The 45,816-nt window shown below is 69.4% G+C and carries 42 protein-coding genes, 1 tRNA gene and 2 pseudogenes; 18 read left to right on the top strand and 27 right to left on the bottom strand.

Annotated features, from left to right (window positions below):
- From A4R44_RS09965 to A4R44_RS09930, 8 genes and pseudogenes are all read right to left on the bottom strand, one after another.
- Positions 1-1,516, bottom strand: a 1,516-nt coding sequence (locus tag A4R44_RS09965; RefSeq protein ID WP_232791556.1) for a cation acetate symporter, incomplete at its 3' end; no start/stop codon positions are given.
- 70 nt (positions 1,517-1,586) lie between these two features.
- Positions 1,587-2,096 carry a hypothetical protein gene (locus tag A4R44_RS09960; RefSeq protein WP_067578522.1) on the bottom strand — a complete coding sequence of 170 codons (510 nt, stop codon included), beginning with the start codon at positions 2,094-2,096 and terminating at the stop codon, positions 1,587-1,589.
- Positions 2,097-2,102: 6 nt separating this feature from the next.
- Positions 2,103-2,936 (bottom strand): LytTR family DNA-binding domain-containing protein, encoded by an 834-nt coding sequence (locus A4R44_RS09955; RefSeq protein ID WP_067578768.1) that lies wholly within the window; start codon positions 2,934-2,936, stop codon positions 2,103-2,105.
- An 86-nt stretch (positions 2,937-3,022) separates the two neighbouring features.
- Entirely contained in the window at positions 3,023-3,868 is an 846-nt protein-coding gene (locus A4R44_RS09950) for a S49 family peptidase (RefSeq protein WP_067578520.1), read from the bottom strand.
- Positions 3,869-3,886: 18 nt separating this feature from the next.
- A complete protein-coding gene (locus A4R44_RS09945) occupies positions 3,887-5,191 on the bottom strand; it encodes a sensor histidine kinase (protein ID WP_067578518.1) in 1,305 nt (434 codons plus the stop codon).
- Positions 5,192-5,953: 762 nt separating this feature from the next.
- Positions 5,954-6,819 (bottom strand): annotated as a pseudogene (locus A4R44_RS09940) (DNA-formamidopyrimidine glycosylase family protein).
- Between the two features lie 38 nt (positions 6,820-6,857).
- Entirely contained in the window at positions 6,858-7,298 is a 441-nt protein-coding gene (locus A4R44_RS09935) for a DUF983 domain-containing protein (RefSeq protein WP_067578516.1), read from the bottom strand.
- A 69-nt stretch (positions 7,299-7,367) separates the two neighbouring features.
- Positions 7,368-8,996: a sigma-70 family RNA polymerase sigma factor gene (locus tag A4R44_RS09930; RefSeq protein WP_067578514.1), complete on the bottom strand. Its 1,629-nt coding sequence runs from the start codon at positions 8,994-8,996 to the stop codon at positions 7,368-7,370.
- Positions 8,997-9,207: 211 nt separating this feature from the next.
- Here A4R44_RS09930 and A4R44_RS09925 point away from each other — a divergent pair.
- Together A4R44_RS09925 and A4R44_RS09920 are read left to right on the top strand one after the other, a co-directional pair.
- Positions 9,208-9,280, top strand: a tRNA-Gly gene (locus A4R44_RS09925).
- A gap of 402 nt (positions 9,281-9,682) precedes the next feature.
- Positions 9,683-11,146, top strand: a complete 1,464-nt coding sequence (locus A4R44_RS09920) for an alkaline phosphatase family protein (protein ID WP_067578512.1) — start codon at positions 9,683-9,685, stop codon at positions 11,144-11,146.
- Positions 11,147-11,180: 34 nt separating this feature from the next.
- Here A4R44_RS09920 and A4R44_RS09915 read toward each other — a convergent pair whose 3' ends face one another.
- The 4 genes from A4R44_RS09915 to A4R44_RS09900 form a co-directional block, all read right to left on the bottom strand.
- Positions 11,181-11,582 carry an Imm7 family immunity protein gene (locus A4R44_RS09915; RefSeq protein WP_067578510.1) on the bottom strand — a complete coding sequence of 134 codons (402 nt, stop codon included), beginning with the start codon at positions 11,580-11,582 and terminating at the stop codon, positions 11,181-11,183.
- A gap of 26 nt (positions 11,583-11,608) precedes the next feature.
- Positions 11,609-12,118, bottom strand: a complete 510-nt coding sequence (locus A4R44_RS09910) for a DUF2716 domain-containing protein (protein ID WP_093572219.1) — start codon at positions 12,116-12,118, stop codon at positions 11,609-11,611.
- A 223-nt stretch (positions 12,119-12,341) separates the two neighbouring features.
- Positions 12,342-12,962: a hypothetical protein gene (locus tag A4R44_RS09905; protein ID WP_067578508.1), complete on the bottom strand. Its 621-nt coding sequence runs from the start codon at positions 12,960-12,962 to the stop codon at positions 12,342-12,344.
- Positions 12,963-13,038: 76 nt separating this feature from the next.
- Entirely contained in the window at positions 13,039-13,530 is a 492-nt protein-coding gene (locus tag A4R44_RS09900; RefSeq protein ID WP_067578506.1) for a hypothetical protein, read from the bottom strand.
- A gap of 153 nt (positions 13,531-13,683) precedes the next feature.
- On the opposite strand from A4R44_RS09900, the gene A4R44_RS09895 reads away from it, so the two are divergent.
- The 3 genes from A4R44_RS09895 to A4R44_RS09885 all read left to right on the top strand — a co-directional run bounded on the left by A4R44_RS09895 (position 13,684) and on the right by A4R44_RS09885 (position 20,138).
- Positions 13,684-15,159 carry a hypothetical protein gene (locus A4R44_RS09895; protein ID WP_157904844.1) on the top strand — a complete coding sequence of 492 codons (1,476 nt, stop codon included), beginning with the start codon at positions 13,684-13,686 and terminating at the stop codon, positions 15,157-15,159.
- A 133-nt stretch (positions 15,160-15,292) separates the two neighbouring features.
- Complete coding sequence (locus A4R44_RS09890; RefSeq protein WP_067578502.1) at positions 15,293-16,471, top strand: hypothetical protein; 1,179 nt, start codon at positions 15,293-15,295, stop codon at positions 16,469-16,471.
- A complete protein-coding gene (locus A4R44_RS09885; protein WP_067578499.1) occupies positions 16,464-20,138 on the top strand; it encodes an FkbM family methyltransferase in 3,675 nt (1,224 codons plus the stop codon). The genes A4R44_RS09890 and A4R44_RS09885 overlap by 8 nt, the downstream gene beginning before the upstream one ends.
- Positions 20,139-20,159: 21 nt before the next feature.
- Here A4R44_RS09885 and A4R44_RS09880 read toward each other — a convergent pair whose 3' ends face one another.
- The gene (locus A4R44_RS09880) at positions 20,160-21,302 is read right to left on the bottom strand and encodes a hypothetical protein (RefSeq protein WP_093572224.1); all 1,143 of its coding nucleotides are present in this window, start codon (positions 21,300-21,302) and stop codon (positions 20,160-20,162) included.
- A 194-nt stretch (positions 21,303-21,496) separates the two neighbouring features.
- Here A4R44_RS09880 and A4R44_RS09875 point away from each other — a divergent pair, with 194 nt between their 5' ends.
- Positions 21,497-23,047 carry an acyltransferase gene (locus A4R44_RS09875; RefSeq protein WP_067578497.1) on the top strand — a complete coding sequence of 517 codons (1,551 nt, stop codon included), beginning with the start codon at positions 21,497-21,499 and terminating at the stop codon, positions 23,045-23,047.
- Positions 23,048-23,181: 134 nt separating this feature from the next.
- On the opposite strand, the gene A4R44_RS09870 is transcribed toward A4R44_RS09875, so the two are convergent.
- Together A4R44_RS09870 and A4R44_RS09865 are read right to left on the bottom strand one after the other, a co-directional pair.
- Positions 23,182-23,850: a response regulator transcription factor gene (locus A4R44_RS09870; protein WP_067578495.1), complete on the bottom strand. Its 669-nt coding sequence runs from the start codon at positions 23,848-23,850 to the stop codon at positions 23,182-23,184.
- Positions 23,847-24,968 (bottom strand): sensor histidine kinase, encoded by a 1,122-nt coding sequence (locus tag A4R44_RS09865; protein WP_095213261.1) that lies wholly within the window; start codon positions 24,966-24,968, stop codon positions 23,847-23,849. The genes A4R44_RS09870 and A4R44_RS09865 overlap by 4 nt, the downstream gene beginning before the upstream one ends.
- A gap of 125 nt (positions 24,969-25,093) precedes the next feature.
- Between A4R44_RS09865 and A4R44_RS09860 the strand changes: the two genes are divergently transcribed.
- Positions 25,094-25,321, top strand: coding sequence for a hypothetical protein (locus A4R44_RS09860; RefSeq protein WP_067578493.1), 228 nt, complete (start codon positions 25,094-25,096; stop codon positions 25,319-25,321).
- A 154-nt stretch (positions 25,322-25,475) separates the two neighbouring features.
- Here A4R44_RS09860 and A4R44_RS09855 read toward each other — a convergent pair whose 3' ends face one another.
- Positions 25,476-26,321, bottom strand: a complete 846-nt coding sequence (locus A4R44_RS09855; RefSeq protein ID WP_067578491.1) for a helix-turn-helix transcriptional regulator — start codon at positions 26,319-26,321, stop codon at positions 25,476-25,478.
- Positions 26,322-26,424: 103 nt separating this feature from the next.
- Here A4R44_RS09855 and A4R44_RS09850 point away from each other — a divergent pair, with 103 nt between their 5' ends.
- Genes A4R44_RS09850 through A4R44_RS09835 form a run of 4 tightly spaced genes read left to right on the top strand, consistent with a single transcriptional unit; the run spans position 26,425 to position 29,756 of the window.
- Positions 26,425-27,867 (top strand): MFS transporter, encoded by a 1,443-nt coding sequence (locus A4R44_RS09850; protein ID WP_067578489.1) that lies wholly within the window; start codon positions 26,425-26,427, stop codon positions 27,865-27,867.
- Between the two features lie 45 nt (positions 27,868-27,912).
- The gene (locus tag A4R44_RS09845) at positions 27,913-28,434 is read left to right on the top strand and encodes an RNA polymerase sigma factor (RefSeq protein ID WP_067578487.1); all 522 of its coding nucleotides are present in this window, start codon (positions 27,913-27,915) and stop codon (positions 28,432-28,434) included.
- A complete protein-coding gene (locus A4R44_RS09840; RefSeq protein ID WP_067578485.1) occupies positions 28,427-29,320 on the top strand; it encodes a VOC family protein in 894 nt (297 codons plus the stop codon). Before A4R44_RS09845 ends, A4R44_RS09840 begins: the two co-directional genes overlap by 8 nt.
- A gap of 52 nt (positions 29,321-29,372) precedes the next feature.
- A complete protein-coding gene (locus A4R44_RS09835) occupies positions 29,373-29,756 on the top strand; it encodes a hypothetical protein (RefSeq protein ID WP_067578483.1) in 384 nt (127 codons plus the stop codon).
- A gap of 27 nt (positions 29,757-29,783) precedes the next feature.
- Here the strand turns inward: A4R44_RS09835 and A4R44_RS09830 are convergent, their stop codons facing one another.
- Together A4R44_RS09830 and A4R44_RS09825 are read right to left on the bottom strand one after the other, a co-directional pair.
- Positions 29,784-30,032, bottom strand: a complete 249-nt coding sequence (locus A4R44_RS09830; RefSeq protein ID WP_232791555.1) for a VOC family protein — start codon at positions 30,030-30,032, stop codon at positions 29,784-29,786.
- 269 nt (positions 30,033-30,301) lie between these two features.
- Positions 30,302-31,609: a UDP-glucose/GDP-mannose dehydrogenase family protein gene (locus A4R44_RS09825; protein WP_095213260.1), complete on the bottom strand. Its 1,308-nt coding sequence runs from the start codon at positions 31,607-31,609 to the stop codon at positions 30,302-30,304.
- 173 nt (positions 31,610-31,782) lie between these two features.
- Here A4R44_RS09825 and A4R44_RS09820 point away from each other — a divergent pair, with 173 nt between their 5' ends.
- Positions 31,783-32,541 carry an SDR family NAD(P)-dependent oxidoreductase gene (locus tag A4R44_RS09820; RefSeq protein WP_067578479.1) on the top strand — a complete coding sequence of 253 codons (759 nt, stop codon included), beginning with the start codon at positions 31,783-31,785 and terminating at the stop codon, positions 32,539-32,541.
- A gap of 53 nt (positions 32,542-32,594) precedes the next feature.
- On the opposite strand, the gene A4R44_RS09815 is transcribed toward A4R44_RS09820, so the two are convergent.
- Positions 32,595-33,275 carry a class I SAM-dependent methyltransferase gene (locus tag A4R44_RS09815; RefSeq protein WP_067578477.1) on the bottom strand — a complete coding sequence of 227 codons (681 nt, stop codon included), beginning with the start codon at positions 33,273-33,275 and terminating at the stop codon, positions 32,595-32,597.
- 155 nt (positions 33,276-33,430) lie between these two features.
- Complete coding sequence (locus A4R44_RS09810; protein ID WP_198545233.1) at positions 33,431-34,066, bottom strand: PadR family transcriptional regulator; 636 nt, start codon at positions 34,064-34,066, stop codon at positions 33,431-33,433.
- Positions 34,067-34,858: 792 nt separating this feature from the next.
- On the opposite strand from A4R44_RS09810, the gene A4R44_RS09805 reads away from it, so the two are divergent.
- Positions 34,859-35,197: a MerR family transcriptional regulator gene (locus A4R44_RS09805; RefSeq protein ID WP_067578475.1), complete on the top strand. Its 339-nt coding sequence runs from the start codon at positions 34,859-34,861 to the stop codon at positions 35,195-35,197.
- A gap of 130 nt (positions 35,198-35,327) precedes the next feature.
- Here A4R44_RS09805 and A4R44_RS09800 read toward each other — a convergent pair whose 3' ends face one another.
- Positions 35,328-36,974: a TM0106 family RecB-like putative nuclease gene (locus A4R44_RS09800; protein ID WP_067578473.1), complete on the bottom strand. Its 1,647-nt coding sequence runs from the start codon at positions 36,972-36,974 to the stop codon at positions 35,328-35,330.
- Positions 36,975-37,080: 106 nt separating this feature from the next.
- On the opposite strand from A4R44_RS09800, the gene A4R44_RS09795 reads away from it, so the two are divergent.
- Entirely contained in the window at positions 37,081-37,560 is a 480-nt protein-coding gene (locus A4R44_RS09795) for a DUF6474 family protein (RefSeq protein ID WP_067578471.1), read from the top strand.
- Positions 37,561-37,625: 65 nt separating this feature from the next.
- Here A4R44_RS09795 and A4R44_RS09790 read toward each other — a convergent pair whose 3' ends face one another.
- From A4R44_RS09790 to A4R44_RS09775, 4 genes are read right to left on the bottom strand one after another with little or no spacing between them, the layout of a single operon-like run.
- Positions 37,626-38,597 (bottom strand): glycine betaine ABC transporter substrate-binding protein, encoded by a 972-nt coding sequence (locus A4R44_RS09790; protein WP_067578469.1) that lies wholly within the window; start codon positions 38,595-38,597, stop codon positions 37,626-37,628.
- Positions 38,597-39,376: an ABC transporter permease gene (locus A4R44_RS09785; RefSeq protein ID WP_067578468.1), complete on the bottom strand. Its 780-nt coding sequence runs from the start codon at positions 39,374-39,376 to the stop codon at positions 38,597-38,599. Before A4R44_RS09785 ends, A4R44_RS09790 begins: the two co-directional genes overlap by 1 nt.
- The gene (locus tag A4R44_RS09780; protein WP_067578466.1) at positions 39,373-40,569 is read right to left on the bottom strand and encodes an ABC transporter ATP-binding protein; all 1,197 of its coding nucleotides are present in this window, start codon (positions 40,567-40,569) and stop codon (positions 39,373-39,375) included. The genes A4R44_RS09785 and A4R44_RS09780 overlap by 4 nt, the downstream gene beginning before the upstream one ends.
- A complete protein-coding gene (locus tag A4R44_RS09775) occupies positions 40,556-41,203 on the bottom strand; it encodes an ABC transporter permease (RefSeq protein WP_067578463.1) in 648 nt (215 codons plus the stop codon). The genes A4R44_RS09780 and A4R44_RS09775 overlap by 14 nt, the downstream gene beginning before the upstream one ends.
- A gap of 280 nt (positions 41,204-41,483) precedes the next feature.
- On the opposite strand from A4R44_RS09775, the gene A4R44_RS09770 reads away from it, so the two are divergent.
- The 4 genes from A4R44_RS09770 to A4R44_RS09755 all read left to right on the top strand — a co-directional run bounded on the left by A4R44_RS09770 (position 41,484) and on the right by A4R44_RS09755 (position 44,578).
- Positions 41,484-42,026 carry a hypothetical protein gene (locus tag A4R44_RS09770; protein ID WP_095213258.1) on the top strand — a complete coding sequence of 181 codons (543 nt, stop codon included), beginning with the start codon at positions 41,484-41,486 and terminating at the stop codon, positions 42,024-42,026.
- Between the two features lie 102 nt (positions 42,027-42,128).
- Positions 42,129-42,878: a YcnI family protein gene (locus A4R44_RS09765; RefSeq protein ID WP_067578461.1), complete on the top strand. Its 750-nt coding sequence runs from the start codon at positions 42,129-42,131 to the stop codon at positions 42,876-42,878.
- 138 nt (positions 42,879-43,016) lie between these two features.
- Complete coding sequence (locus A4R44_RS09760) at positions 43,017-43,553, top strand: copper resistance CopC family protein (protein WP_067578459.1); 537 nt, start codon at positions 43,017-43,019, stop codon at positions 43,551-43,553.
- Positions 43,550-44,578, top strand: a complete 1,029-nt coding sequence (locus tag A4R44_RS09755) for a copper resistance D family protein (RefSeq protein ID WP_067578457.1) — start codon at positions 43,550-43,552, stop codon at positions 44,576-44,578. Before A4R44_RS09760 ends, A4R44_RS09755 begins: the two co-directional genes overlap by 4 nt.
- Before the next feature lie 170 nt (positions 44,579-44,748).
- Here A4R44_RS09755 and A4R44_RS09750 read toward each other — a convergent pair whose 3' ends face one another.
- Together A4R44_RS09750 and A4R44_RS50140 are read right to left on the bottom strand one after the other, a co-directional pair.
- Positions 44,749-45,639, bottom strand: a complete 891-nt coding sequence (locus A4R44_RS09750) for a phosphotransferase enzyme family protein (protein ID WP_095213257.1) — start codon at positions 45,637-45,639, stop codon at positions 44,749-44,751.
- Between the two features lie 16 nt (positions 45,640-45,655).
- Positions 45,656-45,816 (bottom strand): annotated as a pseudogene (locus A4R44_RS50140) (transcriptional regulator); the annotation flags it as partial.

Genomic DNA, 45,816 nt, shown 5'->3' with positions numbered 1-45,816 from the left:
CGAGCACCATCCCGCCGCCGACGACCATCCCCGCCAGCGCGCCCGGCCAGCTGAGCTTGCGCCACCAGATGCCGAGCAGCAGCAGCGGGCTGAACGTGGACGCGGCGAGCGCGAAGGTCATCCCGATCGAGAGCGAGATGTCCTCGGTACGGAAGATCAGGGTGAGCGCCATCGGGCATATCGCGACGAGCAGCGTCGCGACCCGGAAGTCCTTGACCCGGCCCGGCAGCAGATCCGTCGACACCACCCCGGCCACGCTCACCAGCAGCCCCGAGCAGCTGGACAGGAACGCCGCGAACGCACCCGCGGCCGTCACCGCGGCGAGGATCTGCCCTGGCCAGCCCGGCAACACCGCGGTCGGCAGCAGCAGCACGGCCGCGTCGGTGTTGCCGGTGAGCAGCAACTGCGGCACGTACATCCGCGAGAGCGCGCCCAGCATCGTCGGGAACAAATAGAACAGCCCGAGCAGCAGTAGGACGTGCACGGTGGTGCGGCGCGCGGCCTTGCCGTCGGGGTTGGTGTAGAAGCGGACCAGCACGTGCGGCAGGCCCATGGTGCCGAGGAACAGCGCGAAAATCAGCGAGTACGTCTGCAGCAGATCGCTGATGCCGCTCGACGCCGGATGCAGCCACGCGTCGTTCGACGTGGGCGCGTCGCTCACGATCGGCACCGGCGTACCCGCGGCGAACTCCAGCGTGGTCCCCGAGGACACCTTGTGCGGAATGAGCGGCGACCAACGCGCCATACCGCCCGCGGGACCGTCGTCGATGCGGCCGTGCGCGTAGAAGAACGTCTCGGTGGTGACCTTCACGGTCACGTCGGTTTGCACCGTCACCTTGGTGTCCGCCGGGAACACCGGCGGTGCGGGCGCACCGAGCGCGCGCACGCCGCCCGGGCCACCGCCGGCGAAGAAAACCATGCACAGCACAAAAGTCGGTACAGCGATCGCGAACAGTTTCAGCCAGTACTGGAACGCCTGAACCACGGTGATCGCGCGCATCCCGCCGGAGACCACGTTGACCGCGACCAGGACGATGACGAGCAGCGCGCCCGCCCACGCCGGTACCGGAACGATCTGCGCGAGCGTCAAACCGGCGGCCTGCAGCTGCGGGACCATGTAAAGAATCCCGATGAACACCGCGCCCGCGGTCGCGAAGCGGCGCAGGCCTCGCGAACCGAGCCGGGCTTCCACGAAGTCCGGCAGCGTGTACGCACCGGATCGGCGCAACGGCGCGGCGACGAACAGCATCAGCGCGAGATACCCGGCGGTGAAGCCGATCGGATACCAGGTCGCGTCGGCACCCTGTTTGAGCACCATGCCCGCGACACCGAGGAATGACGCCGCGGACAGGTATTCGCCGGAGATCGCCGCGGCGTTGCGGCTGGAGCGCACGGTTCGGCGGGCGACGAGGAAGTCGTGCGTGCTGGTGGCCCCGCGCGACGAACGGAAGCCAAGGTAGTAAGTCGCGAAGGCGACCAGCGCGAGGCCGGTCAACGTCCACGGGGTCAGCTGCACGGCGTGCATCCTCGCACGACCACACGCTTCCGGGATGCGCCGCCACCAGCGAACGCATCCCCCGCGCGGGTCAGTTCTCGATCATGTCGACGAAGTCGCGTTCGTGCCGCTCGGCGAGCCGGTTGTACCAGAGGCCGACGGCGAAGAGGAACGGAAACGGAAGCAGGCCGAGCACGAGCCACGGGATCGGGATGCCGATCACGGTGAACCGCGCGACCGCCGGGAGGAAATAGAACAGCGCGGGCAGTATCCCGAGCACCACCAGCACGAGCACCGCCAGCCACACCGACGTGCGCAGCTGGACCTTCACCAGGTCGCGGACCAGCAGTTTTCCCCAGCTGGTCTGTTCCTCCAGTTCGACCCGCCCGCGCATCCGCGCCGACGACTGCCGCGAATCGGCGAGCACCACGCGTTCCCGTTTCGGCCGCACGTGCGCGGGTTCGCTGGAACGCGGGACCGGTTCGGGCGCGGGCGGCACCGGTTCGACCACCGCGCGGTCCTCCGGCCGCACGCCCAGCGTCGGGTCCGGTTTGCGGACTCCGTTCTCGAGCCGGTGGTAGGGGTCTTCGGGCGAGGACATCGACGGCTAGCCGCCCCGGCCGGAGCCGACGATGCGGTCCTTCAGCGCCCGAGTGTGCCGCCGGCTGACCGGCAGCACTTTCTCCTCGTTGCCGATCACGACCTGGTAGCCGCCCTGGCCCATCCGCATTTCGGTGATCAGCGGCAGCGCGACCAGGAACGACCGGTGGATCCGCACGAATCCGGCCTTCTCCCAGCGTTCTTCCAGCTGGGCGAGCGGGATCCGGACGAGGTGGCTGCCCTCGGTGGTGAACAGCCGCGCGTAGTCGCCCTGCGCTTCCACCCAGCGCACCGACGAGCGCGGGATCAGTTTCGTGGTGCCCGCCAGTTCGACCGGAATGACCTCGTCGTCGTTCTTCACCGGCTCGGCCCCGCCCTGGCCGGCGGGCGGGCTCGCGGCCGTGGCCAGCTTTTCGCGCACCCGCGCGACCGACCGGTCGAGCCGGTCCTGCTGGAACGGCTTCAGGACATAGTCGACCGCGCCGAGGTCGAACGCGTTCACCGCTTCCTCGGCGTGCCCGGTGACGAACACCAGCACCGGCGACGGGTTCATCGCCGCGATCACGCGCGACATCTCCATGCCGGACAGGCCGGGCATGTCGATGTCAGCGAACACGGCGTCGACTGTCGGCAGGCCGTTTGCCCGCCGGGCAGCAAGTTCCGGGTCGTCGTGCGAGAACAGCCGCAGCGCGTCGGAGGCGTCCGAGGCCTGGAAAACGCGGTGGATGTGCGGGTTGTTCTGGAGTCCGTGGCTGAGTTCGTCCAGCCCGGCCAGCTCGTCGTCCACGGCAAGGACGATGAGTTTCCGGGTGTCGTCGTGAGCACTCACAGTGAGACGCATCCTGCCGATTGCGAGGTGCATTGTCCAGACCCCAGCCGAGAGTACCGCTTGTGAGTGGCGTACCGGAGTCGCCGCTCACCTCGGGGTCAGAGTCCGAAGCGCGACCAGGCCGCCTTCGTGGTCACCGCGTCCAGCAGCGCGCTCGCCGCCGCCGGTGCCCCGATCCCGAGCCGGGCGAGCAGCGGTTTCTTCGGCTCCGCCACGGAAATCTCGGCGTCCGGGTATCGCTCGCGGACGATCTCGCGCAGCGAACCGAGCCCGTCGACCAGTCCGAGGTCGACGGCTTTTTGCCCGAGCCAGACGTCCCCGGTGAACAGATCGGCGGAATCGGTCAGCCGGTCGCCGCGACGTTCCTTGACCCATTCGACGAACAGTTCGTGCAACTGGCTGTGCATGTTTTTCAGCCACTCGACGTCCTCGGGCTTCTCCGGGCTGAACGGGTCGAGCCGCGATTTGTTCGCGCCCGCGGTGTGCAGCCTGCGCTCGATGCCGAAGCGTTCGAGCAGTCCGGTGAACCCGAAGCCGCCGCTGATGACGCCGATCGAGCCGACCATGGACGTCCGGTGCGCGTAGATCTCGTCGGCCGCACAGGCCAGCCAGTACCCGCCGGACGCGGCGACGTCCTCGGCGAACGCCAGGACCGGCACGCCTTTCTCGTCGGCCAGCTGCCGGATCCGCTCCGCGACGAGACCGGACTGCGTCGGCGCGCCGCCGGGCGAGTTGATCTGCAACGCGACGGCCTTGAGCCGGTCGTGCGCGAACGCCCTGGTGAGCGCGGATTCGACGGCACCGAGGTTGATCGCGCCGCGGGCCAGCGGCGACGGCGTCGGCGTGATCACGCCGTGCAGCTTCACGACGGCGACCACGTCCTTGCGGTCGCCCCGGTCGCCGAGCACGGGAAGGCGGGAAGTCAGCTTGTCGGTCACGCTCATCTGCCCAGGCTAACCAGTTCAGTGCGCGGGCAGCATCCCCGAACGCGAGCCGTGCACTCCGTCGGGTTCCGGTTCCGGCTCGACCGGAGCCAGCGGCTGCTGCGGGACATCGGCGGAGTAGTCCGGCATGTTCGGCCGCACGCCGAGCTTGAACTTCGGCACCCGCAACGCGACCTTCATGCCCGCACCCGGCGCGGTTTCGACGGTGAGCGCGTAGTCCTCGCCAAAGACCTGCCGCATGCGCTGGTTGATGTTGCCGAGGCCGACGTGCGCACCAGTGCGGTGCGCGTTGCGCAGGTCCGTGAGCTGCCGCGGGTCCATGCCGATGCCGTCGTCCTCGACCGTGATCAGCGCTTCGTGCCCGTCGTCCCGCGCGATCACCGTGACGCAGCCGCCGCTCGGCTTGCTGGCCAGCCCGTGTTTGACGGCGTTCTCGACGAGCGGCTGAATGATCAGGAACGGCACCACGACGCTCAACACCTCGGGCGCGATCTTCATCCGCACCTCGAGCCTGCCTCCGAAACGAGCGTTTTCGATGGTCAGGTACCGGTCGATGTTGCGCAGTTCCTCGGCGAGCGTGGTGTACATGCCGGACGTGCGGAACGAGTAGCGCGTGAAGTCCGCGAAGTCTTGAAGCAGTTCGCGCGCTTCCTCCGGGTCGGTGCGGATGAGCGCGGAGATCGTGTTGAGCGCGTTGTAAACGAAGTGCGGCGAGATCTGCGCGCGCAGTGCTTTGATTTCCGCCTGCTGCAGCTGATTGCGCGATTCTTCGAGCCGCGCGAGCTCGAACTGCGTGCAGACGAATTGGCCCACCGCCTCAGCCATCTGCACCAACTTGCCGCGCGTGCGCCCGACGACGATCAGCGTCGCTTCGGCCTCGCCTTCAACGAGAATGGGAACAATCGCGGCGGTCTTCATTTTGCAAGTGCCACGGTGATTGCACGGCATCTTGTTGTGATCGGCAACGGCGCGACGGTGTTTGCGCAACGCGGTCCCGATGTCCTCGACGACGTCCAGATAATGGTCGGTGGCCTCGCCCGCCCAGGACAGCAGCGTGCCTTCACTGTCGGTAATGCCGACGGCGAGACAGTCGAGCACCTCAAGCAGCTCCGCCGTCATCCGGTTGGCGGCCTCCTCGTCGAGCCCCGCCCGCAAGTTGGGCGTGGCCTTGGACATCCGGTGGACGGCCTGGAGCACGGCGTCCTGGATGACCCCCTTGGGCCGGCGCGCCCGGAAGGCGAGGACCAGCACCACGATCACCAGGATGCCGACCAGAACCCACGGGACGACCAGCGCATAGGGGAAGTCGGACACGACGTCCATGCTCTGCGCTCGACCGACCGGGTGCAAGGTCTGCTCCCCACTTTCTGTCCAGTAGCGACGCCGAGAGTGGGCAAACCCTGCCGTCACTCCCGGTGAGCGTGAGAATCTTGCGCCATTCGGGTGGTAGCGGTGGCTGTGAGTCGCCAATGGATGGCGTGAAGGGACCCTTCATCACTACGGACGGTTAAGGGTGACGGGACCCTTCATTGCTTGGCTAGTGCGGATGAGGGTTCTTGGCACCCGCGACCCGGACCGCTCCCGGCAAGACCGGTCCTGCCCGCCCGACCCGGACCGCTCCCGGCAAGACCGGTCCTGCCCGCCCGCCAGCGGGGCTAGACCAAGTGCTGTGAGGGGAACCCTGAGGAGTCTGATTCGCTCCGGGTTCCCCTCACAGACGTTCACCCCAGCCCGACTGGGGCCAGCGGGCAGCGGCAGCTTCGCGCAGTGGGCACGCGGGGTTCTCGCCCCGGCCGGCGCGCGGTGGCGAGGTCCGTGAAGGGAGAGAAGCCACTCTCGCACGCGGAGCGTGCCGCACACCGTGCAACCGAGAATCCCCGCTGAGGTCCCCCAAAGGGGCCGGTGCAGCGCCGAAAGCGTTCAGATTTTCCGCAAAGCGATGGCCACGGTCCGCGATGCGGACGTCGGCAAATCAGAGAGCCACCCGCAGCCAACCCACCCCCGATACGAAGCCCGACTGCACAATCAAGCTTCGGGGCCGCCCCAGCACCGGGGAGCAATGTCGCCGCCAGGCGGCGAGCCGAACTACTTCAACAACCGAGACATCCGCCGATCAGCCAACGGCTTCCCCCCGGTCTGGCAGGTCGCACAATACTGAAACGACTTGTCCGCGAACGAAATCTCCCGAACAGTATCCCCGCAAACCGGACAAGGCANGGCAGCCCGGTCCGAGCATGCACCCGCAGCCCAGACCGCTTCTCCCCCTTCAACCGCGCAGCCTTCTGCCCCACTGACCGCGAAACAGCGTCCGTCTCCACCGCACGGATCGCCTCGGCCAGAACCTCCAACGCCCCCTCGTCGAGCTTCCCCACAGTCGCATAAGGCGACAGCTTCGCCCGATGCATGATCTCGTCCGAATAAGCGTTCCCGATCCCCGCGATCAACGACTGATCAGTCAACGCCCACTTCAGCCGGGTTCCCTTCCCCCGGAACAACTCCCGCAACTGCGAAGCATCGATCGCCAGCGCATCCGGCCCCAGCCGGGCCACGCTCGCCACCTCGGAGGGATCCGCGACGATCCACACCGCCAGCCCCTTCTTCGTCCCCGCCTCAGTGAGATCGAAGCCAGGACCGGAAGCCGACTCCAGATGCACCCGCAGCGAGATCGGCCCCTTCCCCGGCTTCAACGGAGCCGGGGACAGCGCGTCCGACCAGCGCAGCCAGCCAGCGCGCGCCAAATGGACCACCAGATGCAGATCTCCCAGCACGACATCCAGATGCTTGCCGTGCCGAGTCGCGTCGGTGATTTCGCGGCCATGCAGCTCGGTATACGGCGGCACCGCGGTCTTCAGCACGCTCAACGAGGCGACGTCAAGCCGGAAAACAGTGCTCCCCACGGCGTGTTCGCGCAGGTGATGGGCCAGTGCTTCGACCTCGGGCAACTCGGGCATGGCACCAGTCTCGCGCGCCGGCCCGGTTCCGGCCAGGTCTATTCGACCGGGTGCAGCGGACCGTCGAAGTCCGGCAGCGAGTGCTTCTGGATCGTCTTCGAGATCCGCTTCACCTCGCCGGACACGGTGAACATGCCGCGGATCGTGCCGACCCAGCGCTCCGACGGCCGGTCGCCCGCGACGTCGCCCTCGGTCTCGGCGACCACCGTCCACGGACGGCGCAGGATCCACCGCAGCGGGAAGAACAACACCACCAGCAGCAACGCCAGCAGCACCCACGCGGGCACCTTCACGACATCCGGCGTCCAGACCACCAGCGCGATCACGAGGAACACCATGACCACGATCATCGCGATGCCAGGTCCGTAACTGCCTGCGACGTCGTGTTCGAAATCGTCAGCGGTGGCGGGAGCCCGCCACTCCATCTGGGCACGGACCACCCAATGGCGACCGTCTTCGCCGCGCACCAGCCGGTTCATCCTGTTGCCTCCCGGGCGACGTCGAGCTCGGTCAACGTTACCGTGACCGTGCCGTCGAGCGCGAGGTGCTCACTGAGAGTTACTGGCGGTTTGCCGGGTTTTGGCTGTTCGAGAGCTTGCGTCCGTTGAGGAATCGGCCGAACCGGTGACATCGTTCCCGGACGTGGAGTCCGTTCTGGCCGATGTCGCGGGCTCGGCGGACCTCGACGACTTGGCCGGCTCAACGGGCTTGGAAGACTTGGCGGACTTCGGGCAGCCGGACGACTCAGCCGAGCTGGAAGACCGCGGAGCGGTCGTGACCGACGGCGGCACGTACGAATCCGGCGAAGGCACATACGACGAGGGCGGCGGAACATACGACGGAGTGGGGTCGTCCGCCGTCGTGCTCAGCACGCTCGGGCTCGACGAGTTCGTGGACGTATCCAGATCCGACCGCGACTCGGTGCTGGACGACCGGCTCGTCATCGGCGACTCCGAATGGTCGCCGTCCTGGCCAGGAAGATCATCCCGCGGCGTCGAACCAGCCGAGTCCGACGTCGACGACGACTGCTCCCCGGACGCCGCCTGACGCACCGGCGGCAAATGCGGCACCTCGGCCACCCCCAAATGCTGCGAGGCGCCCGGCCGGACCGCCGCATGCGCGGGCCGCGCGCTGCCGTACAGCTTCCCGGAGATGACCCGCGGACCCTGCTGCGCCGGCGGCGGAGGTTGCTCCGGCGGCTGCAACGCCAGCTCCGGCGCACCACCGCCCAACCCGACGTTCTGCACCGGATGCGACCCGAACACCAGCGGACCAGCGGTCAAGCTCACCGCGCCCGCCGCCGCGGTCGACGCAAGCGCCAGCCCGACCTTCACCTTCGAGCCGAACACCACGCTCTTCACCGTCGCGACCGCACCGGCGACCTTCCCGGCCCCGGCCAGCGCCGGAACCGCGAGCACCAGCACCCCGGCATGCGCCCGCAACGACGAACACACATCCCGCAGCTCGTCCTGCGTCGCCCGGCACGGCGGACATCCCAGCAAATGCGCCTTGATCCGCTCCGCCTCAGCGCCCGTGACACTGCCCGCGGTGAACCCGCCGAGCTTCTCCACCACCGCGCGGCACGTCTCCGGACCCCGGTTCACCGACAAATGCGCCTGCAGATACGCCGCCCGCAACCCCTGCCGCGCCCGCCGCGCCAACGCCGCCGTCGCATTCGCCGACAACCCGAAATGCGGAGCCACCATCGCCGGCTGCTCGCCCTCGACCTCGGTCTGCCACAGAACCGTCCGCCACCGCTCCGGCAAACTCGTGAACGCCGTCGTGATCAACGTGTGCTCGGCCGTCCGGGCAGGCGTGTCCACCCCGGCTCCCGCGCGGAACGTCAGCTCGTCGTCAGTCACCGGGACATCGCGCCGCGCCCCGTGCCACTCCCACGACACCCGGCGCGCGACCGTCAGCAAATAAGCCCGCACGTAATCCCGCGGACCCGCACCGCGGCGCAACGCCTGCAGCACGCGGAAGAAGGTCTCCGCGGTGATGTCTTCAGCTTCGGAGCGATCCGACGCGAGGCTCTGCGCCAATCTGCGCACGGCCGCGGCATGCAGCTCGAACAACTCCCCGAACGCGGCATCCTCGCCATCGCGCAGCCGCTTCAAAAGTGCCTGCTCGTCGGATTCCGAGGCCGCTGGTGGCGGCGCCGTGCCCAGCTCGGTCATCCGGCAAGGCACCTCCTCCCCCGAAGGACTCACCACTGAAGTCGATGGGGGACACCATACGGAGCAGAGCGCCCGTCGTCACCCCTTGTGCGCTCGACGTGACGCGCAAGCACCACATCTCAGCAGGTCCACGCCAATTAACGGGGCCCCCAAAAGTGTCACCGGGCCGACGGTATAGAGTGTCCACAACACCGAGCACCAAGCGGTTAACGCGGATGTAGCGCAGCTGGTAGCGCATCACCTTGCCAAGGTGAGGGTCGCGGGTTCGAATCCCGTCATCCGCTCAGTCCCGAAGGCCCTGTATCCACGGAAAGCGTGGATACAGGGCCTTCGTTGTGTTGCCCCGGGGGCCGAGCCCCCGGACCCCCGCGGTGCCATCGGTGGCGGTTGGGTGGGTGGAGGCTTCGTAGCGCGCGGAGCAAGCGGAGAGGGCGTGGGGGCGGAGCGGGAGAGGCGCCCGGAGGGGGGCTTCGTAGCTTGCGGAGAAGGTGGAGGGCTTCGTAGCGCGCGGAGAGGGCGTGGAGGGCTTCGTGGCGCGCGGAGCAAGCGGAGAAGACGTGGGGGCGGAGCGGGAGAGGCGCCCGGAGGGGGGCTTTGACGGGGTGTGTCTGACTTGCTGGACTCGTTCATGAGTTGTTCCGGTTCGGTTGGTTCTTGACGCGCGGGTGGCGGGGGAACGTGGCCGCATGACTGAGTTGACTCGTCGGCGGGTTCTTGGGGTTGCCGGGGCTGGGGCCGCCGCGGCTTCGGCTTCGTTGTTGCCGGGCAGTGTGCGGGAGGCGTTGGCTCGGGGGGTGCCGGGGCGGGGGTCGCTGGCAGACGTCGAGCACGTGGTGTTGCTGATGCAGGAGAACCGGTCGTTCGACCACTACTTCGGGACGTTGTCCGGGGTCCGGGGATTCGCGGACCCCGGGGCGGCTCGGTTGCCCAATGGACGGTCGGTGTTCTATCAGCCCGACCCGCAGAATCCGGCCGGGTACGCCTTGCCGTTCCATCTGGACACCCATGCGACCAACGCACAGAAGATCCCGTCCACCTCGCACGCCTGGCAGGTCCAGCACGACGCCCTCAACGGCGGCAAAATGGACAACTGGCTGCCCGCGCACCGCAAGGCGGACGGTAAGAACGGGCCCTACGTGATGGGCTACCACACCCGGGCTGACCTGCCGTTTCAGTTCGCGCTGGCGGAGGCGTTCACGATCTGCGACGCCTACCACTGCTCAGTGCTCGGACCCACCTGGCCCAACCGGATGATGTGGATGACCGGCACCATCGACCCCGACGGGGAACACGGCGGGCCCATCCTCGACAACAAAGCCCCGGCGGGCGGCTACACCTGGACGACCTACGCCGAGCGGCTCCAGGCGGCGGGGGTGAGCTGGAAGGTGTACGAGCAGAACGACACCTACGGCTGCAACATGCTCGAAAACTTCGCGAACTTCAAAAACGCGGCCGCCGACTCCCCGCTCGTGCTCAACGGCACCACCCACGGAGCCGAAGGCCAGTTCGAGTACGACGCGCGCAACGACAAACTGCCCACCGTCTCGTGGATCATCTGCACCTCGACCGCGTCCGAGCACCCCGACTACACCCCCGCCGAGGGCGCCGCGTTCGTCGCGTCCAAGATCGACGCGATCGCCGCCAACCCCGACGTCTGGGCCAAAACCGCGTTCATCCTCAACTACGACGAGAACGACGGGCTCTTCGACCACGTCATCCCGCCCACGCCGAACCCCGGCACCCCGCACGAGTTCGTCACCAAAACCTCGCCCGGCGGCACCAAAGGCAACGGCCTGTCCGTCGGAGCCGGCTACCGGGTGCCCTGCGTCATCGTTTCGCCGTGGACCGCGGGCGGATGGGTCGCGACCGAGCCCTTCGACCACACCTCGACCCTGCGGTTCCTGGAAAAAGTCACCGGTGTGGCCGAGCCCAACATCTCCGGCTGGCGGCGCGCCACCTTCGGCGACCTGACCTCAGCGTTCCGGTTCCGCGACCACAGGGCGAAACCGCCGACCCTGCCCGACACCTCCGGGCCGCTGACGCTCTCCCGTTACGAGGCCGCGCACCTGCCCGCTCCGAAATTCCCCGGCACCGACCAGAAACCGCCGCGTCAGGAGCGCGGGCACCGCCCGCAGACCCCGCCGCACTGACCTGCCGAGTGAGCCCGTGTCCACGGGCAGGGGCTCACAGCTCGTAGCCGTCCAGTACCGTCGGCGCGACCGGGGAAAGATGCGGATCGCTATGGTCGCTCACCTGGCCGCGCGCCATCCGGTACACGCGGAAATCGTTGTCGTGCTCGGCGTCCTGGTCGTCCCAGACGTGCAGCAGCCCATAGGAACCGGGGGCCAGTTCGCCGACCCGCGCGAACGTTTCCAGCAACTGCGGTCCGATCGCGCCGCCGTGCTTGTCCAGACCACCCAGATGGAGCATCGGCAGCCCGGCGCTCCAGCGCAGATCGACCAGGTCCAGCATGCCCACGTCGCGCAGCGACCGGCCGACGCGCTCGACCAGGCGCTCCAGCAGAGCTGCGTCGTCGTCGCCGGTCGCGGTGGCGGCGATGGTCACCCAGCCGTGGTATTCGAACACGTGCGAGACGGTAGCAGCGGCCGTGTTCAGCGGGTCAGCGCAGAGGGCTGGCCGTCTCGGCGGAGCTTGGTCGTGAGAATGCCGTCGGCGTGCTTTTCGACTGCGGGGAGCAAGTTTTCGCCGAAGACGCACAGAGTGCGTTCCCACGGGTGGCCGAGCGTGCCGTAGCTGAAGTCCGCGGCGAGGAACAGGTGGTAGTCGCCGCGCGGGAAGACTGAGACCGGCCACGGCGCGTTTTGCCGCATGCGATGCGGCCAGAACTTGAACGACTGGTGCTGCCAGTGCAGGACCCACAGCCAGTCGTCTTCGGCGGTCGTCTCTTGGAGGGCGGCCAGCACTGCGCGGGCCACGTCGTGCTCTTCCACCGCGTACGGGCCGAGGCGGAACTCCGCCGAGGCGCGGTCGTACTCGCCGGTGGACAGATCCCAGGCAGCCGAGGGACGCGGCTCATGGAAGCCGGGCCAATCGTGCGCGAAGGTGCTCGGCCAGAACCTGAGCTTGTCGTGCACCCAATACCAAGCGGGTTCGTCGGCCACTCGCGAGAGCGGCTCCCAGGCTGCAGCAGCGTTCACTTGTCGACCTCGAAGTCATCGACCGGGCTCGAAACTGCCGAAAGCTTCGTGTCCGGGGCCGGGATTGTCCAGTCCACCGGAGCCGAGCGCCAAGCTGTCACTCGACCGGGTGGCCCGCGGACCGGGAAAACAGCGCCCGGTCCGCAGGTTCCTTACCCGAGACCCCCGCCAGTCATGCACGGAGCAGTTATGCGGCGCGCCACAGCGTGACGAACGCCGACGCCTCGCTGAACGCCCACGGCCGCAGCCGCTCCCGGTCGCGCGCCGACAAGGTGAACTCCTTCGCCCGGCGCACGTCCACGACCAGCGCCTCCCCGCCCGGAAGCAGATCCGGCATGCCCTCGGTGAGCAGCCACAACGCGAGCTGCGCGGCATCCCGGGTGAGCGGCTCCTCCTTGAAGTACAGCCAGGTGGCGAACCGGCGGCCGTTCGACTTCCGCAGCCCCAGCTGCGGGCTGACGCCGATCTCCAGCTCGCCGAGCGCGAACCTCGCCCGCCCGACCTCGATCAGCTTCGGATCGCGCCTGCCGAGGTAGCGCAGCCAGCCCTCGGCGATGGCGGCGTAATGCGGACGCGTGCGCTCGTCGGCGTTGTTGACCAGCGCGCGCATGGCCACCTCGTCCTGCCGCGCCGCCCGGCCCGCCCGGACCGCGTTCGCCGCGCGCCGGTAGTAGTTGAACGCCGCCCGGGCCGGGTCCTCGTACAACCGGCGCTGCCTGCGGACGAACGAGGAGCGCGACGGGCCCTTGCTGGCGCTGTACCCGACGAACGTGGGCAGCGTGACGTATGCCGACTGAGAATTGGTCATGGGCGGCCGCCTTCCGGTGGATGGTTTCCCCAGTACACGACCAATTTTAGAACATATGTACGACAGTTTTTGCCGCTTAACGGGTGACCGGCGGCCACGGACCCGCCAGTACCGCGCGCGCCTGCTGCAGAACCTGTTGCTCGCAGTAGCTGACCGGCGTGACGTCGGTCGGAATCCAGGTCGCGAGCATCGCCAGCCACTGGCGCAGCTCGGCGAGCGCGGCCGGGTGGCCGAGCCGTCCGTCGAGGGCTTTGACGCTCTTCGCGGCCTCGGTGAGCCGGACGTCGCCGCGCACCATTTCGCCGAGATGGTCGCCGAGCAGCTGCCATTGGGCCGCGGTGGCGTCGGCCGGCAGTTCGATGCCCAGCTCCTCGACCACGTGCGAGAACGCGTCGGAAACCGCCTGGTGGTTCCGGTGGTCGAGAGCGGCCAGTCCGGGAAGGGAGGGCGCGTCGAGACCCGCGCCGACGGCCCGCGCCCCGGCCTCGACGAGTTCGGCAGCGGTGATGTCGAGACCGGCGAGCCGATCCACGGCAAGGGCGGCGAGCGCACCGCGCGCGGAGGACATGCTCTCGATCGTAGGAGACGTCGCGTTTTCCCGGCGGACGCGCGAAGCGGGTGCCTGATCTGGGCAGATCTGGGCTGATCTTGTGCACCTGAGCCCCACGGAGCCGGGGCGCGTGGAACACTGTCGCCCGAACCGGTGACAGGGGGTTGCGTGATGAGCTGGCAGGAAGAGCTCCGGCGCTTGGACGCGGAGTTGGCCGCCGGCCGCCTCGGCCACGCCGAACACCGCCGCCAGCGCGACGAACTGCTCGCCGAGGCGTCGGGCGGCGGGGCGGCTTCGCCAGTGGCGTCGCCGTTGCGGCAGGACGCACCTTCGGCCAGCGAGTCACCCACCTGGAGCACACCGGCCGCCCAGGCGACTGAACCGCCTGCCGAATCGGACAGCCAGCCAGCAGCGGAGCCGAGCGCCTCCGCCGACAGCAGCGCGAGCACTACGCAGGTCGTGGCGACCATGGCGGAGCAGGACCCGACGACCACGCTCCGGCTGGACACCACCCCGCCCGGAGGCACCGTGGCACCGGAGCAGCCCGCTGCCAACCCGGCCGCACCCTTCTTCTCGCCGCCGCAGACCCCGGCAACGCCGCCGCCCGCTCCGGCAAGCCAGGCGCCCCCGCCCCCGCCGCAACCGCAGATGCCCGCGCAGCCGGGAACCTGGCCGGGCGTCGCTCCCGTGCAGTGGCACACCCCTGGCCCGCAGCAGCAACCGAGCCAGCAGCAACAGCCGAGCCAGCCGGTCGTCGGATGGGCCAGCACCAACCCGGCGATGCCCGCGCCGGAACCGCCCGCGGTCGAATCGTTCCTGAACTCCGGGGCCGCGGTCCCGTCGGCGGAAAAGCCCCAGCCCGCCTTCCCGCACACCCCGGGCACCCCGTTCTCCACCGACCGGCAGACCACCGCGCCGAGCCCCGCCGACGACCGGCCCACCGCGGTCTTCGGCGCGATCCCGGCGAACGGCAGCCAGCCGGAGCCGCGCCGGCTCTGGGAGGACGACGTCAAACCTCGCCGAGGGAAGCCGACCTGGCTGTTCCTCTCGCTGGCTGTGCTCGTGGTGCTGGCGCTGGTCGTCGGCGGCATCTGGTTCCTCGGCAACAGGAACGACCCGAACGACACCGCCACCCCGCCGCCGGCCGCCTCGTCCGCGCCGAACACCCAGCCGGCCTCGCTCGAGGACAAGCTGCCCACATTGGCGGGCACGCCGAACCCGGAGAACTCGACCATGGCGCTGGACAAGGCGGTCCAGGCCAAGGCCGTCTCCGACGCCGACGCGAACCTCATGCGCGCGGCGGGCGCGGACCAGCTCGTCTACCACGCCTACGCCGGCACCGACGGCGGCACGACGCTCATCGCCGTTCCGGTGCCGTCCAAGGCGCAGGCCGGTCAGCTCGTCCAGGGACTGCGGCAGAACCTCGTCACCGGCGGGTTCGACAGCAGCCCGCTCGGCCCGGCGGCCACCGACCTGCTCTACACCGGGAGCAGCCCGGCCGGACGCGTCATGGCCTTCTGGTACACCTCCGGCGGCGTGTCGGTCGGCATCGGCGTGTCGGGCCCGGTCGGCCAGGATCCGGCGGCGCTGCGGTCGCGGATGGAAGAGATCCGCGCGAAGGTCGCGGCCGCGCTGCCCGCCGGCTGAACGCACCCGGCGCCCAAGGCGACCCGCCAGGTCACGCGGGGTCGCACCCGTGCACAATGTCCACGTCGTCACACACAATCGGGTAGCGACGACGCATTGACCGTCGCCATGCCGACAGATAAGGGGGGCCCTGGTGTCCTGGCAGGAGGAGCTGCGCCGGCTGGACGAGGAGCTCGCGTCAGGGCGACTCTCCGCGGACGACTATCGCATCCGGCGTGATCAGGTGCTGTCCTCGGCTGTCGGCCAGCAGGACCAGCCCGCCCCGCCGCCGCAGAGCCAGAGCGCGGACTCGACCCAGGTGATCGCCCCGGTCAGCCCGCCCGGCGGCGTCCCCCAGCAGCAGCCGCAGGCCCCGCAGCAGCCGCCCGCGGACGGCGGTGCCGAGCGCACCCAGGTCGTGCAGTCGTGGCAGACCCAGCAGCCGCCCGCGGACGCCGGTCCCGAGCGCACCCAGGTCGTGCAGCCGCAGCAGCACCAGCCGCAGGCGCACTACTCCCCGCCCGGCGGTTTCCCGCAGGGCACGGCCTCGCCGCCCGGGGGCTTCCCGCAGCAGCAGCCGTGGAACGCGGCCGAGAGCGACCAGACCCCGCCGTGGGGCGGCGGCGATCTTCCGCCGCTCGGCCCGTCCGGGGGCGATTCCGAATGGGTCCGCCAGGGTCCGGAGTACTTCAGCGACAAGCCGAAGAAGGGCAACGGCAAGAAGATCGGCGCGATCGTCGGCGCCGTCATCGTGCTGGCCGGCATCGCGTTCGGCGCGTACTGGCTGTGGGGCCGCGACAGCGGAGGCGGCGGCACCGAGCAGACCAGTGCCCAGCACCAGCCAGGTCCGTCGTCGGCGCCGAAGCCGCCGGACCCGCTCGGCGTCGCGACCATGCCGGGCAAGGCCGAGACGCACGACGACATCACGTCGTTCTCGCAGGTCGACACCCTGAAGTACCTCAACCCGCAGGAACTGAGCGCCTACCAGGCGGCGGGCGCGTCCAAGGTCAAGTTCGTCGTGTACCACCTCGAAGACGGCAACCTGATCACGCTCTTCCTCGCCCAGGCCAGCAGCCCGACCGCGGCGAAGACCGCGGCCGAGAAGCTGATGGAGGTCCAGACCACGAACGGGGCCAAGCGCGACACCACCGCCCCGAACGGCGTGTACGCGACCTCGATCGACGCGAAGGAAGGCCAGTCGGCCCAGTCGCGCGGGCACTACGCGCACGGGAACGTGGTCGTCCGCGTCGAGGTGTCCGGCAAGGCACAGACGGCCACCGACTTCACCACCGCGCTGAACCAGCAGCTCACGGTGCTGACCGCCGATGCCTGAGCCCGGGACCACCGCCTGCACGATCGTCGCCCGCAACTATGTGCCGGCCGCGCGCGTGCTGGCCCGCTCCTACCTGGAGCACCATCCGGGCGGCCGCTTCGTCATCGCGGTCATCGACGCCCCGCGCGATCAGTCGGACCGGGCCGGCGACGGACTCACCGTCGTCGGCCCGGCCGCGTTCGGCATCGACGAGGACGACTACCTGCGGATGGCGACCGCGTACTCGGTCACCGAACTCGCCACGTCGGTCAAGCCGTACCTGCTGCGCGAGCTGCTGAAAGAGTCCGAGGCCGCGATCTACCTCGACCCGGACATCGAGCTGTTCGCGCCGATCCCCGAGGTCGCCGAGCTGGCCCGCGAGCACGACATCGTGCTCGCGCCGCACTTTCTGACCCCGTTGCCGCAGGACGGCATGGAGCCGGACGACGCGGTGATCATGGGCACCGGCATGTTCAACCTCGGCTTCATCGGCGTCGGCCGCGGTGCCGGGCCGTTCCTCGACTTCTGGGCGGGCAGGCTGCGCCACGACGCGATCGTCGCGCCCGAGCAGCAGCTGTTCACCGACCAGCGCTGGGTCGACCAGGTGCCGTCGCTGTTCCGGCACCACGTGGTCACCGATCCCGGGTTCGACGTCGCGTACTGGAACCTCCACGAGCGGCCGATCGGCCGCGACAAGGACGGCGCGCTGACCGCGGGCGGTGCGAAGCTGCGGTTCTTCCACTTCAGCGGGTATCGGCCGGAGAAGCCGTGGCTGCTCAGCTTCCACTGCGCGCGCAAGCCGCGCGTGCTGCTGTCGCACAACGACGACCTTCGCGCCATCTGCGATTCGTACGGCACGAAGCTGCGCGAAGCGGGGTACGCCGAGTCGCTCGACTCGATTCCGTACGGCTTCAAGGACTTCCAGGACGGCACGCCGGTGCCGAAGCTCGCGCGGCGCGTTTTCCGCGAGGGCTGGATCAAGTCCGAGCGCAAGAAGAAACCCGCGCCGCCGCACGCCTACGCCGAGGACGGCGGGCTCGCGCTGCGCGAATGGCTCGCCACCCCGGAGGACCAGGGCCAGGCCGCGGCCGGGCTGAACCGGCTGACGCACGCGATCTGGGCGTCGCGGATCGACCTGCAGATGGCGTTCCCGCATCCCTACGGCGACGACGCAGACAGTTTCCGGCACTGGTGCGCCGGGTCCGGCGTCTCCGAGGCGGGGCTGCCGGAGTGGGCGCTGCCCTCCGATCCGGTCGCCACCCGTGCCCCGCACGACGAGTTCGGCGTGAACCTGCTCGGCTATCTGACCGCTGAGCTGGGGCTCGGCGAGATGGGCCGGATCGTGCTCGAAGCGATCGAGACCGGCGGCGTGCCGGTGGCCACGGTGCTGGAGGAGAAGGCGGTCTCGAACCGCACCGGCATCGAGCGGCCGGCGACGGTCGGCGACCCGCGGTTCCCGGTCAGCGTGTTCGCGGTGAACGCGGACCAGACGCGCACGATCCTGACCAACCACCCCGAGGTAGGCGCGGGCCGCTATCGGATCGGGCTGTGGGCGTGGGAACTCGAAGACTTCCCGCAGTGGCAGCACGAAGCGTTCGGGATGCTCGACGAGGTCTGGACGGTCAGCGACTTCTGCCGCCGCGCGTTCGCCGAGCATTCGCCGATCCCGGTCAAAACGATCCCGGTGCCGGTGCGCGATCCGGGCGAGCCGTCTCCGCCCGCGCGGGACAACGGCGAGCCGGTTCGGTTCCTGTTCGCGTTCGACTTCAACAGCGTCGCGGAGCGCAAAAACCCTTGGGGCGCTGTCGTCGCGTTCCAGCGGGCGTTCCCGGGCCGCGAGGACGTCCGGCTCACCGTCAAGGCGATCAACTCGAAGCTGCACCCGCAGGCCGCCGAACGGCTGCGCGCGGTGGTCCGCGGCGACGACCGGATCGAACTGATCGAGCGCTACCTCAGCGTCGCCGAGCTGCACGAGCTGTACGAGACCAGCACCGCTTACGTTTCGCTGCACCGCAGCGAGGGCTTCGGGCTCACTGTCGCCGAGGCGATGGCCCGGGCGATGCCGGTGGTCTCGACGGATTACTCCAGCACCACCGAATTCCTCGACGCGTCCACCGGCTGGCCGATTCCGTACCGGCTGGTGCCGGTCGGCGACGGCAACTACCCGTACCACGCGGACGCGGTCTGGGCGGAGCCCGATCTGGACGCCGCCGCGGCCGCGATGGTGCAGATCGCCGACGAGCCGGCCGAGGCGACGGCCCGTGGCAAGCGTGCGCGGGAGGTCATCCTGCGCGAGCGGTCGATGACCGCCGCGGCCGAGTGGATGCGGCGCGAACTGGAGCAGGCGCACGCGACATGGCAGGAGCGGCAGCGCGTCGCGACACCGCCCCCGGAGCACCCGCTGAGCCCGCTGCAGCAGGCCACCGAGGCATTGCGCTGGCGGCCGGAAGCGGACACGCCGTCGCGGCTGCCGCTCGCGCCCGCCCTGCGCAAGGCCGTGCTGCGCGCGATCGACCACTACGACGTGCACCAGCGCAACGTGATGGGCGCGCTGCTCGCCGCCACCGAGGACAGCAACCGGCGGTTGCTGGACCGGATCGAGGGCCTGGAACGCAACATCGACGAATCGCGCCGGGCCGCGCTGTCCACGCGCGCCCTCGGCGAACGGCTCGAAGCGTTGCGCGGCACGGTCAACGAGTTGCGCCGGCAGGCTCCGGAGACGGACCTGGCGCTGCGCAATCTCGAAGCGGACGTGGCGAAGCTGGCCGAGGGCTACGACGGTGTCGGCGCGGAGGTGGAAGCTGCCGCGGGAACCGTGCACAAGATGTTCGCGCGCCGCGACGAACGGCTCGACGCCGACGAGAAGGCCATCCAGCGGGTGACCCTCGACGTCAGCGCGATGCGGGACGCGGCGCGGCTCCGGCACGCTCCGGTGCCGCGCGGGGCGGACGTCGTCCAGTGCGACGTCGGCGCACTGCTGATGCCGGTCGACGAGGTCATGCTGCCGTGGATCCTGTTCCACCGGTCCTGGGAGGACAGCGAAGCCGAGCTGATGGCGTCGCTGGCGGACGGCGCGTTCCTCGACATCGGCGCGCACGTCGGCTACCACACGCTGCGGCTGCTTCGGGCCACGCCGGAAGTGACCAGGGTGATCGCGGTGGAGGCCGACCCGGTCAATGCCGCGTACCTGCGCCGCAACGTCGAGGCCAACCTGCCCGCCGCGGCGGGCGAGCTGGTCACCGTGGTCGAGTCGGCCGCGTGGGACGAGCCGGGCACCGTGCATCTCGCGCAGGCGACCCCGGGCAACAGCGGCGACAACCGCGTCACCATGGACGGTTCCGGCGTCGAGGTCCCCGCGGTCCGGCTGGACTCCGTGCCCGAGGTGACCGAGCAGCGGATCAGCCTGGTGAAAGTCGATTTGCAGGGCCGCGACCACCGAGCGCTGGCGGGACTGGCCGAGGTGCTGCGCCGCGACCGGCCGCACGTGGTGTGCGAGTTCGACCCAGGCGCCATCACGGAGCTGGGCGACGACCCGGCCGCCGTGCTCGCCGGGTACCGCTCGCTCGGCTACACGCCGAAGGTGGTCACCGACGACGGTCCGTCCGACCAGGGGCTCGAAGATTCGGCGATCATCGCCGCGGCGAAGGCGGACGAGAAGGAATTCGTCACGCTGTGGCTGGCGCCCTGACCTGATCGCGCGCGTGGTGTCTCAGGGTGCCACGTGCGCGATGGTCAGCAGGAACGCGCCATACCAGGCACTTCCGACAGTGAGCACCGGCAGCAGCACCGCCAGCACCCGGTTCGGCAGCTTCGCCAGCATGAGCGCGACCGGCACGGTCAGCACGAACGCCGGCAGCAGGAAACGCGCGCGGGACTGGAAGAAGTTCGACGAGCACAGCGCGATCACGACGGTGAGCGTGCCGTAGATCTGCCACGGCAACGGCAGCTTCGTCGCCCAGGTCCAGAACTGCAGTACCACCGCGGCGAGCACGACGAGCGCGGTCACGGTGATCCAGCTGGCGTCGTCCGAGGTGAGGCCTTCGCGGACCTGGGTCCAGGTGAAGACGCCGAAATCGAAGTGCATCTGCCAGGCGTTCTGCAGCCAGAACCAGCCGTCCGGGCGACCGGTCTGGATCCAGACATAGCCGAGATAGCCCAGCAGGCCGAGCGGCGCGAGCAGTCCGCCGATCCACGGCCGCCAGCCGTCGCGCCGCTGGAAAACCGCGATCAGCGCGGCGAGGGCGACCGCGGCGACCAACGCACCGGAACTCGCCCTGGTCAGCCCGGCCAGCACCGCGAACCCGCCCGCGACCAGCCATTCTCGGCGCGCGAGCAGCACGAACGTCCAGGCCACGAGCGCCATCAGCAGCGATTCCGAATACACCAGATGCAGTGCCGTCGAACCCGGCCCGATCGACCACAGCACGGCGACCAGCAGGCCCACGCGCGGTCCGGCCAGGTCGCGGCCCAGCACGAACAGGCCCCACGCCGCCGCGCATCCGGCCAGCAGCGAGATCGTCATCCCGGCCGCCAACGGCGGAATCCCGACCAGGGTCAGCAACGCCACCGTCGCCGGGTACAGCGGGAAGAACACCAGGCTGTTCTCGACCGGCAGCCCGTCGGTGCCGAGCGTGATCGGCTGGTCGTAGCCGTGCTGCGCGACCGAGAGGAACCAGTTGGCGTCGAAGTTGTCGATGAACCGGCCCGGCGACACGTCGGCCTTCCAGCTCATCATCCACAGCACGCCGAAGGCGACGATCTGGAACAGCAGGTAAAGGCTGATCGCCGGAGCGGCTTGACGGAAAGCGGTCGGCGAACGCTCGACGGCACCGTCGAGACTGGACTGCTGCACGCTCCCCGAACTCCTGAACTACCTAGCGTGAAACCGGACGAATTCCTGCCTGATCGTACCTGGCGACCGCATAATCCGAGGCCAGAACGGGTTTTGTGACTAATCCCCTGCTTACCGCCAATTGCGGGGAGTACGTCCGGGCCGGGTGCGGGAAGCGGTAGCCTGCACGAGGTTGTCGGTAGCGGAAGACGGGGGTGAGCACGCTGGCCGAGCCGAATTCCGCTGCCTTGGCCGAGCCGTCGTCCGCGCCTGCGAAGAAGACCCGGATCGTCTTCATCGACATCGGCCGCGGCCTCGGCGCGCTGCTGGTCTTCTACAGCCACATCGCCCATCCATGGGTTATCGCGAAGAACGACAAAGCCCCGTACGTCGACTTCATCGAGGCGCTCACGAGCGGTCCGATGCACATGTCGAAGCAGGGCATCGGGCAGATCGCGGTGCCGTTCTTCTTCCTGGTCAGCGGTTTCGTGGTGACGCCGATCGCGCTGCGCCAGGGTACCTGCCGGTTCGCGCTCAACCGGTTCATCCGGGTGTACGCGCCGATGCTGTTCGTGGTGGCGCTGACCGCGTTCCTGCTGCTGGTGAACCTGCACCCGCCCTCGACCGGGCAGGCGCAGACGCTGAACCCGCTCACCGTCTTCACCAACACCACGCTGGTCAACTACCTGATCTTCCCGCAGGTCGTGCTGGTGCCGGTGGCCTGGACGATGATCGTCGAGGTCATCTTCTACCTGCTGCTGATGGCGGTGCTGCCGCTGTTGCGCCGGTGGGTGTGGCTCGGGATCGCGGTCGAGCTGACGTTCGTCTTCGTGGTGATGATGAGCCGGTCGCAGTTCGGACCGTCGTGGTCTCTGTTCGCGGTGAACGTCTCGTACCTGCCCGCAATGCTGATCGGCCAGGTCATCTGGGCGACGACCAAGAAGCAGATCCCGCTGTGGACCGGCGCGCTGTACGGCGGCTGCGCGTGGTCGCTGTACGTGCTGGCGGACGTGATCGACGTCGGCCGCGTGGACAGCTCGTACAACCTCGCGCTGGCGTTCGCCGTCGCCTGCTTCCTGATGGGTATGTTCGCCGAGGACCGGCTGAAGCAGCGCAAGATCTGGACCATGCTGTCCGAGCGCAGCTATTCGATCTACCTGCTGCACATGCTGGTCACGTTCGTGCTGCTGCAGTTGCTTCGCCCGGCGGTGCCGCTGCCGATCGCACTGCTGGTCGTGATCCCGGCTGTGTTCGGGGTGGTCGAGTTGAGCTACCGGTTCGTGGAACGGCCGAGCCACTCGCTGGCCCGGCGGTTGTCGCACCGGCCGAAGCCGCCTTCGCCCGCGCCGGAAACGCCCGAACCGCCGGTCGAAACGCCGGGGGAAACCACTCAGCTCGTCAACGACGCCGAAGTGACCGCCGAGATCCCGAGGATTCCCGCCGAACCACTGCCGCCGCGGCGTCCGGCACCCCGGCCGCGTCCGGTGCAGAACGGGCGGCTGCCGAGGGATGGCGCTCCGCCGCCGACTGACACTCCGCGCGCGATGCCGCCTCGCGCGAACGGGGGCGCGCACCGGGCGCGTCCCGTCGAATCTGCCGTCGACCGCACCGCCGAACCGCCGGTGCGCCGCGCGATGCCGCCGCGCCGGCGTCCGTCAGCTCCGCCGGAGCTGCGCTACCAGCCGGACCAGGAAAACCAGGCCCAGCGCGGCGACCAGGACGATCTCCCACGCCACCGGAACTCCTTCCGCCACACCCCTCGCTGAGGAGTGATGCTCTGCCGGTAAGGCGTGCGAGGGTGGGACGACGTTCACCGACACGGCGTAACTCACACTCTCGGCTTAGCTCATCCGTGCGAGACCTCGCGAGTGGCAATCGCGGTCAGAACCGGGATTGCCACTCACGAGCGGCGCGGGGTGACCAGGCCGGATTCGTACGCGAGCACCACCAGCTGCGCCCGGTCGCGAGCGCCGATCTTGGTCATCACGCGGCTGACGTGCGTTCGCGCGGTCGCCGTGGAGATCACCAGGTGGGCGGCGATTTCGTCGTTCGACAATCCGCCCGCGACCAGCGCCAGCACCTCGCGTTCGCGTTCGGTCACCTCCCGCACGGCCGAGGTGTCGATCCGCCGGTGCTCCGGCCGTCCGACGATCTCGGCGATCAACCGGCGCGTGACGGTCGGCGCGAGCAGCGCCTCCCCCGCCGCGACGACGCGCAGCGCGTGCAGCAATTCGACCGGTTCGGTGTCCTTCAGCAGGAAACCGCTGGCCCCGGCGCGGAGTGCCTCGTAGACGTATTCGTCGACATCGAAAGTGGTCAGGACCAGCACTTTCACCCCGGAGAGGTCGGGGTGCGAGGTGATCTGGCGGGTCGCCTCAAGACCGTCGGTGCCGGGCATCCGGATGTCCATCACCACGATGTCGGGCCGATGCTCGACCGCCTGTGCGACGGCCTGCTCGCCGTCGCTCGCCTCGCCCGCCACCTCGAAGCCGTCCTCGGTATCCAGCAGCAGCCGGAATCCGGCGCGGACCAGGGCCTGGTCGTCGGCCAGTACGACGCGGATGGTCATTTCTCCCCCTCCACGGGCAGTTCCGCCCGCACCTGGAAACCCTGCCCGGCGACACTCGCCTCGACGCTGCCGCCAAGCGCGGTCGCGCGTTCCCGCATGCCGCGCAGACCATGCCCTGGCGTCGGCTGGACGGTGCCGCGGCCGTCGTCGCGCACGATCAGGACCAGCGTGCCCGGCTTCCGCTCGAAGCGGACCTCGACGCGCTGTGCGCCGTCGGCATGCCGGACGACGTTGGTGAGGGACTCCTGAAGGATCCGATACGCCGCGCCGCCCACCGGAGCGGGCAGGTCACCGGCGTCGCCGTGCAGTTCGACTGCCAGCCCAGCGGCGCGCGCGTGGTCGAGCAGCTCGTCGACCTGCGCGAGGCTCGGCGCGGGCGCGCGGTTCTCGCCGGAACGGAGCACGGCGAGCGTCGCGCGGAGGTCGTTGAGCGCGGACGCGCTGGCTGCCTTGATGTTGAGCAGCGCCTCTTTCGCCTGCTCCGGCCGCCGGTCCGCGACATGCGCCGCGACGCCCGCTTGGACGTTGATCATCGCGAGGCTGTGTGCGACGACGTCGTGCACCTCGCGGGCGATCCGGAGCCGTTCCTGCTCGGCCATCCGGTGCCGATGCTCATCGGCCTGCTCGCGCCGGGCGGCAACGGCGGCGAACTGGAACCGGACTGCTGTCGCGATGCCGATCACCGCGGCCATCCAGACCACGGCGAACAATGCCCAGGCACTGACCGCAAACGTTTGCGCGAGGATGATGTGGACCACATACGCCCCCACAAGCACCGCCGCGCCGGTGCTTCCGGCAACCACCGGGCCCTTCCGCCGGGTAAGGACGAACAGCGCGATCGTGGGGACGATGATCACCGGCCCGCCGGGCTCCGGCGACAGGTAGTACGCGTAGGCCGAGGCCGCGGCGAGCACGAAGAGCGGCAGTGGGTACCGGTGGACGAGCAGCAAGGTGAGCACGGTCGCGGCCAGCCAGGCGGCACCGAGCGAACTCAGCGGATGCGGGGCGTGCTGCCAGCGGCCGGACGCGCTGGAGCCGCCGAGCACGAAGGCGAGCACCACGAAGGTCCGGAACACCCGCCCGAACCACGGGTTCCGCGCGCGCCACCAGTAGTGCATGGTGCGAAAGCTACCGGGGAAGGCGGGCGGGCGCGTCGGTCGTGAAGCGCGGGATCGGACTACGCGCGGCGCGGTATGCCGAGAACTCTCACCCAGCTCCGGCCACCAGGCAAACGGAGACGGTGATGGGCGAAGTAGTGGCCGGGACGAGCATGCCGTTGGACTGGTTCGTGGCGAGACCGGGCGAATCGGGGTTCGATCTGCTCTTCGGCTGGCTGGGCAGCGGTACCGAGGAGGTGCCGGCCGCGCAGCTGGGACGCGCGCTGCGCATGTCGCGGGCCAGCGCGAAGGTCGCGCGCGCAACTGGAGTCGACCGGGGCGCTGCTCGGTCGGACGGCGGCTGTTCGACCTGACCTCGGGCTGAGGCGCGACGCATCCGTTCGGCGGTCCGGTGGTCGTGGTGCCGCACGAGCCGGCTGCGGGATGGGAGGACTCGCCGTGCTGCTCGACCCGGTGCGGATCGGCCCGCCCCGAAATCACCCCTGGCGGGAGCGTGACCCACCTGGGCTACAGCGTCTTGGGCACGAACTTCCGCAGTTTCTCCAGCGTCTCGGTGTTCGCCGGGGTGTAGACCGACATCCGGATCTCCGAGCGACGGCCCGCGTAGAGGTAGGTGAAGTCGAAGGTGAGCAGGCCCGCTTCCGGATGCAGGTAACGCTTGCTCTTGGCCTGCTCGGTGTTTACGTCGTGGCGCTCCCACAGCTCCGCGAAGCACGGCGATTCCGCTTTGAGCCGTTTGACCAGCGACTTCCAGCCGGGTTCGGCCATGTGCTCGGCCATCGCGGCGCGGAAGGACGAGACCATCCGCGGCACGTTCTGCTCCCAGTCGACCATCCGCTCTTTCCACCGCGGATTGAGCAGGCACTGGACGAGCGTGTTGCGTTCCTCGTACGGGATCGCGTCGACGCCGCCCATCAGCCAGTCGTAGCCGGCGTTGTGGCCGAGCACGTCGAAGCGCGCGTTGCGGACCGCGACCGGGAACGGCTCCAGCTGGACCATCATGTCGTACATCGACGTGGTGATCGCGGAGCAGTTCTTCTTCCCCGTCACCGGCTCCGGCGCACCGGCGAGCGTGAACAGGTGCACGTGCTCGTGCGGGTCGAGCCGGAGCGTGCGGGAGATCGCGCTGAGCACCTGCTCGGACGCGTTGATGTCGCGGCCCTGTTCGAGCCACGTGTACCAGGTGACCCCCACCCCGGCGAGCTGCGCGACCTCCTCGCGGCGCAGCCCCGGCGTGCGCCTGCGGCCGCCGAGCGGCAGGCCGACCTGCTCGGGCGTGATCCGGCCGCGCCGGTTGCGGAGGAACTCTCCCAGCTCGGTCCGGCGCAGGCGGTCTTCGATGCCAGTGGTCACGAATACCAGGTAAGCACAGCGTCGACCCTGTTACCAGGTAGTCCCAGTACCAGGATAAAAGCACACCTGGTACCAGGGTTTGCCGCAGCGGAACGTGGTACTCATGACGACTACCACCACCGCCCCGGCATCGGCCATCGCCGCCGTCGGGACGCCGGAGAGGACGGGCCTCTCGTCCGCCGGCTTGATCACCGTGCTGCTGGGGGCGGCACTGCCGATCATCGACTTCTTCATCGTCAACGTCGCCCTGCCCACGATCGATGCCGACCTGCACGCGTCCACCGCGACGCTCGAACTCGTCGTCGCGGGCTACGGCATCGCGTACGCGGTGCTGCTGGTGCTCGGCGGACGGCTCGGCGACACTTTCGGCCGCCGCAGGCTCTTCCTGCTCGGCCTCACGCTGTTCACGCTCACCTCGCTGGCCTGCGGCGTCGCCCCGGACGCCGCCACGCTGGTCATCGCCCGCATCGCACAGGGCGCGGCTTCGGCGCTGCTGCTGCCGCAGGTGCTGTCGATCATCCAGGCCGGCACGTCCGGCGAACGGCGCTCGCGTGCGATCGGCATGTTCGGCGCGACCGGCGGAATCGCCACCGTGATCGGGCAGCTGCTCGGCGGCGCGCTGGTCGCCGCCAATGTGTGGGACCTGAGCTGGCGGCCGATCTTCCTGGTCAACGTGCCGATCGGGATCGTCGGCCTGCTGCTCGCGCGACGGACAGTGCCAGACAGCCGGGCGAGCAACCCGCTCGGCGTCGACCGCTGGGGCACCGTGCTGCTGGCCGTCTCGCTGCTGTCGCTGCTGCTCCCGATCATGGAGGGCCGCGCGCTCGGCTGGCCGTGGTGGAGCATCGCGCTGCTGGTGGTCTTCCCGTTCGCGGCGTACGGCTTCGCCCGCACCGAGCGGAAGCTCGAAGCCGCGGGCGGCACCCCGCTGCTGCCGCCTGCCCTGCTGCGCACCGCGAGCGTGCGGCACGGCCTGACCGTCGCGGTGCCGTTCTTCTGCGCCTTCGGCTCGTTCATGTTCGTCTACGCGGTGACCCTGCAGAACGGCCTGCACCTCGGCCCGCTCGGCGCCGGGCTGGCGTTGACCCCGATGGCCGTCGCGTACTTCACGACCTCGCTGGTCAGCAGCCGCCTCGTCGCCCGGTTCGGCCGCAAGATCGTGCCGATCGGCGGGCTGATCCTCACCGTCGGGCTGCTCGTGCTCGCCGGAACCGCGCTGCTGGACTGGCCCGGCCTGTCGATCTGGCAGCTGGCCCCGGCGATGGTGCTGATCGGCGTCGGCAACGGGCTCGCGATGAGCACCCTGTTCCGCGTCGTGCTGTCCCGGGTACCCGCCGACCTGGCCGGCGTCGGCGGCGGCGTGCTGACCACGACCCAGCAGACGTCGCTGGCGCTGGGCGTCGCGGTGCTGGGCAGCCTGTTCGCCAGCCTGAGCGTGCCGGGCGCGATGGGCTACCAGGGTGCGTTCGTGCTGGTCATCGGGATTCTGGCGGCGCTGGCGCTGCTGGTGAGCGGGCTGGCTCGCGCACTTCCCGATCCGCGCTGAGAATGAGACCGACGGAAAACTCCGCTCCCGGACGACGATGGAGATGTGACGGAACCTCGGGTGCAGCCAGACCCGGCCTTCGCGCTGCTCGGCCTCTACGAGAAGGCCCTGCCGGAGGTCTATGGCTACCTGCTCGCGAGGTGCGGCGACCGCGTGCTGGCGGAGGAACTGACGTCGGAGACGTTCCTCGGCGCGGTCGCCGCTTGCCGCAAGGAGCACGTGCCGCCGGTGAGCACGCCCTGGTTGATCGGGGTGGCCCGGCACAAGCTGGCCGATCACTGGCGGCGCGCCGAACGGGAACAGCGCGGGCTGCGGCTCGTGCACGAAGCCGAATGCGACGTCGAGGATCCCTGGGACGAGCAGCTCGACGCCCTGCGCGCGCGGCAGGTGCTCGAAACGCTGTCGGTCTCGCATCGGGCGGTGCTCACCTTGCGGTATGTCGACGGTCTTCCGGTGCGCGACGTCGCCGCGTATCTCGGCCGGACCATCCACGCGACGGAGGCGTTGCTGACGCGGGCCAAAACCGCGTTCCGCCGCAGCTACCAGGAGGAGGGACGCGATGCCTGAACCGTTCGACGCGCTCGCACTGCCCTCGACTCCGGCCGAGCCCGATCCGGCCTTCGCCGAGCAGCTGCGGGACGACCTTCGCCGCCTGATCCTGAACGGAGCGGAGATGACCACTTCCGAGACCACGCCCCAGCAGGCCGAACTGGGTGCGCTGACGCCGTACCTGGTCGTAACCGATGCCCGGGCCGCGCTCGACTTCTATGTCGAAGTCTTCGGCGCGCGTCGCCGGTCCGAGCCGATCGTGATGGACGACGGCCGGATCGGGCACGCGGAACTCGCCATCGGCGGCAGCGTGTTGATGCTGGCCGAGGAGTTCCCGGAGATGGGCAACGTCGTCGCCCCCGCGGGCGGCGCGATGGTGCGCGTCGAGGTGCCCGATCCGCGGCGCTCAGTGCGACGGGCAGTGGAGCTGGGCGCGGACCAGCTGCGTCCGGTCGAGGACCACGGCTACGGACTGCACGGCACGATCAAGGACCCATACGGCCAGCGCTGGCTGGTCGCACAGGCCGCACCGCGCGCGGAGGCGGCCGAGGAGCGCACGTACCAGCACGGCGAGGCCGGGTACTTCACCTTCCAGGTGCCCGACGACGGCCGGGCCAAGGCGTTCTACGGCGCGGTGCTCGGCTGGCAGTTCAGCCAGGGCAGCCTGCCAACCGCGTGGGGCATCGAAGGCGACGGCCTGCCCGGCGGGCTGTGGGGCGGGTCGGAACTGCAGACCGGCTGGAAGCTGATGTTCGCCGTCGACGACCTCGAAGCCGCGCTCGGCCGGGTGCGCGAGGAGGGCGGCCGGGCGGGCGAGGTGGAGAACCAGCCGTACGGCCGAACGGCGGATTGTGCTGACGACCAGGGGATCGAGTTCTGGCTGTGGGAACAGCCACGCACGTGACCTCGGCCAAAACCCCGGCGGCAAACCGGCCGCCGGGGCGCACACTCAAGGGATGGCCGCGCACTGGACGCCCCGGGACGAAGCCGAGCTGACCGCCGGCTGGCAGCTGTGGCTCGCGCTGGGCTCGTGCGCCTGGCCGGGACCAGGCTGGGACGGCACACCCGCCGAAGCCGTGCGCGGTCTGGAACGATGCTTCACCACCTGCGACGAGATTCTCGCCGCGTACGACCGGCCGGATTCCGCGGTCGCCGGACTGGTGCGCTCGATGATCCTCGCCGCCAACTGGACGCTCGAACTCTGGCGTGACGACGCGGACCCGCTCGATTCCGAGCGCGCCGCGCTGTTGCACGCCGACCTCGCCGCGTTCTTCGACCACGCGGAGAGCGTCCGGACCTTGCTGGCCGCGGGCGGCGGGTGGGCCTCGCTTCCGCTGTGACCCGCCCGCCGTCTGTCTGCAAAGGACTTACCAGTGGGCAGGGCGTTTCCGCTCCGGCTCGTACGGCTGCGTGATGACCTCGATCCCGTTGCCGCCCGGATCAAGGAAATACACGCCGCGGCCGCCGTGGTTGTGGTTGATCTCGCCGGGGCCCTGCCCGCCCGGTCCGGCGTGGTAGTCGACCCCGGATTCCTTCAGGCGCAGGAAAAACGCGGCGAAGTCGTCTTCCGGAATGAGGAAGCAGTAGTGCTGGAGCCTGCGATCGGCGTCCGGCACGGTGGCGAAGTCGAGCCGTACGCCGTTGCTGGTTTCGACGGGGAGGAACCGGGCCCCATTCCTCGCCGATCTCGAAACCGAGCAGGTGCGCGAAGAATTCGGCGGATTCCCGGTTGTCCCGGGACGGGACCATGAGGTGATTCAATTCAAGAGAGCCAGACACGAAGCAATGCCTCCACAAGGCATCCCCGCACCTCCATGCCTCACCCAGCCGGTGACCGACACGCGATGCCACCGTCGAACATACCCCAGCCGCGGCCAATCTCCAATCAGGAAACCGGAACTCGCCGCCGGGCCGCGCGCGGACGGCCGACGCCCTGCCAGGACAATCCGGCGTCGAGAATCATCCGCGGGTCGAGCAGATTACGGGTGTCGACGACGTCGTCGCCTTCCATCGCGTCCGCGACCGCCACCCAGTCGAGAGTGCGGAACTCGGCCCATTCGGTAAGCACCACAACGACATCCGCGTCCTTGGCAACCTGATACGGATCGTCCACGACGGTCATCCCGGCGATGCCGCCGGACACCGCCGGATCGTAGGCGGTGATCTCCGCGCCGAGCGCACCCAGCACCGAAGACACTGCCAGCGCGGGAGAATCCCGCAGATCGTTCGTGCCCGCTTTGAACGCCAAGCCCAGTACGCCGATCCGCGCACCGGCCAGCGTTCCGCCGCAGGCGCCCGCGATCTTCGCCACGATCCGGTCGCGCTGGGCGATGTTCTCGTCGATCGCCGAGGTCAGCATCCGGAAGTCGTAGTCGACCGATTCGGCGACCTTGGCGAGCGCGCTGGTGTCCTTGGGCAGGCACGAACCGCCCCAGCCCGGGCCGGGTTTGAGGAAGGTGCGGCCGATCCGCCGGTCGTAGCCCATGCCTTCGGTGACCAGGTCGATGTCCGCGCCGAGCCGTTCGCACAGTTCGGCGATTGAGTTCACATAGGACAGTTTGAGCGCGAGAAAGCAGTTCGCCGCGTACTTGACCAGTTCCGCGCTCGCCGCGTCGGCGACCACGACCGGGGCCGCGAGGTCGCCGTACAACTGCCCGACCCACGCTGCGGCCGCGGGCGAATCCGACCCGACCACGATCCGGTCCGGGTTCAGGAAGTCTCGCACCGCAGTGCCTTCGCGCAGAAACTCCGGGTTGGACACCACCGGCACGTCGTCGCGGCCGACCATCGCCTGGATCCGTTTCGCGGTGCCGACCGGCACCGTCGACTTCGTGATCAGCGCGCAACCGGCCGGCAACACGTCGCCGATCTCGGCGGTCACTGATTCCACCGCGCGCAAATCCGCGGACCCGCCCGCGCCCATCGGCGTCGGCACGCAGAGGAACACGCCCTCCGCGCCGCGAACGGCTTCCCGCGCGCCGACGACGAACGACAGCCGTCCGTTCGCCAGTCCGCGGGAAACCAGTTCGGCCAGTCCTGGTTCGAGGATGTCCACGCGACCGGCCGCCAGCCGGTTCACTTTCGCCACGTCCACGTCAACACAGGCGACGCGGTGCCCGAGGCTCGCGAGACAAGCCCCCGTGGTCAATCCGACGTATCCCGTCCCTACCACCACGATCCGAGCTGAGCTCATGACGCTGAAGGTGACAGCCGGAGTTGACCTCAGTGCTAACGGAAGCGGTCGCGACCGAATACTCCTCGCGACGAGAAGCGGGTGAGGCGACACACTCCGGCGCACGTGCGAACGAGCGTTAACCTGGGCGCGGAGGTGCACCGCGGCACCGGAGAGCAGGAGGAAGGCTGAAGATGCAGATCACCGACACCGCAGCGCTCGTCACGGGTGGCGCGTCCGGGCTCGGCGGGGCGACCGCCAAGGCGCTGGCCGCGAAAGGCGCGCGGGTGTTCGCCCTCGACCTCGCGCCGTCGATCGAGAAGGCCGAGCAGGTCGACGGAATCACCTACGTCGAGGCCGACGTGACCGACCCGGACCAGGTGCAGGCCGCCGTCGACACCGCGGCCGGCTCGGGCGTGCCGCTGCGCACGGTGGTCAACTGCGCGGGCATCGGGCCGTCCGCGCGCATTCTGTCCAAGAAGGGCCGCCACGACCTCGGGCTGTACGCGAAGGTCATCCAGATCAACCTGATCGGCACCTTCAACGTGCTCACCGTCGCTTCCGAAGCGATCGCGAAGACCGAGCCGCTGGCCGACGACGCACGCGGCGTCATCATCAACACCGCGTCCGTCGCCGCGTTCGACGGCCAGATCGGACAGGTGGCGTACGCGTCGTCCAAGGGCGGCGTGGTCGGGATGACCCTGCCCGCCGCGCGCGACCTCGCCTCGCACGGCATCCGCGTGCTGACGATCGCCCCCGGCATCGTCGACACCCCGATGCTCGCCACCGTCAGCGACGAATTCCGCGCCGGGCTCGCCGCCGGAGTGCCGTTCCCGAAGCGGCTGGCGCGGCCGGACGAGTACGCGCAGCTCGCCCTGTCACTGATCGACCACGACTACCTCAACGGCGAGGTCGTCCGCATGGACGGCTCGCTGCGGATGGCCCCGCGCTGACCTGCTCGTGAGGGGCAATCCCGGCAAGAACCGGGATTGCCCCTCACGACACCTCACTCCCTGCGCAGCCGCACGTCGAGCCCGATCCCGTCCACCGTCACCTCACCCGTGCGGAACTTGCTCTCCGCGACCGTCGCGCTGAACTGCTCCGGCGTGTACGCCCGCCGCCGCAGCCCGCGCAGCGCCCGGACGGTGGTGAACGTGGCCACCGGACCGAGTTTCATCCGCGCGACCTCGGCGTCCAGCTCCGCGTCCGTCGTGCTCTTGCTGAGATCCTGGATCAGTGCGACGCCGCCCGGCCGCAGCACCCGGTGCATCTCGTCGAGCGCGTCCACCGGGTCGGCGAAGTTCTTGAACGCCGCCTGGCAGATCAGGAAGTCGAACGACCCGTCCGCGAACGGCATCGCCGCCACGTCACCGCGGCGGAACTCCGCCGAGACGCCCTGTTCCTGCGCGTGCTCCCTGGCCAGCTGGACAAACGTCCGGCTGACGTCCAGCCCGGTCACCGTGCACCGCCCGGTGCGCGCCAGCTCCACCGCGAAGAACCCTGGACCTGGCGCGACCTCGAGCACGTCCGCGCCCTCGGCCAGCTCCGAAGCCAGCATTTCGGCCGTTTCGCGATACTGCACAAGCTGCGGTTCGGTGCCGCGGCCACGCGCGTACGCCCGGGCGACCGGCCCCTCCATCTCCGGCAGCAGCTTCCTGCGATGGCGCTTTACCTGGGTGTTGCCCATGTGCTTTCTCCCTGTTCGGTTGAGACCGAACCGGTTGCCGCGGGGCCGGTATCCTTCTCGACGCAGCCTGAGGACAGGGTTTCCGCACCCGCGGTTTCCAGTTCGACGGTTCCCGGTCCCGGCGGCGGTGTGCCAGCACCTCCTCCGGGACCTCTTTATTCGCCCTCGTTCCCGACGAAGGCGGCCATGTCCGGCAGCTCCCCGGTCTCCCGGTAGCGCCGCCATTCCTCGACCCCCGGTATCGCACCGGTGGCCAGCTCCTCGTACAGCCCGCGGACCCATTCGGCCTCCGCGCGCCACATCGCCAGTTGGTACTCCGCCTCGACGAGCACCAGCCGCGGCTGCTCGGTCCGCATCTTCGCCAGCACCTCGACGCGGTCTTCGATCATCCGCTCCAGCTCACCGACCCGGTGCCCCAGCTGCCGGGCGACCACCTCCGGTCCGAGCGCGAGCATCACCGACAGCCCGGTGTGAAACCGCGTCGGCTCCGGATCCGGCGCCCCGAGCAGCTCGGCGACCCAATCCTCCAGCTCGGCCTGGCCCGCCTCGGTGATCCGGTACACCGTCCGCTCCGGGCGAGCCCCCTCGCGCACGTTCTCGACCGCCTCGACGAAACCGTGCTTTTCCAGGTTGCCGACCACCGTGTAGAGCGAGCCCCACTTGATCTTCAGGTCGCCTTCCTTGCCGCGTTCCCGCAGGAGCGTGGCGACTTCGTACGGGTGCATCGGCCGCTCGCACAACGTGGACAGCACGGCGAGGCCCAGCATGTTGGACACCTTCCGCCGCTTCACGCGCGACCTCCTCGCAGGCGATTACTCGTCAGCGAGTATATGGGGAAGCATCCGGAGCGGCAACGCTGAAACCACGGAAGCTGAAAACCCCTCCGAGCCGGTGGCGGCCGCGGCCGCCGCCCCGGAAGAGTCATGGACTCCCCCTTCCGAGCGATCTTGCCCGTCCACACCGGCGGTCTGACCTGCTGGTTCTCCGGCACCAGTGATCGCTGGAGAAAATCTCCCCTGCCGGGAGTAGACATTCAACCTCAGCGGAAGGTAGTGTTCTCTTCGTACGGAGAAAGACAACGTCAATCAGGCACGGGAGATGACGAACTGCCCGTGAAGTGCGACAGGTAAGGCAACCACGGTTGCGGAAAACCGCACTGGCCAATCCGGCAGTGCGAGGACGGTCAGGTGGCCGGGGCCGATTACCGACGGGGCCCCGGGCAGTGACCAGCGGCGTTACGCGTGCTGGGGCCGGTCAGTGGAAGGGTTCCAGCCGGTGACGTCCGAGGCAGTCGCAGTACCGAAAGTGAAACACCGCAAGAGGAAAACAACCGAAAGAAGGGAACGGGAACATCATTGGATCGCCCGCAGCGGCGGAGCAGTAGCGCGGCGCGGGTACCGCAGTCCCATCAGATTGGCAGGTGGTTCTCGGTTACGAATCAGCGATCTCCGCGCAACAGGTCCGGTGAACGGACTTCGCGGATACGAAATGCCGGTCTCACGGCCGGTTGACAATGATGAAACCCAACCCCGGGACCCCGGGTGCCTCCTGGCACCCGGGGTCCCTCGTGCTGTGGAGGTGGAATGATCCCTAGCCCACGCGATACCCCGTCTTCCGATCCAGGCGGGACCGACAAGTTCGACGACGACCAGTACCCCGCCTACACGATGGGCCGGGCCGCCGAGATGCTGGGCACCAGCCAGAACTTCCTGCGCAGCCTGGACGAGACCGGCCTGATCGAGCCGCAGCGCTCAGCGGGCGGACATCGCCGCTACTCCCGCGGGCAACTGCGCCTCGCCGCACGCGTCCGGGAACTGGTCGACCAGGGCACAGCGGTCGATGCCGCCTGCCGGATCGTCTCCCTCGAAGACCAGCTCCGCGAGTCCCAGCGCCAGAACACCGAACTGCGCTCCGCCGAATAGTCATCCGCCGGGTCCAGTGTGCTGACCGGACACCGCAGCACGCTCCCGGCGTATTCCGCGGCTCGCCTTCATGGCGGCCCGGCCCGCACGAAGCCCTCGGTCCGCCGTTCCCGCGGTGAAATCGCGGACCTCAGAGGTCCAGCATGTACGGGACCTCGTCCTGAGCCCGCCCGCTCATCCATTCCCGCAGCGCCTTGGTCGCGAGCACATCGTCCTCGTTGTACCGCAGCAGCCGCTCGCGCTGTTCGTCGTCGGGGACCTCGCCGTCCATGCCGACCGCGTCGCGGTACCACCGCATCGACGCCTCGCCGCCTGCCTCCGGATCCCGCCAGGTGAACCCGGCGACCGGGGCGATCACCTTCAACCCCTTGCCCCGCGAGCACAGGAACTGATCCGTCACGCTGCGAAACAGATCCACCCATTCGCCGGAATCCACAAAGGACTGCACGGCCCGCTTCTCCGGCACCCCGGAGTACTCCCCGAACCGTTCGACCGAACCGAACAGCCACCGGTTCTCCGCGAGCGCGTTGTAGCAATACGCCCGGAAAGTCAGCCCCGCGGCAAGGGTCCGCGAACGAACATCCGTGAACCAAGCCCAGAACTCGGCGAACGACCGCGCCTCGTCCACGGTCGGCAACGGTTCCCAGGTCGCGAATGCCCGGTAGCCCCGCCGCACCCCGATGTCCACTCCGGACAGCAGGGTCCCCCACAGGTAGGCCCCGGAATCGCCGAAACTTTCCATGTCCACGTCGACCTCGACATCCGCGCGCGGCACCTCGATCTTCGGCGTGCGGCGCACCACCGTCAGGTCCGCCAGCCACGCCCGGGCCAGCATGATCGCGTCGGAGAACGTGCCGCCCGTCCAGTTCATCGGCGGCATTTCGGCGGCCGGGTCCAGCGCGGCCAGCTTGTCTACAGTGGACACTCCGACGCGGCGCAGCTCGCCCGCGTCCTCGCCGCGCACCACCAGGCTTACGTCACGCGTTTCGGTGAGCACGACCTCGCACGTAGCCCAGAACGGACATCGACGGCACTCCAGCACCCGAGAAGGCGCGGCCAGCGCTTCCGCACCGGTGGCGGCCGCGGTCGCCACGGCGAGCCGGTCGGCGAAGCGCGCGTCGTATTCGTCCAGTGCGCTGCGGCCGCCTGGCCAGGTGCCCGCGGTGAGGTCGTGCCAGACGACGACGTCAGCGTCGAGACCGATCACGCCGCCGATCGCGCGTCCGCCGGCCGCCAGCTCGCGCGTCTCCAGCATTCGCCGCAGGTGGGCGAGTCGCAGCTGGTCTCGCGGCTGCGAGCGCACCTTGCGCAGCTCGTCCGGCGAACGGCGCGCCGGATCCAGCTCCGTCATCGCGGTGGTGGGCGCGCCCTGGCCGCGGTCGGTGATCCGGTGCCGGACCACCAGCACCGGCACGTATCCGTCGCCGACGCGCACCAGCAGGTCGATGCCGCCGCGCCGGTGCCCGACCGGATCGGCGGGCAGCAGCGCACCCCAGATGTACTGCGCGGCATCGGCGAACGCCTGCTCGGTGAGCCGCACCCGCTCGCCGGCGGGCGCGGTGCGCGGCACCCGCGCCCAGGTGGCCTCCGGCCCCGAGGCCGCGACCAGCTGTTCGAGGATTTCTTCGCGGTGCGCGGTCGCGTCGTCGATGCGCTGCTGCGCGGTCGGATCCGTCGGCGGCAACGGCACGTCGCGCATCGCCGGGTCGTGTTCCAGGTGTACCCGGCGGCGGCAACGGCTCACTGCTCCCGCGTCGAGCAACACCTCGTCTCCCATAGCGATCACAATAGATCGTGGGTACGACATTCCCCGCGCGAGCCGACATGCCCGTCACGTCGGGGACCAGTAAGTTCATCCGGAGAAGGCGTGGGAGGTAACGGCCATGGCGCGCAAGGCCAAGCAGGGCAAGGCCAAACAGGACGAGGGTGAAGCCCGGATCACCCCGAAGAAGGCGAAGAACGCGGTCGCGGTGGCCAAGGTGCTCGGACCGGCGGTGCTGCCGGTGCTCGCGCCGTACGCGGTCCGCGCGGCGGGCGCGGCGCGGGAGGCGTACGACCGCTACCAGGCCCGCAAGCTGGGTGTCGCCGTCGACCAGCTCGGCGAGTACACCGGCCGCGGCGCGGCGCTGCACGCCCGGATCGCGGGTCTCGTGCAGGGGCTCGGCGAGCTGAAGAAGTCGGCGAAGGCGACCGACGCGGACCAGAAGTTCGCCGCCGAAACGCAGTCGACGCTGGAGCAGCTGTCGGCGACGGTACGCGCCGCCGAGCGCATGCCCGCGGCTCGGCGCAAGGCCGCGCACCGCGCGGTGACCGGCGAACTCGAACGGCTGGAAGAGCAGCTGCTCCACCGCTTGGGCATCTGAAAAGCCGTGAAGGGCCCCTTGCGGGAATGAGCTTCCCGCAAGGGGCCCTTCACGGACCTCGGGCGCTACTTGATGAAGCCCTTTTGCAGCATCCAGTCGTGCGCGACGGTTCCGGCGTCCTTGCCGTCCACGTCGACCTGTTTGCACAGCTCGACCATCTGCTTGTTGTCGATCGCGGCTCCCACCTTCTCCAGCGGCCCGCGGATTTCCGGGTGCTGGTTCAGGAACTCCGTCCGCAACGTCGCCGCCGCGTTGTACTGCGGGAACGCCTTCTTGTCATCCTCCAGCACGCGCAGGTTCAGCCCGGAGATCCGGCCGTCGGTGGTGAACACCTCGCCGACCGGGCAGGTGCCGTTGGCCACCGCCGAATAGATGGTGCCGATCCCGAAGTTCTCGATCTTCGGGTTCTTGAATCCGTACGCCTTGACCGCCGCCGGGAACCCGTCCTGGCGGCTGGTGAACTCCGTCTCCAGGCAGAACCGGTTCTGGTCCGGATGCGAGGTCAGGAATTTCGCCAGGTCCGACGTGGTCTTGAGGTTGTTCTTCGCCGCGTACGCCTCGGTGGTGGCGAACGCGTACTGGTCGTTCAGCGGCGAGTAGTTCAGCCAGGTGACCCCGTACTTCTCCGCGTCGGCCTTAGCCGTGGCGTCGTACTGCGCCTTCTCCCCGCCCGGCACCGGCAGTTCGTTGCCCTGGTAGTTGATCCAGCCGGTGCCGGTGTACTCCCAGGTCACGTCGGTCTGCCCGTTGAGCAGCGCCTGGCGCGACGAGTTCGACCCCTTGATGTCGGTGAGGTCGATGACGTCCGCGCCCGCCGCGCTCAGCGCCATCTCGGCCATGTAGCCGAGGATGATGTTCTCGGTGAAGTCCTTCGACCCGACGACCACGCGCTGGCCTTCGAGCGAGGGGATCGGCCGGATGGACCCCGGTTCGATCTTGAACGGGATCGAGGTGTTGACGTCGAGCCCGCACGCCGAGAGCGTCCCGGCGAGCAGGGCGGCGCCGACCAGCGCCCCCGCCTTTTTCCAGACGTTCATCAGCGCAGTCCCTTCGGTCCGAAGTACTGCTCGGCGACCGCGCCCAGCCAGTCCACCAGCAGCGCCAGCGCGACGGCCAGCACCGAACCGGTGATCAGCACCTTGGTCAGGTTGAGCTTGTAGCCGGTGTCGATCAGCAGGCCGAACCCGCCTGCGTTGACGAACATGCCGAACGTCGCGGTGCCCACCGCCAGCACGAGCGACGTGCGCAGGCCGGCCAGGATCAGCGGAACCGCGAGCGGGAACTCCACCCGCCACAACACCTTCTGCGCGGACATCCCGATGCCGCGGCCGGCGTCGATGAGCGACGGGTCCACCTGCTGGATGCCGACCATCGTGTTGCGCAGCACCGGGAGCAGCGAGTAGAACGCCAGCGGCAGCGCGGCGACCCAGAGCCCGCCGACCGAGCCGGTGAAGATGAACCACAGCACCAGCACGCCGAGCGCGGGCGCGGCCTGTCCGATGTTCGCGATGGCCAGGAAGATCGGCGCGAGCCATTTCGCCCACGGCCGGGTCACGATGATCCCGAGCGGCACCGCCACCAGCACCACGATCGCGGTGACCACGACGGTCATCGCCACGTGGTCGCGCAGCGCGGTGAGCAGCGACTCCGCGTTCAGCGTTTCCTTTTCGGTCGCGGTGAGGCCGCTGGCGAACACCCAGATCAGCGTCCCGGCGACGATCAGCACGACCACGGCGGGCTGGGCGAACAGGCGGACGCGTTCCGCGCGGCGGGAGCCTGACTCGGTGCTGAATCCGGTATCGACGGCAGCGGTCATGCCGTGGCCCCGTCCTCGTCGACGTGGTCGTCGGCGTGCTCGTCGCGCAGTTGCTGGATGGTCGAGATGACGGTGTCCAGCTTGATCGTGCCCGCGTACTCGCCACGAGCGCCGGTGACCGGCACCGAACCGCCTTCGGCGAGCATCGCCTCTAGCGCGTCCTGCAGCGTCGACTGAAGGCTCACGATGTCGCGCAGCGGCTTGCCGACCGAACCCAGAGACGTGGCGTTGGTCAGCTCGCGCACATGCACCCAGCGGATCGGCCGGCGCCGCTGGTCGAGCACCAGCGCGAACGGCTTGCGCTGCTTGCTCAGCTTCTCCCGCACGTCGGCGGGAGATTCGTCGATCGTCGTGGTGAGCGCGTCCTGCTGGAGTTCGACGTCGCGCACGCGCAGCAGGGTCAGCTGCTTGAGCGAAGCGCCGGCACCGACGAAACCGGCGACGGTGTCGTCGGCCGGGTTCGCCAGGATCGACTCCGGGGTGTCGTACTGCAGGATCTTCGACTGGTTGCCGAGCACCGCGATCCGGTCGCCGAGCTTGACCGCCTCGTCGAAGTCGTGCGTGACGAAGACGATCGTCTTCTTCAGGTCGGTCTGCAGCCGCAGCAGTTCGTCCTGCAGATTGCCGCGGGTGATCGGGTCGACCGCGCCGAACGGCTCGTCCATCAGCAGCACCGGCGGGTCGGCGGCGAGCGCGCGGGCCACGCCGACGCGCTGCTGCTGCCCGCCCGAGAGCTGGCGCGGGTAGCGGTCGCGGAAATCGGCCGGATCAAGCCCGACCAGGTCCATCATCTCCTCGACCCGCGAGGTCACCTTCTTCTTGTCCCAGCCGAGCAGACCGGGCACGACGGCGATGTTCTGCGCCACGGTGAAGTGCGGGAACAGCCCGGCCTGCTGGATCGCGTAGCCGATCTGGCGGCGCAGGGTGTCCACGTCGAGCTTCAGCGCGTCCTGCCCGCCGATGGTGATCCGGCCGGACGTCGGCTCGATCAAGCGGTTGATCATCCGCATCGTGGTGGTCTTGCCGCAGCCCGACGGGCCGACGAACACCACGATCTTGCCCGCGGGCACGACCATCGAGAAGTCGTCGACGGCCGGGGCGCGGGTGCCGGAATAGCGCTTGGTGACGTGGTCGAGTTCGATCTCGACGCCGGAGACGTTTTCTTCGGTCGCAGTGTGCTCAGCCACGGACACCCCTAGAAATGGTGAATCGCTTGATCAGGACGTAGATGCCGTCGAGCACCAGCGCGAGGATGACCACGCCGAGGGTGCCGGTGAGGGCCTGGTTGAGGGAGTTCGTGCTCCCGGCGTTGGTGAGGCCGGAGAAGACCTCCGCGCCGAGGCCGGGGCCCTTGGCGTAGGCGGCGATCACCGCGATGCCCATGAGCATCTGCGTGGCGACCCGCATGCCGGTGAGGATCGCCGGCCAGGCCAGCCGCAGTTCGACCCGGGTGAGCACGGAGATCCGGCTCATCCCGATGCCGCGGGCGGCGTCGGTGATCGCCGGGTCGACCGCGTCGAGGCCGACGATCGTGTTGCGGACGATGGGCAGGAGGCCGTACAGCACGAGCGCGATCACCGCGGTCGTCGAGCCGAGACCCGAAAGCGGGATCAGCAGACCCAGCAGGGCGAACGACGGGACGGTGAGGATCGTGCTGGCCAGCGCCGTGGCGACGGCGGAGCCGATGGGGCTGCGATAGACGGCGATGCCGATCAGCACGCCAAGGATCGCGGCGAGGATCGTGCACTGCACGACCATGCTGGTGTGCAGCCACGCCTGGAGCAGCAGCCTTCCCCACCGGTCCGAGATGTACTCGAAGAGGTTCATCCGTATTCGTTCTCCCGCCAGCTTGCGAGCCCCGGACGTCACCCGTTCGGAGTAGCCCGTCAATCGGCAGGGTGACTACCCGGAACGGATACGGTCGAAACCCCCACTTCTCGGTTGTGATTACCCACCGTTTCGCATCAGCGAGGGGTCGGCAACCGAAGCAACGTGCTCCACCGAGCGGTTTTTATCGGATCGAGACCCGCTTACCTGTGCGTTTTCCGCAGGTGCTCACCATTCGAGACACTTCAGTCACCCACCGGAGTGCCGTTAAGCTGCCCGAATGAGCACTCCAGCCCGGCATCGCGGCGCACTCGCCGCTGTCCGCGGCGGACTGCTCGCGCTGAGTTCGGCATCACTCGCGGTTACCGCGCACGCGGTCGCCGACGGCGGACTGCCGGATCCCGCGCTCACTCTTCTGCTGACCGGCCTGCTCGGCTGGACCGCCACCGCGCTCGCCGGGCGGGCCCGCGGACCGCTCGGCACGATCGCGGTGCTCGGCGGCGGACAGCTCGTCATGCACCTGGTGCTGACGACGCTCGGCGGACACGACCCGTCCGGTGCGGCCGCCGCGCCGGACGGGTGGGCGATGACCGCGGCACACGCCGTCGCGACGCTGCTCACCGCGCTGGTGCTGGCGCGGGCGGACGCGATGCTGCTCGCGGTGCTGCACGTGCTGCGGCTGATTCTTCCGCTGCTGATCCGGCCGGTGCCGGTTCCGGTGGCGGCAGCGGGAGTCGCGCGGTCGCGGGCGGCTGGGGCGGTGCCGTTGCTGAGCGTTGAGCTGAGGCGGGTGCGGGGACGGAGAGGGCCGCCGGTCTTGTGAGTGGCGGTCCCGGTTCTCACCGTGATCAGCACTCACGACCCCTTTCCCCCTTTCCGGCGCAGGCCTCGCCCTCCGCCGGCCCTTCCCTGTTCAGGAGAACTTGTGTCCCACCATGTCTTCCGTCGCGCCGGCGTGCTCGCCGCGACTGTCGCCGCCACCGGTCTGCTCGGCGCCGGCATCGCGTCCGCGCACGTGACCGCCAACGTCTACGGCACCCAGCCGGCCAAGGGCGGCTACGGCACGATCTTCTTCCGCGTCCCGAACGAGGACGCGAAGCTCGGCACGATCAAGGTCGAGGTCGACGTCAAACCGGACTACGGCATCGGCAACATCCGCACCAAGCCGATCCCCGGCTGGACCGCCGAGGTCACGAAGTCGAAGCTGCCGCGGCCGGTGACCACCGCGTCCGGCACGAAGGTCACCGAGGCGGTCACGAAGATCGTCTGGACCGCACAGCCGGGCACGAAGATCGGCCTCACCGAATTCCAGGAGTTCGAGATCAGCGGCGGCCCGCTGCCGTCGAACGTCGACCAGCTGGAGTTCCCGGCCATCCAGACCTACGAGGGTGGCAAAGTGGTGGATTGGAACCAGCCCACCCCGCCCAGCGGCGAGGAGCCGGAGCACCCGGCACCGACCATCAAGCTCGCCGCCGCCGAATCCTCGGAGCACGGCGGCCACGCGCAGACCACCGCCGCCGGGGAGAGCACCGAAGCCGCGGCGTCGTCGGACAACACGGCTCGCTGGCTCGGCGGGGCCGGCCTCGTGGTCGGCGCGCTCGGGCTCGGCGTCGGCGCGGGCGCGGTGCTGCGTTCCCGTCGCCCGGCCGCTGGAAAGACCGAAGGAACCAAGTAATGCCTACTGTGCCGATCTTGACCAATCCGGCCACAGCCACGGTCGAATGGCTTAGTAGCAACGGTTACGTGCCGCGCGGGGGTCGGCCTGCTTTCGGCCGGATCAGGAAAGCGCTCCTCGCGNCTCCTCGCGCTGGCGATCTCCGGGGTGGCCCTGCTCGGCACGGCCACCCCGGCGCTGGCGCACAACGTGCTGATCAACTCCGATCCGGCCAACGGCGCGTCCGTCGCCACGGGTCCGGCGAAGATCACGCTCACGTTCGACCAGTACGTGCAGAACGCCGACGTCAACCAGATCGCGGTGACCGGACCGGACGGCAGCCAGTGGGCCGAGGGCCCGGTTTCGGTGGAGAACAACGTGATCAGCGCCCCGCTGCGGCCGCTCGGCCCGGCGGGCAAGTACACCGTCGGCTACCGGATCCTTTCCGCCGACGGGCACCCGGTGTCCGGCGAGATCCCGTTCACCCTCACCACCGCGGGCAACGGCACCCCGGCCAAGGGCGACGCGGCCAAGGCGGCCGGGGCTCCCGCTCAGTCGGCTCCGGCGGATTCCTCGTCGTCGAGCGGCGTGCCGATCTGGGTGTGGATCGCCGGTGCGGTGGTGCTGCTCGCGATCGGCCTCACCGTCGCGCTGCGCACCGGCCGCGAGCCCGGATCGGACAAGGCGGACCAGTGACGCGAGCCGAGACCACCTCCGCGGTCCGCTGGGCCACGCTCGCCTGCGTGGTCGTCGCGGGGCTGCTGGGCGCGCTGATCGGCATCGCGCTCACCGCGTCCTCGCCCATTCCGGGCGTGGTGGAACCCAGCGAGGTGGTCTCGGCGGCCATCCCGATCGTGCGCGTGCTGCTGGACCTGTCGGCGGTCGCGACGATCGGGCTGGCCCTGCTGTCCGTGCTGGTCGGCTACGACCGGCCGAAGCTCACCGAACCGGTCCTGCGCCGGGCTCGTCCCGCCGCTGTCGCCGCCGCGCTGATCTGGGCGGCGACCGCGGTGGTCGCGCTGATTCTGCAGACCGCGGAGTACCAGCCGGGCAAGAAGATGCTGACCGGCGGCGACATCGGCAGCTATATCGCCGAGGTCGGCGCGGGCAAGGCGCTGGTGATCGTGGCGGTGCTCGCGCTGCTGCACGCCGTGCTCGGGTTTGTCGCGCTGCGCAAGGGCGAGAAGGTGCCCGCCGAGGTGCGGGTGGGCCTTGGCATGTTCGCGCTGCTGCCGTTGCCGGTCACCGGCCACGCGTCGAACTGGGCTTATCACGACTACACGATGATCTCGATGGAGCTGCACGTCATGAGCGCGGTCGCCTGGTGCGGCGGCCTCGGCGCGATGATCGTGCTGCTGGCGGCCAACCGGACGCTGCTCGCGCACGCCCTGCCGCGGTTCTCGAAACTGGCGACGCTGTGCCTGGTGCTCTCTGCGGTGACCGGGCTGTTCAACGGCATCGTGGAAATCCTGGCCAATCCGACGATCGGTTTCTGGGCTGGCGTGTTCACCACGCCGTACGGGCAGCTGATGGTGCTGAAGCTGCTGTGCACCGGCGCGATCGCGCTGCTGGCCGCCAACTTGCGGTGGCGGCTGATGCCGCGCATCGTGCGCCACCAGCGGACGGCGCTCGCTTCGTGGGCCACGCTGGAACTGACCGTGATGGGGCTAGCCTTCGGGTTCGCCGTGGTGCTCACCCGGGCTCCGGTCGCGGTGTCCTGACCGGCCGGCGTGACGGCGGGTAGCCGCAACTTGCACAATGGGACTAGCAGTACGCTAAGTGGGGCGATCTGCCGGACCGAATTATCGCTGCGCAGCGATACCTCGTCAGCCATCGACGGAATGCGGCGAACGGTCATCTGCAGTCGGCCAATGCACGTGCAGAATGCCGTTCAGCGGTATCTCGTCCACGCGGTGGCCGTCCGCCCGGCGCGAAGGTCCGCCAGCCGACGGCGGAGTTCAGCCCGCACCGGCGGGTGACTGCGCAGAATCGGCAGCACGCTCGTCGTCAGCTTCAGCTCCCGCACCGCCCTGAGCACCGAGAACCCCGGCCAGACCGTCACGTCGAACCCGTAGGCCGCGGCGAACTCCGCATACTGGGCGGGAGGGTCGCCGAACCGGTCGCGGCCGACGGCGAGCGGCGTCAGATCCCATTCTGGCGGGCCGACGCAGGAGGAATCGAAATCGCACAGCACCGGTCCCTCCGGACCGGGCAGCACATTTCCCGGATGCGCGTCGCCGTGCACGAACCCCCTGGTCAGCGGGAAATCCAAGGTGTCGAGCCGGTCCTGCACCTGCGCGCAGCGTTCCAGCAGGAACCGCTGGTCGGCCTCGGCGAGTTCCTCCGCGTCGGCGACCCTCGCCTCGACCGAGCGCAGCGGCTCCCATTCGGGAAGGCCCTCCGGCGGGGGCAGCGCGTGCACCTGCCGCAGCAGTCCGGCCAGGTCGGCCGGGGTCGGCGGCGGTCCGGCGAACGGCACCAGATCCCACACGGTGACCAGGTGTCCGTGCACGTCAAGCGGTTGCTCGACCCCGGCGAGCAGCCGGACCGCGGGCACCTCGTGCCGGGCGAAATGCTCGGCCACCCGCACGACCGTGCCGACGCGGTGACGCAGCCGGGTGGAGCCGACGATCCGCACGACGACCGGAGCCCCGTGCAGCGCGAACACCGCGTTGTTGGTGAATCGCAGCAGCCGCGCGCCCGCCGGATCGAAGCCGAGCCGAGCGCAGACAGCGGTCAGCACCCGGCGCAGTTTCGCAGGGGTGAACCTGCCTTCGAGCAAGGCGAATCCGGTGGGTTCAGGCCGCGTAGAAGATCTTGAGCCGGTCGGCGAGGTCGCGGGCGTCGGGGTTGTTGCGCCGCCGTTCGGCCTCCGCGAGCAGCGGCCGCATCCGGTCCTTGACCCGCGCGGATTTGATGCTTTCCGCGCATTCGATGGCCTTGCCGCCGATCTTCACGC

Source organism: Amycolatopsis sp. M39 (genome assembly GCF_001651785.1).
GTDB classification, from domain to species: domain Bacteria; phylum Actinomycetota; class Actinomycetes; order Mycobacteriales; family Pseudonocardiaceae; genus Amycolatopsis; species Amycolatopsis rubida.
This window is presented reverse-complemented; position numbering and strand designations above follow the sequence as displayed.

What these genes read in the sequence shown, in the direction of transcription:
- A4R44_RS09955 (WP_067578768.1), bottom strand. Translation starts at nt 2,936, where the DNA reads ATGCGTCTCACTGTGAGTGCTCACGACGACACCCGGAAACTCATCGTC.
- A4R44_RS09825 (WP_095213260.1), bottom strand. Translation starts at nt 31,609, where the DNA reads ATGAGCTCAGCTCGGATCGTGGTGGTAGGGACGGGATACGTCGGATTG.
- A4R44_RS09795 (WP_067578471.1), top strand. Translation starts at nt 37,081, where the DNA reads ATGGCGCGCAAGGCCAAGCAGGGCAAGGCCAAACAGGACGAGGGTGAA.
- A4R44_RS09900 (WP_067578506.1), bottom strand. Translation starts at nt 13,530, where the DNA reads ATGTCCTCCGCGCGCGGTGCGCTCGCCGCCCTTGCCGTGGATCGGCTC.
- A4R44_RS09930 (WP_067578514.1), bottom strand. Translation starts at nt 8,996, where the DNA reads ATGACCGAGCTGGGCACGGCGCCGCCACCAGCGGCCTCGGAATCCGAC.
- A4R44_RS09840 (WP_067578485.1), top strand. Translation starts at nt 28,427, where the DNA reads ATGCCTGAACCGTTCGACGCGCTCGCACTGCCCTCGACTCCGGCCGAG.
- A4R44_RS09950 (WP_067578520.1), bottom strand. Translation starts at nt 3,868, where the DNA reads ATGAGCGTGACCGACAAGCTGACTTCCCGCCTTCCCGTGCTCGGCGAC.
- A4R44_RS09935 (WP_067578516.1), bottom strand. Translation starts at nt 7,298, where the DNA reads ATGAACCGGCTGGTGCGCGGCGAAGACGGTCGCCATTGGGTGGTCCGT.
- A4R44_RS09920 (WP_067578512.1), top strand. Translation starts at nt 9,683, where the DNA reads ATGACTGAGTTGACTCGTCGGCGGGTTCTTGGGGTTGCCGGGGCTGGG.
- A4R44_RS09805 (WP_067578475.1), top strand. Translation starts at nt 34,859, where the DNA reads ATGATCCCTAGCCCACGCGATACCCCGTCTTCCGATCCAGGCGGGACC.
- A4R44_RS09945 (WP_067578518.1), bottom strand. Translation starts at nt 5,191, where the DNA reads ATGGACGTCGTGTCCGACTTCCCCTATGCGCTGGTCGTCCCGTGGGTT.
- A4R44_RS09865 (WP_095213261.1), bottom strand. Translation starts at nt 24,968, where the DNA reads ATGCACTACTGGTGGCGCGCGCGGAACCCGTGGTTCGGGCGGGTGTTC.
- A4R44_RS09820 (WP_067578479.1), top strand. Translation starts at nt 31,783, where the DNA reads ATGCAGATCACCGACACCGCAGCGCTCGTCACGGGTGGCGCGTCCGGG.
- A4R44_RS09870 (WP_067578495.1), bottom strand. Translation starts at nt 23,850, where the DNA reads ATGACCATCCGCGTCGTACTGGCCGACGACCAGGCCCTGGTCCGCGCC.
- A4R44_RS09895 (WP_157904844.1), top strand. Translation starts at nt 13,684, where the DNA reads ATGAGCTGGCAGGAAGAGCTCCGGCGCTTGGACGCGGAGTTGGCCGCC.
- A4R44_RS09905 (WP_067578508.1), bottom strand. Translation starts at nt 12,962, where the DNA reads ATGACCAATTCTCAGTCGGCATACGTCACGCTGCCCACGTTCGTCGGG.
- A4R44_RS09770 (WP_095213258.1), top strand. Translation starts at nt 41,484, where the DNA reads ATGAGCACTCCAGCCCGGCATCGCGGCGCACTCGCCGCTGTCCGCGGC.
- A4R44_RS09960 (WP_067578522.1), bottom strand. Translation starts at nt 2,096, where the DNA reads ATGTCCTCGCCCGAAGACCCCTACCACCGGCTCGAGAACGGAGTCCGC.
- A4R44_RS09815 (WP_067578477.1), bottom strand. Translation starts at nt 33,275, where the DNA reads ATGGGCAACACCCAGGTAAAGCGCCATCGCAGGAAGCTGCTGCCGGAG.
- A4R44_RS09835 (WP_067578483.1), top strand. Translation starts at nt 29,373, where the DNA reads ATGGCCGCGCACTGGACGCCCCGGGACGAAGCCGAGCTGACCGCCGGC.
- A4R44_RS09785 (WP_067578468.1), bottom strand. Translation starts at nt 39,376, where the DNA reads ATGACCGCTGCCGTCGATACCGGATTCAGCACCGAGTCAGGCTCCCGC.
- A4R44_RS09885 (WP_067578499.1), top strand. Translation starts at nt 16,464, where the DNA reads ATGCCTGAGCCCGGGACCACCGCCTGCACGATCGTCGCCCGCAACTAT.
- A4R44_RS09850 (WP_067578489.1), top strand. Translation starts at nt 26,425, where the DNA reads ATGACGACTACCACCACCGCCCCGGCATCGGCCATCGCCGCCGTCGGG.
- A4R44_RS09775 (WP_067578463.1), bottom strand. Translation starts at nt 41,203, where the DNA reads ATGAACCTCTTCGAGTACATCTCGGACCGGTGGGGAAGGCTGCTGCTC.
- A4R44_RS09790 (WP_067578469.1), bottom strand. Translation starts at nt 38,597, where the DNA reads ATGAACGTCTGGAAAAAGGCGGGGGCGCTGGTCGGCGCCGCCCTGCTC.
- A4R44_RS09800 (WP_067578473.1), bottom strand. Translation starts at nt 36,974, where the DNA reads ATGGGAGACGAGGTGTTGCTCGACGCGGGAGCAGTGAGCCGTTGCCGC.
- A4R44_RS09860 (WP_067578493.1), top strand. Translation starts at nt 25,094, where the DNA reads ATGGGCGAAGTAGTGGCCGGGACGAGCATGCCGTTGGACTGGTTCGTG.